Origin of the sequence: Phytohabitans flavus (genome assembly GCF_011764545.1) — a bacterium.
Taxonomy (GTDB): domain Bacteria; phylum Actinomycetota; class Actinomycetes; order Mycobacteriales; family Micromonosporaceae; genus Phytohabitans; species Phytohabitans flavus.
In genome coordinates, this window is the sequence record NZ_AP022870.1 from 9,431,445 (window position 1) to 9,489,115 (window position 57,671).

49 protein-coding genes and 2 pseudogenes (1 of these 51 only partly in view) are annotated in these 57,671 nt (G+C 70.6%); 24 read left to right on the plus strand and 27 right to left on the minus strand.

What is annotated here, in order from left to right; genetic code table 11:
- Positions 1-1,345 carry the 5' portion of a type VII secretion integral membrane protein EccD gene (gene eccD / locus Pflav_RS42025; protein ID WP_173042028.1) on the minus strand. The gene continues 62 nt to the left of window position 1, outside the view, so 1,345 of the gene's 1,407 nt are visible here — the first part of the coding sequence; the start codon lies at positions 1,343-1,345; its stop codon lies beyond the left edge, outside the window.
- A gap of 104 nt (positions 1,346-1,449) precedes the next feature.
- Here eccD and eccCa point away from each other — a divergent pair, with 104 nt between their 5' ends.
- The gene (eccCa, locus tag Pflav_RS42030; protein WP_173042029.1) at positions 1,450-5,415 is read left to right on the plus strand and encodes a type VII secretion protein EccCa; all 3,966 of its coding nucleotides are present in this window, start codon (positions 1,450-1,452) and stop codon (positions 5,413-5,415) included.
- A 66-nt stretch (positions 5,416-5,481) separates the two neighbouring features.
- Here eccCa and Pflav_RS42035 read toward each other — a convergent pair whose 3' ends face one another.
- The 6 genes from Pflav_RS42035 to msrB form a co-directional block, all read right to left on the minus strand.
- Positions 5,482-6,552: an IS110 family RNA-guided transposase gene (locus Pflav_RS42035; RefSeq protein ID WP_173042030.1), complete on the minus strand. Its 1,071-nt coding sequence runs from the start codon at positions 6,550-6,552 to the stop codon at positions 5,482-5,484.
- Positions 6,553-7,060: 508 nt separating this feature from the next.
- A complete protein-coding gene (locus Pflav_RS42040) occupies positions 7,061-7,315 on the minus strand; it encodes a hypothetical protein (RefSeq protein ID WP_173042031.1) in 255 nt (84 codons plus the stop codon).
- Positions 7,312-8,229: a hypothetical protein gene (locus tag Pflav_RS42045; RefSeq protein ID WP_173042032.1), complete on the minus strand. Its 918-nt coding sequence runs from the start codon at positions 8,227-8,229 to the stop codon at positions 7,312-7,314. Before Pflav_RS42045 ends, Pflav_RS42040 begins: the two co-directional genes overlap by 4 nt.
- Positions 8,230-8,305: 76 nt before the next feature.
- The gene (locus tag Pflav_RS42050) at positions 8,306-9,559 is read right to left on the minus strand and encodes a type VII secretion protein EccE (RefSeq protein ID WP_173042033.1); all 1,254 of its coding nucleotides are present in this window, start codon (positions 9,557-9,559) and stop codon (positions 8,306-8,308) included.
- Between the two features lie 121 nt (positions 9,560-9,680).
- The gene (locus Pflav_RS42055; protein ID WP_173042034.1) at positions 9,681-11,360 is read right to left on the minus strand and encodes a right-handed parallel beta-helix repeat-containing protein; all 1,680 of its coding nucleotides are present in this window, start codon (positions 11,358-11,360) and stop codon (positions 9,681-9,683) included.
- Between the two features lie 88 nt (positions 11,361-11,448).
- On the minus strand, positions 11,449-11,868 hold the full coding sequence (gene msrB, locus Pflav_RS42060) for a peptide-methionine (R)-S-oxide reductase MsrB (protein WP_173042035.1): 420 nt from the start codon (positions 11,866-11,868) through the stop codon (positions 11,449-11,451).
- A gap of 97 nt (positions 11,869-11,965) precedes the next feature.
- On the opposite strand from msrB, the gene Pflav_RS42065 reads away from it, so the two are divergent.
- Entirely contained in the window at positions 11,966-12,409 is a 444-nt protein-coding gene (locus Pflav_RS42065; protein ID WP_173042036.1) for a hypothetical protein, read from the plus strand.
- Between the two features lie 81 nt (positions 12,410-12,490).
- Positions 12,491-13,522, plus strand: a complete 1,032-nt coding sequence (gene ligD, locus Pflav_RS42070) for a non-homologous end-joining DNA ligase (protein ID WP_173042037.1) — start codon at positions 12,491-12,493, stop codon at positions 13,520-13,522.
- Between the two features lie 234 nt (positions 13,523-13,756).
- Here the strand turns inward: ligD and Pflav_RS42075 are convergent, their stop codons facing one another.
- Positions 13,757-13,924 (minus strand): hypothetical protein, encoded by a 168-nt coding sequence (locus Pflav_RS42075; RefSeq protein WP_173042038.1) that lies wholly within the window; start codon positions 13,922-13,924, stop codon positions 13,757-13,759.
- A gap of 516 nt (positions 13,925-14,440) precedes the next feature.
- Between Pflav_RS42075 and Pflav_RS42080 the strand changes: the two genes are divergently transcribed.
- Positions 14,441-14,857 carry a CGNR zinc finger domain-containing protein gene (locus tag Pflav_RS42080; RefSeq protein WP_173042039.1) on the plus strand — a complete coding sequence of 139 codons (417 nt, stop codon included), beginning with the start codon at positions 14,441-14,443 and terminating at the stop codon, positions 14,855-14,857.
- 1,239 nt (positions 14,858-16,096) lie between these two features.
- A pseudogene (locus tag Pflav_RS42085) lies at positions 16,097-17,358 on the plus strand (IS4 family transposase).
- A 244-nt stretch (positions 17,359-17,602) separates the two neighbouring features.
- Here Pflav_RS42085 and Pflav_RS42090 read toward each other — a convergent pair.
- A complete protein-coding gene (locus Pflav_RS42090) occupies positions 17,603-18,052 on the minus strand; it encodes a GNAT family N-acetyltransferase (protein ID WP_173042040.1) in 450 nt (149 codons plus the stop codon).
- 214 nt (positions 18,053-18,266) lie between these two features.
- On the opposite strand from Pflav_RS42090, the gene Pflav_RS46965 reads away from it, so the two are divergent.
- Positions 18,267-18,509 (plus strand): potassium channel family protein, encoded by a 243-nt coding sequence (locus Pflav_RS46965; protein WP_232072552.1) that lies wholly within the window; start codon positions 18,267-18,269, stop codon positions 18,507-18,509.
- Positions 18,491-18,700, plus strand: coding sequence for a hypothetical protein (locus Pflav_RS46970; RefSeq protein WP_232072554.1), 210 nt, complete (start codon positions 18,491-18,493; stop codon positions 18,698-18,700). The genes Pflav_RS46965 and Pflav_RS46970 overlap by 19 nt, the downstream gene beginning before the upstream one ends.
- Here Pflav_RS46970 and Pflav_RS42100 read toward each other — a convergent pair.
- The 14 genes and pseudogenes from Pflav_RS42100 to Pflav_RS42165 form a co-directional block, all read right to left on the minus strand.
- Entirely contained in the window at positions 18,654-20,210 is a 1,557-nt protein-coding gene (locus Pflav_RS42100) for an alpha/beta hydrolase (RefSeq protein WP_173042041.1), read from the minus strand. The two genes, Pflav_RS46970 and Pflav_RS42100, sit on opposite strands and share 47 nt — an antisense overlap.
- Before the next feature lie 75 nt (positions 20,211-20,285).
- Positions 20,286-21,053 carry a DUF1775 domain-containing protein gene (locus Pflav_RS42105; RefSeq protein ID WP_173042042.1) on the minus strand — a complete coding sequence of 256 codons (768 nt, stop codon included), beginning with the start codon at positions 21,051-21,053 and terminating at the stop codon, positions 20,286-20,288.
- 86 nt (positions 21,054-21,139) lie between these two features.
- Positions 21,140-21,997, minus strand: coding sequence for a Pecanex-like protein 1 (locus tag Pflav_RS42110; protein WP_332107844.1), 858 nt, complete (start codon positions 21,995-21,997; stop codon positions 21,140-21,142).
- Between the two features lie 425 nt (positions 21,998-22,422).
- Entirely contained in the window at positions 22,423-23,310 is an 888-nt protein-coding gene (locus Pflav_RS42115) for a DNA-3-methyladenine glycosylase family protein (protein WP_173042946.1), read from the minus strand.
- Between the two features lie 303 nt (positions 23,311-23,613).
- Positions 23,614-24,363 (minus strand): DUF4142 domain-containing protein, encoded by a 750-nt coding sequence (locus Pflav_RS42120; RefSeq protein WP_173042044.1) that lies wholly within the window; start codon positions 24,361-24,363, stop codon positions 23,614-23,616.
- A gap of 269 nt (positions 24,364-24,632) precedes the next feature.
- Positions 24,633-25,115 carry a COG4315 family predicted lipoprotein gene (locus Pflav_RS42125; RefSeq protein ID WP_232072555.1) on the minus strand — a complete coding sequence of 161 codons (483 nt, stop codon included), beginning with the start codon at positions 25,113-25,115 and terminating at the stop codon, positions 24,633-24,635.
- A gap of 485 nt (positions 25,116-25,600) precedes the next feature.
- A complete protein-coding gene (locus tag Pflav_RS42130; RefSeq protein ID WP_173042045.1) occupies positions 25,601-26,395 on the minus strand; it encodes an anti-sigma factor family protein in 795 nt (264 codons plus the stop codon).
- Positions 26,392-27,081, minus strand: a complete 690-nt coding sequence (locus tag Pflav_RS42135) for a sigma-70 family RNA polymerase sigma factor (protein WP_173042046.1) — start codon at positions 27,079-27,081, stop codon at positions 26,392-26,394. The genes Pflav_RS42130 and Pflav_RS42135 overlap by 4 nt, the downstream gene beginning before the upstream one ends.
- A 96-nt stretch (positions 27,082-27,177) precedes the next feature.
- Positions 27,178-28,032 (minus strand): spermidine synthase, encoded by an 855-nt coding sequence (locus Pflav_RS42140; RefSeq protein ID WP_173042047.1) that lies wholly within the window; start codon positions 28,030-28,032, stop codon positions 27,178-27,180.
- 21 nt (positions 28,033-28,053) lie between these two features.
- Positions 28,054-29,004: a hypothetical protein gene (locus tag Pflav_RS42145; RefSeq protein ID WP_173042048.1), complete on the minus strand. Its 951-nt coding sequence runs from the start codon at positions 29,002-29,004 to the stop codon at positions 28,054-28,056.
- A pseudogene (locus Pflav_RS42150) lies at positions 29,001-31,489 on the minus strand (AAA family ATPase). Before Pflav_RS42150 ends, Pflav_RS42145 begins: the two are co-directional and overlap by 4 nt.
- Positions 31,490-31,616: 127 nt before the next feature.
- Positions 31,617-32,762, minus strand: coding sequence for an exonuclease SbcCD subunit D (locus Pflav_RS42155; RefSeq protein WP_173042049.1), 1,146 nt, complete (start codon positions 32,760-32,762; stop codon positions 31,617-31,619).
- Complete coding sequence (locus tag Pflav_RS42160) at positions 32,762-34,510, minus strand: ATP-binding protein (RefSeq protein ID WP_173042947.1); 1,749 nt, start codon at positions 34,508-34,510, stop codon at positions 32,762-32,764. The genes Pflav_RS42155 and Pflav_RS42160 overlap by 1 nt, the downstream gene beginning before the upstream one ends.
- A 93-nt stretch (positions 34,511-34,603) precedes the next feature.
- Positions 34,604-35,335 carry a pyrimidine reductase family protein gene (locus Pflav_RS42165; protein ID WP_173042948.1) on the minus strand — a complete coding sequence of 244 codons (732 nt, stop codon included), beginning with the start codon at positions 35,333-35,335 and terminating at the stop codon, positions 34,604-34,606.
- Positions 35,336-35,501: 166 nt separating this feature from the next.
- On the opposite strand from Pflav_RS42165, the gene Pflav_RS42170 reads away from it, so the two are divergent.
- The 9 genes from Pflav_RS42170 to Pflav_RS48265 all read left to right on the plus strand — a co-directional run bounded on the left by Pflav_RS42170 (position 35,502) and on the right by Pflav_RS48265 (position 44,108).
- Positions 35,502-36,047 (plus strand): plasmid pRiA4b ORF-3 family protein, encoded by a 546-nt coding sequence (locus Pflav_RS42170; RefSeq protein WP_173042050.1) that lies wholly within the window; start codon positions 35,502-35,504, stop codon positions 36,045-36,047.
- A 287-nt stretch (positions 36,048-36,334) separates the two neighbouring features.
- Positions 36,335-37,633, plus strand: a complete 1,299-nt coding sequence (locus Pflav_RS42175) for an ABC transporter substrate-binding protein (protein WP_173042051.1) — start codon at positions 36,335-36,337, stop codon at positions 37,631-37,633.
- 113 nt (positions 37,634-37,746) lie between these two features.
- Positions 37,747-38,715, plus strand: coding sequence for a carbohydrate ABC transporter permease (locus Pflav_RS42180; protein ID WP_173042052.1), 969 nt, complete (start codon positions 37,747-37,749; stop codon positions 38,713-38,715).
- Positions 38,716-38,725: 10 nt separating this feature from the next.
- Positions 38,726-39,577: a carbohydrate ABC transporter permease gene (locus Pflav_RS42185; protein ID WP_377309911.1), complete on the plus strand. Its 852-nt coding sequence runs from the start codon at positions 38,726-38,728 to the stop codon at positions 39,575-39,577.
- Positions 39,574-41,004, plus strand: a complete 1,431-nt coding sequence (locus Pflav_RS42190) for a GH1 family beta-glucosidase (protein WP_232072557.1) — start codon at positions 39,574-39,576, stop codon at positions 41,002-41,004. The genes Pflav_RS42185 and Pflav_RS42190 overlap by 4 nt, the downstream gene beginning before the upstream one ends.
- 44 nt (positions 41,005-41,048) lie before the next feature.
- On the plus strand, positions 41,049-42,095 hold the full coding sequence (locus Pflav_RS42195; protein WP_173042053.1) for a LacI family DNA-binding transcriptional regulator: 1,047 nt from the start codon (positions 41,049-41,051) through the stop codon (positions 42,093-42,095).
- Positions 42,096-42,228: 133 nt separating this feature from the next.
- The gene (locus Pflav_RS42200; protein ID WP_173042054.1) at positions 42,229-42,972 is read left to right on the plus strand and encodes an ACT domain-containing protein; all 744 of its coding nucleotides are present in this window, start codon (positions 42,229-42,231) and stop codon (positions 42,970-42,972) included.
- 75 nt (positions 42,973-43,047) lie between these two features.
- Positions 43,048-43,704, plus strand: coding sequence for a hypothetical protein (locus Pflav_RS48260; protein WP_332107845.1), 657 nt, complete (start codon positions 43,048-43,050; stop codon positions 43,702-43,704).
- Positions 43,659-44,108, plus strand: a complete 450-nt coding sequence (locus Pflav_RS48265) for a GNAT family N-acetyltransferase (protein WP_332107846.1) — start codon at positions 43,659-43,661, stop codon at positions 44,106-44,108. Before Pflav_RS48260 ends, Pflav_RS48265 begins: the two co-directional genes overlap by 46 nt.
- A gap of 463 nt (positions 44,109-44,571) precedes the next feature.
- Here Pflav_RS48265 and Pflav_RS42210 read toward each other — a convergent pair whose 3' ends face one another.
- Positions 44,572-46,128: an aldehyde dehydrogenase family protein gene (locus Pflav_RS42210; protein WP_173042055.1), complete on the minus strand. Its 1,557-nt coding sequence runs from the start codon at positions 46,126-46,128 to the stop codon at positions 44,572-44,574.
- A gap of 458 nt (positions 46,129-46,586) precedes the next feature.
- Here Pflav_RS42210 and Pflav_RS42215 point away from each other — a divergent pair, with 458 nt between their 5' ends.
- From Pflav_RS42215 to Pflav_RS42235, 5 genes are all read left to right on the plus strand, one after another.
- Entirely contained in the window at positions 46,587-48,947 is a 2,361-nt protein-coding gene (locus Pflav_RS42215; RefSeq protein WP_173042056.1) for a glycoside hydrolase family 9 protein, read from the plus strand.
- Positions 48,948-49,076: 129 nt separating this feature from the next.
- Complete coding sequence (locus Pflav_RS42220) at positions 49,077-50,348, plus strand: AAA family ATPase (protein WP_173042057.1); 1,272 nt, start codon at positions 49,077-49,079, stop codon at positions 50,346-50,348.
- A gap of 44 nt (positions 50,349-50,392) precedes the next feature.
- Positions 50,393-50,989 (plus strand): RloB family protein, encoded by a 597-nt coding sequence (locus Pflav_RS42225; RefSeq protein ID WP_197938880.1) that lies wholly within the window; start codon positions 50,393-50,395, stop codon positions 50,987-50,989.
- Positions 50,990-51,197: 208 nt separating this feature from the next.
- The gene (locus tag Pflav_RS42230; RefSeq protein WP_269474591.1) at positions 51,198-51,995 is read left to right on the plus strand and encodes a helix-turn-helix domain-containing protein; all 798 of its coding nucleotides are present in this window, start codon (positions 51,198-51,200) and stop codon (positions 51,993-51,995) included.
- A gap of 16 nt (positions 51,996-52,011) precedes the next feature.
- The gene (locus Pflav_RS42235; protein ID WP_269474592.1) at positions 52,012-52,836 is read left to right on the plus strand and encodes an SAM-dependent methyltransferase; all 825 of its coding nucleotides are present in this window, start codon (positions 52,012-52,014) and stop codon (positions 52,834-52,836) included.
- Positions 52,837-52,907: 71 nt separating this feature from the next.
- Here Pflav_RS42235 and Pflav_RS42240 read toward each other — a convergent pair whose 3' ends face one another.
- Positions 52,908-53,114 (minus strand): DUF397 domain-containing protein, encoded by a 207-nt coding sequence (locus Pflav_RS42240; protein ID WP_173042060.1) that lies wholly within the window; start codon positions 53,112-53,114, stop codon positions 52,908-52,910.
- Between the two features lie 321 nt (positions 53,115-53,435).
- Between Pflav_RS42240 and Pflav_RS42245 the strand changes: the two genes are divergently transcribed.
- Positions 53,436-54,389 carry a GGDEF domain-containing protein gene (locus Pflav_RS42245; RefSeq protein ID WP_173042061.1) on the plus strand — a complete coding sequence of 318 codons (954 nt, stop codon included), beginning with the start codon at positions 53,436-53,438 and terminating at the stop codon, positions 54,387-54,389.
- A gap of 60 nt (positions 54,390-54,449) precedes the next feature.
- On the opposite strand, the gene bsaP is transcribed toward Pflav_RS42245, so the two are convergent.
- Positions 54,450-54,680, minus strand: a complete 231-nt coding sequence (gene bsaP, locus Pflav_RS42250) for a biotin synthase auxiliary protein BsaP (RefSeq protein ID WP_173042952.1) — start codon at positions 54,678-54,680, stop codon at positions 54,450-54,452.
- A gap of 11 nt (positions 54,681-54,691) precedes the next feature.
- Positions 54,692-55,687 carry a biotin synthase BioB gene (gene bioB, locus Pflav_RS42255; RefSeq protein ID WP_173042062.1) on the minus strand — a complete coding sequence of 332 codons (996 nt, stop codon included), beginning with the start codon at positions 55,685-55,687 and terminating at the stop codon, positions 54,692-54,694.
- Positions 55,688-55,722: 35 nt separating this feature from the next.
- Here bioB and Pflav_RS42260 point away from each other — a divergent pair, with 35 nt between their 5' ends.
- The gene (locus tag Pflav_RS42260) at positions 55,723-56,859 is read left to right on the plus strand and encodes an 8-amino-7-oxononanoate synthase (protein ID WP_173042063.1); all 1,137 of its coding nucleotides are present in this window, start codon (positions 55,723-55,725) and stop codon (positions 56,857-56,859) included.
- 16 nt (positions 56,860-56,875) lie between these two features.
- Positions 56,876-57,607: a dethiobiotin synthase gene (gene bioD / locus Pflav_RS42265; RefSeq protein WP_173042064.1), complete on the plus strand. Its 732-nt coding sequence runs from the start codon at positions 56,876-56,878 to the stop codon at positions 57,605-57,607.
- The last annotated feature ends 64 nt before the right edge of the window (positions 57,608-57,671 follow it).

Here is a 57,671-nt window from a genome sequence, read left to right on the forward strand (position 1 = left end):
CCAAGGGCACCAGCGCCATGATGGCGAGCACGTCGACGATGTCGGCGGCCCGGCCGAGGTAGGGCGACGGGGCGCGCCGGCTGTACACCAGGCCGGAGGCGAGCACCGCACCGGCGGCGACGATGGCCACCACGAGGACCAGCAGCCGCCCGCCCGTACCGGCGTCGACCGTAAAGCTGAAGAGCAGGAACGCCATGCCGACGATGCCGCTCACCAGCAGCGGGACGCGTTGCTGCGGCAGGGCGAAGAGGCGGGCGCGCAGCAGGAGCGCGGCCGCCGCCGAGAAGGTCAGCAGGTTGGCGGCGAAGCCACCGCCGCCCAGCACCAGGTACGCGATGGCCACTGTGGAGCTGAGCGCGGCGGCCAGGTTGAGCCCGCTGAGCAGCTCGGTCGCGCGGGCCACGGCGGAGAAGACGTCGGCGCGCTTGGGCACCGGCCGGTCCTCCAGGATCGCCTCCGGCCGGTCGGGCAGCTCTGGCACCGGCAGGCGCCCGAGCCAGCTCGCGATCAGCGGATAGCTGGGCAGCAGGCCGATCACCGTGGTGAGCGTGACCGCCGCGGCACCCTCCGATGTGGCGCCGGCCAGGCAGATCAGCGCGCCGAGCAGGCCGGCGAGGCTTGTCGCCAGGCCGGCCATGAAGAGGCGCTGCACCGCGGCCACACCGGTGTACCCGATGACGCTGAAGACGAGCAGTGCGCCGGCACCGAGCAGCACGCTGGGCGCGCCCAGGCCGGAAAGCAGGGTGTCGCTCGGTGCGGCGAGGACCGCGCCGCCGACGAACGCGTACGGCAGCCCGGAGGCGGCCACCACCGCGCCGGCGGTCGCGTCTCCCATCGCCCGGGCCAGCAGCATGCCGAGGATCGCCAGGACAGCCGCGACGCCGAGCGCGACGCCGCCGGGCAGTGCCCACGACGGGCCGGACATCACCAGTACGGCAAGCCCGGCGAGCAGGATCGCGCCGGTGACCGCGAGTCCGCACGCGCGGGTGGCGGGCCCGCCCCACGAGCGGCCGGACCGGCGGGCGCCGCTCGCGATGACCTCGACCACGTCGTCATACGCCAGCTCGGGCCAGTCGTCGCGGCGAGGCGCGAGGTGCAGCAGCTCGCCGTCGCGCACGCCCTGAACGGAAAGGTTGCGGGTGGGCTCGAGCACGGCACCGGTGGCGCGGCGCAGCACCCAGCCGCCGTGGCGCTCACCGGCGTCGCCGAGGTCGTCGCCGGCATGCCGCAACAAGTGGGGTAACAGCTCGGCAACGATGAGATTGTCGGGCAACGCGACGTCCATCCGCCGCTTGGGTGCCGCGACCGTTACCCTGGCCAGACTGAGGCCGCCCGGGGCCGTCACGCTGGTCACCTCCCCGTTACCGTGCAGACAGCGCTCAACCTAGCATGTTGGCGCGGTGGCCCTTGTCTATAGGATTGACGGACGACTTCGGGGGAGGACGAGCGGTGACATCCGTGATCGTGAAACGGCCTCCGCGCCGTGCCGCGCCGCTGCTCCCGAGCGGTGAGGTCGTCCTCGACCCGCCTCCCGAGGTGCCACCGGCGTCCGGCAAGGCGTGGACGCGGATGCTCATGATCCTGCCCATGGCGGCCGGCGGTGCCGCGATGGGTCTGATGATGGCCGGCCAGCGCGGCGCCGGCGGCCCTCTGACCTACGTGGCCGGTGGCATGTTCGGCATCTCCATCCTCGGGATGATGGGGATGATGATGATGAATCAGACGGGCCCTGGCAAAAAGGAGATGATCGAGGCCCGCCGGCAGTACATGCGCCGCCTCGCCCAGCTCCGCGCGCAGATCCGCACCACGATCCGCCAGCAGCGCGAAGCCATCTACTACCGCCACCCCGACCCGGACGCGCTCTGGTCCTCCGCCACCGGCGGGCGGCTGTGGGAGCGGCGCCGGGCGGACGCCGACTTCAGCGTCGTACGCATCGGTCTCGGCGCGCAGGAGGTGGCCACGCCGCTGGTGCCGCCGTCGACCCGTCCGGTCGACGAGCTGGAGCCCTTGTGCGCCATGGCGTTGCGCAAGTTCGTCGCGACGTATTCGATCGTCCCGGACCTCCCGGTCGCGATCGCGCTGCGCGACTTCTCGCACGTCTACCTGCGTGGCCCGGACGCCGCCATGCACGACCTGGTGCGCGCGACGATTGCCCAGGTGGCCACCTTCCACGCCCCGGACGACCTGCTCATCGGCGTGTGCGCGCAGGACGCGCAGCGGCCGCACTGGGAGTGGGCGAAGTGGCTGCCGCACGCGCAGCACCCGGCCAAGGTCGACGCGATCGGCCCGATCCGCCTCTTCGCCCCGTCGGTCACGTCGCTCGAAGCGATGCTCGACGACGTGCTGGCCAACCGACCGCGCTTCGATCCCGCCGCGACCAACGCGGTGGGCGGGCCGCACGTGGTCGTGGTCATCGACGGTGGCTCGACGGCCGGCTCCGACCACCTGATGACCGACGGCGGCGTCGCCGGGGTGACCATCCTCGACCTGTCCAACCCGCCGCCGCGCCTGCTCGACGACACGTCGGTCGTGCTCGACGTCGCCGAGGACGGCACGATCTCGGGCACCACAATGGACGGCACCACCCAGGTGGGCAAGGCCGACTCGCTCGACGTGTCCCAGTCCGAGGTGCTCGCCCGCCAGCTGTCGCCGCTGCGGCTCTCCGCCACGTCGTATGCCGACCAGTCCGCCGGCGCCACCATCGACCTCGGCCTCGCCGAGCTGCTCGACCTGGGCAACCCCCGCGACTTCGACCTGGCGGCCACCTGGGCCAGCCGGCCCAACCGCGACCGGCTGCGCGTGCCGCTCGGCGTCGGGCCGGACGGGCGGCCGATCGAGCTGGACCTCAAGGAGTCCGCGCAGGACGGCATGGGCCCGCACGGCCTGCTGGTCGGCGCCACCGGCTCCGGCAAGAGCGAGCTGCTGCGCACGCTGGTGCTCGCGCTCGCGGTCACGCACAGCTCGGAGATCCTCAACTTCGTGCTGGTCGACTTCAAGGGCGGCGCGACGTTCACCGCGCTCGACCGGCTGCCGCACACCAGCGCCGTCATCACCAACCTCTCCGAAGAGCTGTCCCTTGTGGACCGCATGCTCGGCGCCATCCAGGGTGAGCTGGTCCGCCGGCAGGAGCTGCTGCGCAAGGCGGGCAACTACGCGTCGCAGCGTGACTACGAGCGGGCCCGTGCGGCGGGTGTGCCGCTGGCGCCGCTGCCCAGCCTGCTGGTCATCGTCGACGAGTTCAGCGAGCTGCTGACCGCTCGGCCCGACTTCATCGACATGTTCGTCCAGATTGGACGGCTGGGTCGGTCGCTCGGCATCCACCTGCTGCTCGCCTCGCAGCGGCTGGAGGAGGGGCGGCTGCGCGGGCTGGAGACCCATTTGTCGTACCGGCTGGGCCTGCGGACGTTCTCCTCCATGGAGAGTCGGGCGGTGCTCGGCGTGCCCGACGCGTACGAGCTGCCCCGCTCACCCGGCCACGGCTACCTGCGCACCGGCACCGAGGGCCTGATCCGCTTCCGCGCGGCGTATGTCTCGGGCGTCGTGCGCGGCGACGGCTACCGGCCCACCTCGCGCGGCCGGCAGGTCGACCCGGTGCGCGACTTCACCACGTACTACGTGGCCCCGCCGCGCGACGACAAGCCGGCCACCCCCGAGGCGGTCGAGCCGGAGGAGTCCGCGGTCGGCGAGACGCTGCTCGACGTGCTCGTGCAGCGCATGGAGGGCCAGGGCCCGCCGGCCCACCAGGTGTGGCTGCCCCCGCTGGACGAGCCGCCGACGCTGGGCCAGATGCTCGCGCCGATCGTGCAGGCGCCGGACCGTGGCCTCACCACGCAGGCGCTCAGCCCGGAGCGGGCGCTGCACGGGCTCGTGGGCATCATCGACAAGCCGTTCGAGCAGCTGCGCGAGCCGATGTGGCTCGACCTGTCCGGCGCGGCCGGCAATGTCATGGTGGTCGGCGGCCCGCAGAGCGGCAAGACCACCTTCCTGCGTACGTTGATCGGCAGCCTCGCCCTCCGCCACACGCCGCGCGAGGTCCAGTTCTACGGCCTCGACTTCGGCGGTGGCGGCCTCTCCGCACTGTCCGGCCTGCCGCACATGGGTGGCGTGGCCAGCCGTCGCGAGGTCGACAAGGTGCGCCGCACGATCGCCGAGATGCACGGGCTCATGCAGGCGCGCGAGGCCACGTTCGCGCAGCACGGCGTAGAGGGCATCGCGGCGTACCGGCGGGCCAAGCAGCAGGGCCGGTTCGCGGACGACGCGTTCGGCGACGTGTTCCTGGTCATCGACGGCTGGAGCACGCTGCGCGCCGAGTTCGAAGACCTCGAGCCCCTGATCAACGAGGTGGCCAGCCGAGGCCTCGGCCACGGCATCCACATCCTGGCGGCCACCAACCGCTGGATGGACGTGCGGGCGGCCGCGCGCGACATGTTCGGTAACAAGCTGGAGCTCCGCCTCGGCGACCCCAGCGACTCGGCGATCAACCGGCGTGCCGCGGTCAACGTGCCCGAGGGCGCGCCCGGCCGTGGTCTCACCCCGGACGGCTTCCACTTCCTCGCCGGCCTGCCCCGCATCGACGGCGAGATGCGCGTCGACGACCTGGCCGACGCGGTGGCCGAGTTCGTCAAGCTCGCCCAGGACTACTGGACGCAGGCGCCCGCCCCGGCCGTACGCCTGCTCCCGGCCGAGCTGCCCTTCGTCTCCCTGCCCATGCCGTCCGGAGGCCGCCTGCCGATCGGCATCGCGGAGTCCGACCTCCAGCCGGTACACCTCGACTTCGATGCCGAGCCGCACGTCATCCTCTTCGGCGACATCGAGAGCGGCAAGAGCTCGTTCCTGCGCAGCCTGGCCAAGATGGTCACCACCAGCTACGACCCGAGCCAGGCCCGCCTGATGCTGGTCGACTTCCGCCGCAGCCTGCTCGGCTCCGTCGACAACCAGCACCTGATCGGCTACGGCACGTCCCAGCAGACCACCACCGACCTGATCAAGCAGGTCGCCACGGTGATGCGCGAGCGCCTGCCCGGCCCGGACGTGACGCCGGAGCAGCTACGCAGCCGGAGCTGGTGGAAGGGCCCGGAGCTGTACCTGCTGATCGACGACTACGACCTCGTCGCCAGCTCGACGGCCAACCCGCTGAACCCGCTGCTCGAGTTCCTCCCACAGGCCCGCGACATCGGGCTGCACGTGGTGCTCACGAGGCGCATCGGCGGCGCCAACCGCGCCATGTTCGACCCGGTCATCGCCCGGATCCGCGAGCTCGCCTCGCCGGGCATCATGATGTCCGGGCCGCGCGAGGAGGGCGCGCTCTTCGGCAACATGAAGCCCCAGATCCTCCCGCCGGGCCGCGCGTGGCTCTTCACCCGCCGGCACGGCGCCCGCCTGATCCAGCTCTCCTGGACCCCACCCGCCGCCTAACCCACCGCCCGACCAATCCCTTAAGAGATAGAGATCTGAGCTACCGCGATGATGCTCCTATGGATGTCAAGCGGCTAGTTCAAGATCGTTTGTTGTGATGTGTTGGTAGAGCTCGCGGGCGACGTATCGCTTGAGGCATCGGATGATTTCTTTCTTGGACAGGCCTTGCTTGGTGCGTCGTTCGGCGTAGGCGCGGGTGCGGGGGTCCCAGCGTAGGCGGGTGAGTACGACGCGGTAGAGGGCGGCGTTGGCTTGTCGGTCACCGCCGCGGTTGAGGCGGTGGCGGCTGGTTTTGCCGGAGCTGGCGGGGATGGGGGCGGCGCCGCAGAGCATGGCGAACGCGGCTTCGGAGGTGAGTCGGTTGTGGTTTTCGCCGGCGGTGACCAGTAGTTGGCCGGCGACGTCGGGGCCGACGCCGTGGACAGCGAGCAGGTCGGGGTTGATGGCGGCCACGAGGGGTTCAAGTAGTTCGTCGAGGTCGGTGATCTCGGCGGACAGTTGCTGGTGACGGCGGGCCAGGCAGCGTAGGGCGAGCTTGACGGCAGTGGCCGGCGTGGCGGCGTCGGCCCGGTCGGGCCGCAGGGTGGCGCAGGTCGCGATCAACTGCTTGACGTTCAGGCCACGCAGTCGGGCGCGTAGTTCGTCGGGGGCGGTGACGATCAGGGTTTTGATCTGGCGTTGGGTGTCGGCGCGTTGTTCGACCGCGCTGCGCCGGGCCACGCGTAGGTTGCGGAGGGCTTCGACGCGGCCGTCGCGTTGTTTGGGGGTTCCGGTGCGGTGGCCGGCCAGGGCGGTCTTGGCGGCTTGGACGGCGTCGATCGGGTCGGACTTGCCTTGCGAGCGGCGGGTCTTGCGGTCCGGGCGGTCGACCTCGATCACCTCGACGCCGGCGTTGCGTAGTTGGCGGGTCAGGCCGGCGCCGTAGGCGCCGGTGCCCTCCACCCCCACGCGGGCCAGTCGTCCGTGTCCGCGCATCCAGGCCAGCAGGGCCGTGTAGCCGGCTGTGGTGGCCGGGAACTGCTCAGTGCCGAGCACCCGTCCGACCAGGTCGATCACCGCGACGGTGTGCGTGTCGAGATGGGTGTCCACGCCACCGACGACCTCGATCGCGGCGGTGTCGGGTGTAATAGAGGGCATCGTCGTCCTGTCGTTCGTGACTGGGGCAGGGCGGCACGCACCAGCCGGGCAACGCGGACAAGACAGAGACGGGGCCTCTAGCCAGGCTCCTATGAAGTCACAACGCCACGTCCAGTGAGTGCACGAGCACCTCCCGACCAGGGCCGACAGATCATCTTCCAAGACCCCAAGGTCAGTCCGCCGTCGGGTCAGACCCCGGACGGGAGGTGCTCACAAACATCATCTCTGTCCGCCGGGCACCGGACCGCTGCTCCCGCAGCCTCACCCTCCGCGGTCCACAACCCAAACCCCAGCCCGGCCCGCCCGGCTTCGAGCCCAACGCGCTGATCAAGGGAGACCAGGCTGCGCGGTCGTCGCCGGGGGCGCCGTGCTACGCCGACCGCCCGCGTCGCGGGCGGTCGGGGTTGTGAGGCGCGGAGGGTGAGGCCGCGGGAGCAGCGGTCCGGACCACGACGGACGCCGCGGTAGCTCAATAGGGTCTGTGTTTGCTTTTGTTGGAGAGCGAGGGTCAGCGGCGGGGGGCGCCCGCGTACTGGCGCTCGACGTCCGTCTGGGAGAACCAGATGTACCTGTCGCTGCCGTCGCCCACCAGCGCGATCATGTCGTCGGCCATCACCTGGAGGAACTGGGTGCTCGGCGCGGGCAGGCGCAGCGCACCGCCGACCAGCGCGGCCTCCGTGCTGTCGAGGCGCTGAAGCATCACCAGGTTGCAGTCCTGGATGGACGGTACGCCGCTCTGGTCGAGCTGGCGCAGCACCGTCATCTGGGTCTGCCAGGGCCTAGCTGCTGGGGTGCGTTCGGGCCGACGAGGCCGAGGTCGTAGAGGAGCAGGACCGGCTGCTGGGCGTTGGCGGCGAGGGCCAGCGGCTGCTCGGTCGGGAAGACCGCCACCCGGTCGCCGCGGCCCGTGGCGCGCTCGCCGAAGCCGTGCCAGGTGCGTGGGTCGGAGGTGATGACGGCGACCCGGGCGCCCAGCGCCAGCGCGCGGAACGCGACGAGCATGCCCGCCCAGGCGCCGCCGACCAGGGCGACGCGGGTGGGCTCGGGCCGGAAGAAACGGACCGACACCGGGCGCTGCTGGCGGTCGGCGCCGAGGATCAGGCCGGTGCCGGGCGCGGAGAGGCGCAGCTTGGCCAGCGCCGGCCGGGAGACCGTGTGGGAACCGATCCGCAGCCGGGCCAGCTTGCCCAGGAGCGGCCGGCGACCGTCGCCGTTCGGCGGGCGGCGGCTGTCGTAGACCGTGCCGGGCGGGCCCTCGTGCGCGGCGTCCGGGATCGCGCGGGCCGCGGCCTGGCCGGCGGTGGCGGACGCGGCCTGGGTGGCGGTCGCCGCCTGGGCGGCCTGGCGGGCCACGGTCGAGCTCCGCGGGCCGGCGGTGGACGGCGGCGGCACCTGCACCACGGGCGCGGAGAGCGTCGGGTCGCGGCCGATCACCATGCCACCGGTGGGCGGGTTGGGGTCCGGCACCTGCGGCGCTTGGGGCGGTGGCGGCACGGTCGTGCGCGGTGGGGGCGGCGGTGCGACCTGCTGCTGCCCGTACGGCGAGCCGTACTGCGCGGGCACGCCCGGGCGCGCGGCCACGGGTGCCGGGCCGACGGCGGCGCGGCCAGCGGGCGGCTGCTGCGGCACACCCGCCTGCCGCTGCTGCTCGTCGTCGCGCGAGCTGGGGTGGGTCATCGCGCGCCGCCTTCCGTCGCGGCCGAGGCGTAGACCGTCGGCTGCTGCCGGTCGTCGTCGCGGGGCCTTGGCTGGGTCATCGCGCGCCGCCTCCGGTCGGGGCCGAGGCGTAGACCGCCGGCCCCTGCTCGCCGTCGAGCGGGAAGAGGTCGGCCTTGGCCTGCTCGGCGCCGCGGCGGATGGCCTTGCTGACCTCGGCCAGCTGGTCGGCGGGCGCGGCCACGCGGACCAGCCCGCGCAGGTCCATCATCCGCTTGTCGTCGTCCGGCACCATGATCAGGGACAGGCTCGTCATCGCCGCGGACGCGGTCGTGAGCCAGTCGAGCATGGCGCCGGCCTGGTCGACCGGCGGCCAGCCACGGATCCAGTACGACCGGTGGGCCAGCCGCGACGAGTGCCACTCGGACCAGTCTTCGCGCGGCTGCACCGGCTCGGCGCTCTGCGTGGTGGGCGCCAGGTCGCACGAGCGCAGCAGCACCTCGAGCAGCTCGTCGGCGTCGAGGAGGCGGTGGCTCACGCCCACCCGGCGCAGCGACTTGGCCACCCGGCGGACCAGCGCGGCCACCACCGCCGGCGCGGTGTCGAGGTCGGCCTCACCGTCCGCGATGGCCTCCGCGAGGGTACGGGCGTCGAGGCGCACCGCGATCCACGTGCTCCGGTCGGCCGGCACCGGTACGGCGCCGAAGCGGGCCAGCAGCTGCCGGTAGGACTGGCCGGCCGCCGACGACGGGTGCATGTCGAGGCTCGGCGCCGGCACGGTCTGGGTGACCACCTGGAGTACCGCCCCCGGCTGGTCGGCCTCGGCGAGCGCGGCGGCCAGCGCCTCCAGCGGGATCGGGCCGGGCTCGTCGCGCATCGGTGCGCTGGAGGTGACGGCGGCGACCGCGTACCACCCGGCGTCGTCGCGGGCCACGCCCACGTGCGCACCGTCGGCCACCGACACGTTTTCCACGATGAGGTCGGGGGCGAGGCGGCGGAGGGCGCCGAGGCGGGGATCGTCGCCGTACGGCGAGGCGGTGGAGCTCAGCCGGCGGCGCTTGTAGCTGCGGGTCATCATCCGCCGCTCCAGCCACCACCGGCCGTTGCGCCGGCCGAGCGTGACGAGCAGCAGTAGGAGCCCGGCGAGAGCCGCGCCTGCGATCAGCGCGACGATCTCGCTCGTGACGCTGGCCAGGATGCCGACCACCACCACCTCGGCGAGCAGCAGCTGGGTGATGTGCACCGGGCCGAGGTGGCCCGGTCGCCGGCGCGGGAGCAGGATCGCCGGGCCGGACGAGTCCAGCGAGTCGCTGGTGACCCGCGCGACGGCGCGAACCTGGTGTGGCGACACGGTTTGCGGCGACACCGTCATGCCGTCAACTACCCCCGTCCTTGCTATCCGCCCCACTCGGGGCGGCACCCGCGCCGCTCGGCGTTTCAGCCGCGCGTCTCACCATCATAGGAACCGATGTTCAGCGCGTCGCTCCTAGCAAGTCGTCGAGCACGAGAGTGCGCAGGTCGTCGCGGCTGGGCATGCGCCCGAGCGCGCGCAGCCGGCCGGACTGTACCTTGCGCATGCCCTCCAGCAGCTTGCGCGCCTCGCGCGCGTTGCCGAAGTTCTGGTCGCGCTCGATCTGCCCGAACCACTCCAGCAGCGCCTCGTCCAGCCCTTCGCCCAGCAGATAGTCGTCGTTGCGGGCGATCCGCCGCACGATCAGCACCAGCTCGTCGGGCGAGTAGTTCTCGAACTCCAGCGTCTTCGCGAACCGGGAGGCCAGACCGGCGTTGGCGTCGAGGAAGTTGGCCATGTCGCCGGTGTACCCCGCGACGATGACGGCCACCTTGTCGCGGTGGTCCTCCATCAGCTTCACCAGCGTGTCGATCGCCTCCTGGCCGAAGTCGGCGCTGGTGCCGGCGGAGCGGGAGAGCGTGTACGCCTCGTCGATGAAGAGCACACCACCGAGTGCCTGCTCGAAAACCGAGGTGGTTTTTTCCGCGGTGTGACCGATGTACTGGCCGACCAGGTCGCGGCGGGACACTTCCTTGAACTCGCCGCCCGGCAGCACGCCCAGCGCCTTGAGGAGCTGGCCGTAGACGCGCGCGACGGTGGTCTTACCGGTACCGGGCGCGCCGGTGAAGACGAGGTGGTGGCTGGCGCCACCGACCGCGAGACCGGCGCTGCGCCGCCACTCGTTCACCTGGATCTCGTCGATGAGCGCGCGGACCTCGGCCTTGACGCCGCCAAGGCCGATCATCGAGTCGAGCTCTTTGAGTAGCTTGTCGACCTTTTCGGTGTCCTGCGAGGCGAGCCCTTCAGCCGCGGTGGCGCCGACCTTGGGCGCGCCGGCGGTGTCCTCGGCCACCCGGATCGTGGGCGTCGCGCCATCCTCGACATCGATGGCGGGGGAGGCGGTGCTCTCGACCCGAGTGCCCTCGACAAGGCCGCCACAGCCGCGCCCGAACGCGATGCCGACGCCGGACGTGTCGTGGATCCAGCTGTCCGTGATCGTGGGGGAACTCTGGTGGGCGGCGGAGATGCCCGCGTCGCCGGTACCGGAGATGTCGCACCGCTCGATCGTGGGGCGGCCCGCCTGGTACACGTAGATGCCCCGGTATCCGCAGCCGGCGATCGTCGAGTTGCGAATCGTGGGATTGGCGCCCAGCCGCACGATGATGCCGTCGTCCGAGATGCCGCGCACCTCGCACTTGTCGAGCACGCCGCCGGAGTCCTCGATCACAAAGCCGTACTGCCCGGCGGTCACCCTGACCTCCGTGGCGGTCACCTGGCCACCGTCGGTGATGGAGACGCCCGCCGCGTACCCGGCGCTGGCCTCGCACTTGCTGATCGTCAGGCGGGTGTTGGACGCGGTAACGGCGGGGTAGTCGCCGGCCTTGAGGACCAGGCCCTCCAGCGTGATCTCGGCGCGGGCGGCGGCGACCGCCGAGCCACCCGCCTCACTCGCGTCGATCGTTACCGATCCGGGATCCTTGGCGGCCTTGATGGTGAGGCGGCGCCCCATGACGCGGATCGCTTCGGTGTACGTGCCAGGCTCGATGGAAATGACCGCCCCATCGGCGGCGACCTCGAGCGCGTCCTGAATGGTCGGATACGCCCCCGCTCGTTGCGAGGAAACCGTCAGTATGCGCGCCATGCTGTCCTCCCCGTACACCTTGGTTGGGGATCGTAGCGACTGGACGCGTCCCGCTGTAGGCGAGGATCCGACCGCGCTGACGAACCGGCTAGCGCTCGTCGGCGGGTTCGAGGGTCAAAGAGATGCTGTTGATGCAGTACCGCTGGTCGGTCGGGGTCTGGTAGCCCTCGCCCTCGAAGACGTGACCCAGGTGGGAGTCGCAGCGAGCACACCGGACCTCGGTACGGACCATGCCGAGCGAGCTGTCCACGATGTACCGCACGCGGTCTTCGGCCAGCGGCGTGAAGAACGACGGCCACCCGCAGTGCGAGTCGAACTTGGTGTCGCTGGAGAAGAGCTCGGCCCCGCACGCGCGGCAGCGGTAGACACCCTTGGTCTTGGTGTCCACGTACTCCCCAGTCCAAGGCGCCTCGGTGCCGGCCTGGCGGAGCACGCGGTACTCCTGAGGCGACAGGCGCACGTGCCACTCTTCGTCGGTGGTGGGCACGGTCATTTCGTCAGCAGCCATACACCAACGGTACGACCGCGTGAGGGTGAGTCGCCCCGCCCCCTGATTACCAACCGCTGACAGGTCTCGTTGACCAGGTGTGGGCGACGGATACGCCATGGTCAGCTTTCGGCCGACCTGGCGCCAGGCGATCGGGCGTGGGCTGCGTGCGAGCGTGGTCTGTGCGGTTGTCGTCCTCCTTGTCGCGTTTGTCGTGCCGGCGGCGGTCCGCACCGCGGTCCTGGTCGTGCCGCCGCTCGCGGTGGGGCTGGCCGCCGTAGTGGCCGATCGCCGCGGCGGGACCGAGATCGACGAATACGGCATCCGCCGCACCGTGCCCGCGCTCCGCGCTGTGGCCTCCTGGCGGCAGGTGGTGGACATCCGCCCGGAGCGGCGCCGTCGCCGCACGATCGTCGCCGTTTATCTCGACTCGGGCGAGACGCTGCGGCTGCCCGCGCCCTATGACGGGCTGTGGCTGGCCAGAGACCCATTCTTCGAGCGCCGCCTCTTCATGCTCGTGCACCTCTGGGAGACCCACCGCGACTGGAGCGTGCACAGCTGACCTGCTCACCAGGCCTGTCTGGTGGGTCTTGCGGGTGCGAGGCGAGGTCCGGGCGGCGGTCCAGGGCAGTATGGTCGCGGCATGAGTCCGAAGGCGAGCGCCGTCGAGGTCGAGGTCGCCGGCCACACCGTGCGACTGAGCAGCCCTGACAAGGTCTACTTCCCGCAGCGCGGCTACACCAAGCACGACCTGTTCTCGTACTACCTCGCCGTGGGCGACGGCATCACGCGCGCCCTGCGCGACCGACCCACGACCCTTCAGCGCTTTCCGGAGGGCATCGAGGGGGAGACGTTCTACCAGAAGCGGATCCCGACCCGGGGCGTGCCGCCGTGGGTGCAGACCGCACGGATCACCTTCCCGAGCGGCCGCCCGGCCGACGAGCTCTGCCCGGCCGATCTCGCGCACGTGGCGTGGGCGGCCCAGCTCGGCACCGTGGTCTTCCACCCCTGGCCGGTGCGCAAGGCCGACCCGGACCACCCCGACGAGCTGCGCGTCGACTTTGACCCATCGCCGGGCACCGACTTCGGCCACGCGGTCAAGGCCGCCGGTGTGCTGAACGAGGTGCTCCAGGAGGTGGGCATCGCCGGCTTTCCGAAGACCTCGGGCGGCAGGGGGGTGCACGTCTACGTACGCATCAGGCCGGATTGGGACTTCGTCGCCGTGCGGCGCGCTGTGATCGCGCTGGCCCGCGAGGTGGAGCGGCGCCGCCCCGACCTGGTCACCACCTCGTGGTGGAAGGAGGAGCGGGGCGAGCGCGTCTTCGTCGACTTTAACCAGATGGCCCGCGACCGCACGATCGCTTGCGCCTACTCCCCGCGCGCGAACGCCCGTGCCACCGTCTCCACCCCGGTCACCTGGGACGAGCTGCTCGAAGTCGAGCCGGACGACTTCGACATCCGGACGGTGCCGGAACGCTTCGCGAAGATCGGTGACCCGCACGCGTCGATCGACGATGTGGCCCACGACCTCTCGCCGCTGCTGGAATGGTCGGAGCGCGACGAGCGCAACGGCCAAGGCGACATGCCCTATCCACCGGACCACCCCAAAATGCCGGGCGAGCCGCCGCGGGTCCAACCCAGCCGCAAGAACGCCGCGAACTGGGAAACCGAATAGGACTTTCTTCCCGGACATAGCCCCGCTCCAGGGCGAGGTCCGCGTGGCCTGCGAGTCTGGCTGGCCTGCGGGTCCGCGCGGTCCGCGTGGCCTGCGGGGCCGGGTGGCCTGCGGGGCCGGGTGGGTCTGGGTGGCCCTGCGGCCGACCTTGCCTGCGGGGCCGGGTGGCCCGCGGGGCCGGATGGCCTGCGGGTCCGCGTGGCCTTGGCTTCGCCCAGCAGGAGCGCGCCGCTGTCATGCCGGCCGCGGCTGGCGCATCGCCTCGCCACCCACGCGCTGGCCCAGCCGGATGAGGCCGTGGCCAGCGCGGGCGCGGAGCGAGCCGCCGCGGGCGAATGCGGCGGCTCGGCGCGCATGTCGGGCCTCGTCCCGCAGGTCCTGGTCGTATGCCTTGATCCACATCGAAGCAATCAGCGGATGCATAGGAGTGCCCCCCGACACTAGTGAAGTCCCTTTGATGGTGTCGCCTTGACGGTAGTAGGATGAGCGTTACCAGTCAAGGTGGTTTGGGGGTGTCGTGGTCGACGGAGTTCCGGGGCAGCTGGCGTTGGTGGAGGCGTTCGCCAACACCGTCGATGTCGAGGAGGGCACCGACGAGCTGACCTCGGTCGAGCGGTTCCGGCAGTGGTTGTCGACGCAGGGGCGGGACGAGCTCGTGGCGCCGGCCGACCTCGACCTCGCATGGCAGCTGCGCGCGGCACTCCGCCTGGAGCTGTCCACACACGACACCGAGGCGTCCACGCGCGACTCAGGGGCGCCCGCACACGACGCCGAGGCGCGAGAGCGCAGCGCGGTGGCGCCTGGGGACGAGGGCGAGGCGCGCGGGCACGGCGCGGTGGCGCCTGCGGATGACGGGGAGGCCCACGGGCACAGCGCGGGGCGCCTGCGGACGGCGGCGAGGCGCGCGGGCACAGCGCGATGGCAGCTGCGAATGGCGGCGAGGCGCGCGGGCACAGCGCGGGGGCGCCTGCGGATGGCGGTGAGGCGTCCTCGCGCGGCGCAGGCGGGGACGACGCACGCGGCCCCCGGGCCGAGCTTGACCGGCTCGCCGCCGGACTCCCGCTGCGGGCCCGCTTCACCGAGGGCGGCATGGGGCTGGCGCCGACGGCTGGCGGGGTGCAGGGTCTGCTCGCCGAGATCGTGGCCGCGATGGTGCTCGCCGAGCGAGACGGCATCTGGTCACGCCTCAAGATCTGCCGCGAGGACAGCTGCCAGTGGACGTATTACGACCGCTCGAAAAACTCCTCGAAGTGCTGGTGCGGCGCATCCTGCGGTAACCGCAACAAGACCCGCGCCTACCGCCAGCGCCGCGTGGTCGGCAGCGCCCGCGCCTGACCCGCTTCACCATGGCCGGCAGCCCGCATTGGGCTACCGCGATGTCTGCGGTGGTCCGGACCCAATGCCACTCAGCCTAAAGTGATCAAGGCGATGACCTGGGTTTTCTCCGAGGCTGCGTGGAGCGCCGGGTTGGGTCGGGTCATTGGGGGCCGGTCGGGCTTTGGGAAATCTGTTGCGACCATAGCTTTTCCCGGAATGGTTTTCGGCGCCGAGTCTGCGCACTCCCGACGGAAACTCTGGATCTAGTCGACTTTCTGCCGTCCGGACGACAGGAAGTCGACTAGATCTCGCGGGCTTGGCCACAGCGGCGCCTCGGGTGGGGTGCTTTAGCTGGTTTGTCCGTATGGCAGTCGGGGCGTGCCAGCGATCGTGGTATTTAACTGTTGCTGTAGCAACAGCTAAATACCACGATCTGCTGGATGGTGTCCGGGTGCGGCACGCGGTCGAGCGTTCACGATTCGGCCGGCTTTGATCGGTGCGCGGTGGGTGGGGGGTGGCGGCCGCAGTGCCGGCGGTGTCAACTGCGGAGGGTGAGGCTGTGGGAGTGGCGGTCTTGACCTGATACCACTCGGCCTAGAGCGGTCGAGGCGGTGGCCTGGGCATTCTCTGAGGCCGCGTGGAGTGTCAGGTACGGCCGGGTCCTTGGGTGGGTCAGGGCGGCCCAGGATGGGGCTGACTTCATGATCGACTTGGGTGAGTGGCATTGGGTCCGGACCGCTGCTCCTGCGGCCTCACCGTCCGCGGTTCGAGACAAATGCGGCGGATCGGGTACAGCCCGCAACAGCCGACCCCAGCGGACAATCAAACGCGACGAGCAGGCCATCGCCCATTGGGCGCGGGGCGAGGCCGGCCAAACTCTTCGTCCGCCAAGGCATCCACCTGGTCGCCCCATGGTCGGACCCGGTCATCCATGTCACCGCCTTGTCGAACAACCCGCGCAGCCCGGCCTCGGCGTTGGACAGCGTCGCGGCCGCCGTGCGCTGCGCAATCAGCGCGAGCGGCGACAAACGGCCGGTCGCCGCTTCCCATAGGGAAGCAGAGCGAAGGCCGCCCATGACACCAGCCGGACAGGCACCGAGACGCTAAGCCCGGGCCGCAAGGTCGGGTGGTGGGTGTGAATCGCGGAGGGTGAGGCCGCGGGAGCAGCGGTCTGGACCCAATGCCACTCACCTTAGTTTGATCTTGGTGGGTGGGTGTGTCGGTGTGGGTTGGTGGTGTTGGTGTGGGTGATGATCGCTGGTTGTGTTTGGGGCTGGTGGGCGGTTGACGGACTGGGTCTCGGTGGGGGTGTTGGCCGGGTCGGTGCCGCGGGATGTGGTCGATGCGGCGGTGGCGGTGTATGGCCGGGAGTCGAAGCGGTCGGATGGGAAGTTGCCGGCGCATGTGATGGTGTACTTCGCGATGGCGTTGGCGTTGTTCGCTGAGGATGACTATGAGGGGGTGCTCGCGCGGCTGGCTGAGCCGTTGATGGCGTGGGGGTGTTGGGATGCGAGTTGGTCGATGCCGGGTTCGGCGGGGATTACGCAGGCCCGGCAGCGGTTGGGGGCCGAGCCGGTGCGGGAGGTGTTCGAGCGGGTGGCTCGGCCGGTGTGTGGGGTGTTGACCCGGGGTGCGTGGCTGGCTGGGCGGCGGTTGGTGTCGGTCGATGGAAGTGAGCTTGATGTGCCGGATAGTCCGGCCAACGCGGAGTTCTTCGGCTATGCCGGCGGGGCTACGAGACGTTCGGCGTTTCCCAAGGCCAGGTTGGTCACGTTGGTCGAGACCGGTTCGCGGGCGCCGATCGGTGCGGTGATCGGGCCGGTCGTGGGTAAAGGGCAGGGGAGCAGAGCCTGGCCCGTGGGTTGTATCCGTTGCTGGAGCCGGGCATGCTGCTGTTGGCCGATCGTAACTTCTACGGCTGGCGCGACTGGTGTGCGGCTACCGATACCGGCGCGGACGTGTTGTGGCGGGCCGGTGGCGCTGGCGGCGCGATCGCCCTACCCGTCGTGCAAGATCTGCCCGACGGCTCGTATCTGACCGTGGTGTATGCCTCCCGGACGCGTCCAAGCGAACGTGACCGGATCCTCGCGCTGGCCCGTGACCCGGCCACCCGGGCCGACATCGACCCGCACCGCGCCCGCATCGCCCGGGTCGTGTCCTATCAGGTCACCGACCGCGCGGACAACGACGAACCGATCAGCCTGCTCACCAGCATCCTGGACCCGGCCGACGCCCCGGCCGCCGTGCTGGCCGAGGCATACCACCAACGGTGGGACCACGAAACCAGCAACGGCCAACTCAAAACCCACCTGCGCGGCCCCGGACGGGTCCTACGCTCGAAAAGCCCGGCCATGGTGACCCAAGAAATCTACGGCTACCTGCTGACCCACTACGCGATCAGCGCCCTGATCTGCCAGGCCGCCACCGAAGCCGACATCGATCCCGACCAGGTCAAATTCCACCGCACCGTGCGTATCCTGCGCCGTCGGGTCCAAGACCCGACGGCATTTTCCCCCTGACCACCGCCACCACCTCATCGCCGCCATCGGCGCCGACATCACCCACCACCGACACCTCAACCAACACCGCCACCGCAGCTACCCCCGCGTCGTCAAACGCATGCGCCACAACAGCTACCGAGTCAAACAACCCCACGACACCGGCACCCGCCACACCAACCCACCCACCACCAAGATCAAACTAAGGTGAGTGGCATTGGGTCTGGACCACGGCGGACATCGCGGTAGCTCAATGACAAGGTCTTTAGAGGGTTAGCTTCATGCCCTCGTGCGTCGCCGCGAAGCCGAGTGAGGCGTAGAAGCGGTGTGCGTCATCCCGGCGCTTGTCGGTCGTGAGCTGTACCAGGCGGCAGCCGCGGGCGCGGCCCTGGTCGATCGCCCACTGGATCATCTCGCGGCCCAGTCCACGGCCGCGTTGGTCGGCGCGGATGCGTACGGCCTCGATCTGTAGCCGCTCGCCGCCGCGGTAGGTCAGTGACGGGATGTACGTGAGCTGCATCGTGCCCACCACCTCGCCGGCCCGGTCCGCGACAACCAGTGTGTTGCGTGGGTCGGCGTCGATCTGGTCGAAGGCAGCGGCGTACGACGGATCGTCGGCCGACTCGCGTGCGGTGCCGAGTGAGTCATCCGCGAGCATCGCCACGATCGCGGGCAGGTCCGCACGAGAAGCGGCACGAAACGCGAGATCATCCACGCAGCCCACCCTACGAGGGCCGCGGGCCCTGGAAGCGCAGCCCACCCTACGAGCGCTGCCGGCCTGGAGGCGCAGCCCCATGCTATGAGTGCTGCGGGCCTGGAGAGCGCCGCCCACGCCACGAGGGCCGCGGGCCCAGGGGAGCGCCGCACGCGCACGAGTGGGCCGAACCGCCTATGGCTGGGAGCGATCTACAGGCGGCATATTTTGCGCCATGAAGGTGCTGCTGTGGCCGGTCCAACAGATCTACCGCGGCCTGGTGTGGCTGGCCAACTCGCCGCGAACGCTCATCATCGCCTATCTCGGCCTGATCGTGGTCGGCGGCGCCATCTACAGCGTCGCCGAGGACAAGAGTGCCGGCGACTCGGTCTGGTGGGCGGTCGTGACGGCGTCCACGGTGGGGTATGGCGACACCTACCCACGACGTGGGAGGGTCGGGTGCTCGCCGGCCTGCTGATCTCCACGATGGTGTTGCTGGTGATCCCACTGATCACGGCGCACTTCGCGAGCAAGCTCATCGTCGACGCGGACGCCTTCCGCCACGAGGAGCAGGAGGAGATCAAGCACAACCTCCGGGCGATCCGGGCGATGATGGAAAAGCTCACCGAGGGCAGCGCAGGCCCGCCTGGGGGACCTCCAGATCGATGAGGTACCGGTCGACCGCGCGCGTCACGCACTCCGTCTGCGGGTACGCCGTGTGCCCCTCGCCCTCCCAGGTCAGCACCACGCCGACGCCCAGCATGTCGGCGAGCTTGGCGGTCTGCTCGTACGGCGTGGCCGGGTCACCGGTTGTACCCACCACCACGATCGGCGGGGCACCGCGAGCGGCTCCGGTCGGGTAGGGGTCGCGCTTGCCCGGCCAGTACGCGCACGGCAGCATGCCCACCGCCAGCGCCGCCCCGAAGAGCGGGTACCTCTCCCGCCACTGCGACTGGTACGAGCGGATCTGCGCGAGCGACGGCTTGGCCGTGGAGTCGGCGCAGTTGACCGCCATGTTGGCGTCGAAGAGGTTGGAGTAGTGGCCGTTGCTGTCCCGCTCGGCGTACGAGTCGGCAAGGTCGAAGACCCCGGTCGCGTTGCCGCCCCGCAGCTCGGCGATCGCGCTGGCGAGCTCCTGCCAGCCCTGCTCGGTGTAGAGCGACGAGATCACCGCGTAGAAGACCCACCCGGCCGTGGCCTCGCGGCCGTCGCTGCCGCGTACCGGTGAGACCCTGGCCTTTTCGAGCGCCTCCGTGACCGCCCCACGGGCGTCCGGCGCGATCGGGCAGCGCCTGCCGTTCTGCGCGCACCAGTTGGTGAAGTTCGTGAACGCCCGCTCGAAGCCCTTCGCCTGGCTCTCCGATCCGGCGACCATGTCCTGCCCCGGGTCGACCGCCCCGTCGAGCACGAGCGCGCGGATCTTGCTGGGGAAGAGCTGGGCGTACGTGGCGCCGAGCAGCGTGCCGTACGAGTACCCGAGGTAGGTCAGCTTTTCGTCGCCGACGGCGGTGCGCACCGCATCCATGTCGCGCGCGGCCTGCTCCGTGGAGAAGAGCGTGAGCCGGTCGCCGTACTTCGCGCCGCACCCCTCGCCGACCCGCTTGTTGATCGCCGCGACGCTGTCGAACTCGGCCTGCGTACCCGGGTCGGGGTCGGCGCCGAACGTCGCGTCGAGGTCGGTGTCGGAGATGCACTCGACCGGCGACGACCGGGCGACGCCGCGCGGGTCGAAGCCGACGATGTCGAAGCGCTCGGTGATCTCGTCGGGCAGCCCACCCAGCGCGGCGCCGAACGACAGGTACACGGCCGTGTCGATGCCCGAGCCGCCCGGGCCGCCGGGGTTGAGGACCAGCGAGCCGATCCGGTCCCTCTGACGGTCGGAGCGGGCGCGCATCATCGCGATCTCGAACGTGCCGCTGCCGCTCGGATTGGCCCAGTCCTGCGGGACGGCGACGCTCGCGCACTCGTACTTCATGCTGGGCGCGGTCCGGCCCACCAGGTCCTCCGGCACGTCTGGGCAGGGCCGCCAGATCGCCGCCTCGCCGGTCGCGGCGGGGCCGGGGTTGTCACCCTCGGCGGCGCCGTCGGTCCTCGGGGCATACACCGGAATGGAGCAGCCGGCGGCGAGAAGGGCACCTGCGACAAGACCGGTCAAAACCCGGCGTTGGGTGCGAGCCACCCGGCAAGGCTACCCGGCGCCACGACGGCAGGAGCCCCGCACCAGCGGCGCGGGGCTCCGGAGGCAGTTTGCCGGTCAGGCGCTGGCGCCGACCTTCTCGCGCGCCGGCTCCTGCGCCGTCGCGGCCGGGGTGGTCCTGCGGCGGCTGCGCAGGATCAGCCAGCCGCCGACCGCGCCCAGCCCGAGGCCGGCGACCAGGCCCGCGGCGAGGATCCCGTACGAGGAGCCGCCGTCGGCGGGAGTCTGCGCGGCGGCCACGGGCGGAGGGGCTTGCTGCTGCTGGCCGCCGCCGTGGTGGCCGTTGGCACCCGGTACCGCCTGGCCCACGAGCTTCACGAGCACGGCCGGGTGCGCGCCGCCGGCCGCGTCGGCCCAGCGAACCACGGTCCCGTCCGAGTACGTCTGCACGAGCGTGAACGCGAGCTCGTCGCCCTCGGACGGCATCGGTCCCATGGACACGGTCAGCTCGACCGGCGGTGTCGACGCGGGCTTGGGATCGACCCGGCTCCACGTGATCGAGGCCGTGGTCTCGGTAACCGGCATGCCGTGCAGGCCGGCGACCGCCTCGTCCAGCGTGCGGGTCTCGGTGGCGGGTGCCCAGTCGTCCTGGGACATCGGGTAGATCTCGCCGATCGGGTTGTCCACCGGAGCGATCAGCTGGACCTTGGTGGTGTACGCCCCGGGGCGGTCCTCGCTCAGCCGGAACGTCACCTTGGCGCCGTCCCCTCGCGTGGCCTCCGACGGGTTCGCGGTCACGTCGGCCGAGGCCGGCGACGCGAGCGCGAGGGCACCGAACACAGCGGCGCCGAGCGCCACGACTGCCGTACGCCTGTTGCGGAACATGGACGGCTCCTATCTGTCACTTCGTTGCATGAGGGGGCACGGCCATGTCGGCCCGTGCCCCCTCAGGTGTCGCATGTGGATAGTCCCTATCGGACGGTGACCCGGACCGCGTCGAAGGCGGGGATCTGGTTGGCGCGCTGCATCATCGGGATGCGGTGTGAGGCGTCGCCGGCCCAGGAGGCGCACTGGAAGGTGCCCCGGTTGGGCAGGCCCGGCACGCGGATCTCGATGACGTCCGGCGCCGAGCTACCGGCACGGTCCTCGGTCGCCACGAAGAACGCCGGGGCCGGCGCCGGGTCGGGCGCCGCGTTCGTGCTGTTGAGCTGGCGGCAGCCGGTGTGGAAGTGGCCGCGGACCAGTCCCTGGTCGTTGAGGATGGACATGTCGACGTAGTAGCCGCCCTGGCCGGCCGGCAGGAACCGGTCGCGGATCAGGTTCCGGGTGCTGACCCGGATGGTGAACGGCTGGTTGACGCCGACGTTGCGCGGTGCGCTGGTGATCAGCAGCGTCGGGTTCTGGTCCGCGTTGCCGACCTCACCCATCTGGGTGTCGACGCAGCGGTTGCCGTTTTGGAAGCCGTCGTGCGCCTGGAGGCCGTTGCCCTCGGAGCACTCGTCCGGGCCGAACTCCAGCGGCGGCGGCGGGGCGGTGGTCCCGGGCGCGCTGGTCGCCGGCTGGTTGGGCTGGCCGGACGCGTTCGTGGAGGGGGTCGGGCTCGCGGGCGTCGTGGTGCACGCCTGGCCGTCACCCCAGTAGTTGCGGACCGTACGGCCGTTCTGCCGGGTCTCGGTCACGTTCGCCTGTCCGGCCGGCGCGGTGCCGTCCGGCGCGGGGCGACACTGGGTCGCCGGGGGACGGCTGCCACCACGGTTGCGCCGGTCACCCGCGTTGGAGATCTGCGTCACGGTGATGACGCCGCCGAACACCACAAGCGTCGCAAGCACGGCAATGATGCGCTTGTTTCGCCCGCTGGTCGATCTGCGCCGTTGTGCCGACCTGTACATGTGGGGATACCTTCTCCTTCTCCTTGAGGGCGGCGCGGTGGGCAGGCGTCGACCCATGAGGGGTTTCCTCTAGCACGTTTGCGGGTGCTGAATACACGTCCGAACTTCCATGCGCAACGAGTTCGCACCACGTCTATCCGCCTAGCCAACCTAAAAGCGGCCGTCGATTAGTGTCAAGCGACGAAGAAGGAATTAAGATTTCCCGGCTTTCCTTAAAGGAGATTTATGGTTGACCCTGAACGTTGCCATATCAACCGTTCGGATGATGTGGGGGTTCAACGATCTTGGAACTTTTTCGAAGTTCGCAGGTCAGGGCCGTGACCTGCGGGGAACCCTGCCCGTCGTCGGCCGCTGACGGAGCGTGGTCAGAAACGTGCGAAAGAACGGATCGTCATCCGCGGGCCAAATCGTGGCGCCGCAATTCCCGCGCTTTCCAAGAGTACGCACACGCGACCCCGATGTCCCATGAACGGCGCGAGCAGTTCGAGCATCCGCGCATCGTCGCCACGCGCTTCTCGGGCCAGCGCCCAGGCCACCGTGTTGGGAATGTGGTAATCGCCGACACTGACCGCGTCCGGATCGCCGTAGACGGTGCGGACCACCTCGGCGGCGGTCCACGGACCGATGCCCACGATGGCGGTCATCCGCTTTGTCGCCTCGGCGCTTGTGGCGCACCGCTCCAGGCGGGCGGCCTCGGCCGCGGCCCGGCGCAGCGTGTCCGCTCGCCGCTGCTCGACGCCGAACGGGTGGAACACCCAGTACGGCGCTGTCGCGATCGCCTCGGCCGCCGGCGGCATGAACAGCCGCTCGACCGGGCCCGGCGCCAGCTCGCCGAAACGGCGGACCGTCGCCGCATACGCCTGGTACGCCTCCTTGCCGGTGACCTTCTGCTCGAGGATCGCGCGCAGCAAGCGTGGAAAGAGCTGGCCGGTCGTCGGCAGCCGCACGCCGCGATGGACCCGGGCGAGCTCGGCTACCAGAGGATGCGCGGCCGCCAGCTCGGCGAACCCGGTGAGGTCGTCGTCCAGGCCGGCAATCGCGGGCGCCCGATCGACAAGCCAGCCAGCGCCGGGGCCGTGACCTGTCGCCACGATGCTCGCGCCGTCGCGCTCAAGGGAGAGTGATCCGGGGCCGTCGGGGGTGCGGCTCGCGTACCAGAAAGTGCCGCCGACGAAGCGGGCGCACGGGTCATGCCGGCCCATCGCGAGCATCCCCACCGAACCCGCGAGGTGGTACCCCTCCGGCGGCGTCATGACCCTTCGCACGATCACACACTAGGCGCTGGGTACTAAGGTGTTGAAGACGGCAAAGCGCCGGGACACGGACGGGGTGTCCCGGCGCTGCCCTTTTCGGCGACGCTGCGCAGGCCCGGTGGTCGTACCCTGACCACTCCCTTCGCGCTGGGCTTTCCGGGCCTTTCCCTTGGGGCGCCAGTTTGGGGGAACTGATCGCCTCCGCCCGCTGGCTGGTTGCGCGACCTGCGTGGATGTCGTGGGCTCTCCGACACGACATCCACAGGCCGGGGCGGGTGCGCTGCGCTCCGAAAAGCTTTTCTCTTACCTACCTGAACGGAACAGTCGGTACGTCGTCGCGCCGCCGGCTATCAGCGCCGCGAGCAGGACCACCCAGATGACCGCTGGGTCGACGCCGCCGATCTGGGCGCGCGCCTCGGAGCCGCTCAGGAGGCCGCTGCCGGCCGGCTTGTTGGCCGTCGCCGGCTCGGGTGGCAGGGGCAGCTCCGAGTACTTCACCAGACCGGTGCTCTCCAGCAGGGTCAGGTGGTTGAGCACGAAGCCGTTGGCGTCCTGGGCCAGCTTGCGCACCACGTCGTTGCGCGTACCGGTGCGGACACCGGCGATGACCGGAAAGACCTTGCCGTGCGCCGCCCGGAGCCGGTCGACGAAGATCTGGTCGAAATCGGCCCCGGCTTTCGCCTCCTCCATCTCGGCCAGCCACTTCTGCTGGTCCGAGTTGGGCTCGTCGGGAAGCCGGTAGTTCAGCTTGTTCGCCGCGTCAACCACGAGCTGGTCAAGCTGTGCGTGCTGCTTGGAGATCTCAGCACCCACCTGGCGAACGCGGACCCGGCCGCCCTTTTCGGCGGCCATGTTGCCGGCGGGCATCTCCCAAAGACCGGCGAGCCGCACAGCCGACAGCAGGTTCTTGTCGGCGGCGGTGAGGGGCGTATCCGGGGCGGCCTGGGCGGCTGCCATCGGCATCGCGAAAGTACCGAGCGTGCCGATGACGAGGCCGGCAAGGACGGCTGCCGCCCGACGCGATCCGGGTGCCGCGAGTCGTCCCGAGAACATCTTCAACCTCCCACGTAGAAGCTGTGAGAAACGCTATGGGGAGCGCAAGGAATCGTCAATCTAGGATGGATAGAAATAGGGATTTCTTACGTGACATTTAAAGCGAACTTATGCCGTGCCGACTCATCGGTGCGACATCGTACTTTCGGATGATGCTGGCGGTTCGAGCCCGCGTCAAAGTAATCGCGTGGTGCCAGACCGTGTTCGTGCTCGGCATTCATCCCGGTCGTACCACCAGCCCAGCTCAAACCCCGGCGGCCGGCCACGCCTCAAGGGCTGTGACCGGCCGCCGGGTCCGTGCGGGTTGGGGGTGACTCAGTAGCTGTAGCCCCGGAGTCACCGGTGCCGGCGTCGCCCTTGTCGTCGCCGCCGGCAGCCGCGTCGTCCGACGGGGGCTCGACGGCCTTCGGGGTACCGGTCGGCAGGCAGGTCACGTTCCGCTGGCCGGCGGGGGTGACCACGAACCAGGTGCCGCCCACGCCCTGGCCCTTCCACTGGCCCGGCTTCTTGTCGCCGATGTACCGGTACACGGCCCAGTTGCCGATGGTCAGCTGCTTGGTGCCGTCCGCGCGGGTGATCACGCCGACCTTGTCCTCGTCGACGCCGGACAGCTCGGGCTTGCCGTCATCGGTGTACGCCGGCGGCCACACCTGCTCGCACTTGCCCTCGCAGTTGCTGGCGGGCGGGTTCGCCGTGTCCTTGTCGAAGCGGTACAGCACCCACCCGTCCTGGTCGACCACGACCTGGCCCATCCGGGCAGGGTCTTCGCGGTCAGCTTGGTGGTGATCGGAACGTCCTTCTTGGGCTGGTCGCCCGTGTCCTCCGCGGCCTCTTCGCTGGCGTCGGGCGCGGGCGTGGGGGTCGCCTCCGCCGCCGCAGCCGCTTCGTTGGCCACCGAGACCTGGTCGTCATCCTGGTTGTAACCAGCCGGAGCACAACCTTGCAGGGCGAGTGCGACCCCTGCCAGAGCGCCTGCCAAGAGAGCGGTTCGCTTTCCCGGTATCACTTGCCCTCCCTGTAACTGTCCACTTGGGCCTTGTCGTCGGTTAGTACGTTGAAACCGGCCCGGGAGGATGAACTATCGACCGTAAACAATTTCACAGGCCAGGGGTGAACCAGGTCTGGGCCGCGTGCGTGTGCAGGTATGCAAGGGGTGTGCACCCTGCGGATCCTTAAGAGAAACTAAAGGGGGCGCCGCCTTTTTCGGCAGGCACCCCCGGTAGTTCTTAGCTCTTTCTTAAACCGGCACTTCGACGAGCGACTCGACGACGCCTTCCTTGGTCACCTGCTGCACCTGGATGCGGTCGATCTCGTTACGCGGGGTCGCCGTGCTGGTCTGGAGCAGTAGCGGCTCCGGCTCCTCCTTGGTGCCATACCCGGCCGGCGGTACCGACCAGGTGTTCAGCACCTCCTTGGTGCCGTCTTCGCGGAGCACCGTCAGCCGGCACTGCCGCGGGCCGGTGAGCTTGGTCAGCTGGAACGACACCTGGGTGCCCCAGGTCTTCGTCTCCAGCACGAGCTTGGCCTCCACACCGGTCTGCACGTCAGTGGCGGAGAACTGCTCGCCGTCCTCGCCGACGTTGGGGCCGCCGATGCCGGGCCCGCTCGGATTGCCGGGGTCGACCGGCGGCGCGACAGGTGCGCTGGTGCCGCGGCCCGCGATCACGTCGGACGGGGTGCCGCTGTCGCCGAAGAAGCGGCCGCCAGCCGCGAGCGAGACACCGGCGGTGGTCGCCAGCACCACGACCGCCGCCGCGGCGGCGAGCCACTGGCGGCTGCGGGCCTTGCGCCGGTGCGCACCCACCTCGACGATCATCCGGTCGAGCAGGCGTCCGTCGGTGCGGGACTGCTCGGCGGTGATGAGGCTCTCGCCGTCCACCTCGGACAGCAGGTTGACCACGGGCAGCATGGACTCGAGCTCGCCGGCGCAGGCCCAACAGCCGGCCAGGTGCTCCTCGAACTGCTCGGACTCCTGCGGCTCGAGCACACCCAGCGCATACGAGGCGACGTCCCAGTGCTCTGCCCGGCTCATCCGGTCACGCCCCGCTGCTGTAGCGCGCTACGCAATGCACGGAGCGCATAGTAGACCCGCGATTTGGCCGTCCCCAACGGCAGGCCCAGCGTCTCCGCCGCCTCCGGCACTGTCTTCCCCCGAAAGTACGTCTCCAGGATGATCTCCCGGTGTGGCTGGCTCAGCGTACGCAGCGCGTCCGTGACCGTCATCAGCCGGAGGACCCGCTCGGTCTCGTCCGGTTCGGAGAAGTTCTCCAGGTCCCGGCCGTACGTCTCCGGCGGGCGCGCGTTTTCGCTGCGGTGGTCGTCGATCGCGATCCGGCGGGCCACCGTGACCAGCCACGGGCGCAGGGACGACTGCCCCTGGGCGCCGAGGCGGTGGGCGTTGCGCCAGGCACGCAGCAGCGTCTCCTGGACGATGTCCTCGGCCCGCTGCCGGTCACCGCCGGTAAGCCGCAGCACGAACATCAGGAGTGGGCCGGCGTGTTCTTCGTACAGCTCCCGGACCAGCGCGTCGTCGTGGTCGGGGGTCGAGGACCCGGCTTGGTGGCGCCCGGGGGCGGATCGTGGCGTCACACGCTCATCATGGCGTGCCGCCGAGCCTCCGTCAGCAGCCGGCCAACGATCCGCCGACCGCTGGGGTGGCACCGCCGAGACCCGGTCCCGCGCGCGGCTGCCACGCCATTCCGCGGCTACCGCATACATAGGCTGTCCAGCGGCGTCAGCATCCTGACCTCCATACGCTCGCATGGCCCGAGACACCCGGACCATGCTTCAGTACGAGTAACGGCCGCGTACGGATCAATGACGCCAGAAACTCACTGGTGGCGGGTTCGAGGGCTGGGCCGATGCGTCGTCGACCACCTTGGCACCGTGCGTGAAGCGGCTGAGCTCGTCGCCGTGGATCAGGCGGCCGGGAAACCAGTCGCCGGCCACCCGCCGGGTCAGCTCCGGGATAGGCGGCTCGGCGTGCCCGGCGACGACGACAAGGTTGCCGTACCGCCGGCCGCGCAGCACCGTCGAGTCGGCCATCAGGCACGCGTGCGGCAGCGCCGCGCGGACCGTGGCGACCTGGCCCTTCGCGTACGCCAGCGGCGGCCCGTCGGCGACGTTGACCAGGTAGGTCCCGGCGGGTGCGAGCACTCGGGCCACCTGCTGGGCGAACTCCACCGACGCCAGGTGGGCCGGCGTGCGGGCACCGGCGAAGACGTCGCTGACCACCAGGTCGTACGACGCGTCGCGGCTGGACTCGAGCGCGGCCCGCGCGTCGGCCACCCGTACTCGCAGCAGCGGGTCCTTGGGCCAGGGCAGCTCGCGCCGCACCAGATCCACCAGCGCCCCGTCGATCTCCACGACCCGCTGGGCCGAGCCGGGCCGGGTGGTCGCCACGTACCGCGGCAAGCTCAGCGCCCCGCCGCCCAGGTGCAGCGCGCGCAACGGCTGCCGTGGCGGCGCCGCCAGGTCGACCGCCATCGCCATCCGCCGCACGTACTCGAAGTCGAGGTAGGTGGGGTCGTCCAGGTCGACGTACGACTGTGGCGCACCGTCCAGCACCAGCGTGAACGCCCGCGCCCGGTCGGGGTCGGGGACGAGGTCGGCCTGGCCGGAGTCGACCCGCGCGGACACCCGATCCGCCGCCCGCCGCCCGCCCGCCACCAGAGCAGTATGCCCCGGCGCTCAGGTCAGGCGTGCGGTTGCCAGGGTCAGGGCGCGGTGTAGCAGGCGCGGGTCGCCGAGCAGCCCGCGGAGTCGGCGCTCCAGTCCGGCGATCGGGATCAGGTTTTGCGGGGCCCGCGGGTCCTTGTACGACGTCGAGGCGAACCTCGGCAGTGTGACCAGCGACAGGTTGGCCAGCTCGACCGCCTGCTCGATGCTCAGGTCGGGGGAGCACTCCACCCGCACGATGCCGGACCAGGGCGCGCCGCTGGAGCCGGGCAGCCGCATGTACCACGACCATCCGCCCCACGCCGTGCCCAGCGCGAAGACCGGCGAGCGCTGCCACGGCCGCAACGCCGTCACCACGAGCGCGAGCGCGGGCGGGAGGTACTGGCTCTGCTGGGTCTTGACGTATCCGATCGTGCGTGGAAGGTGCCGCCGGCCGCGCAGTGGGCCGTCGACCACCAGCAGGTCGCCGTCGGTGCGGGCGGTGGCGGATATCTCCACCTCGAGTGCGGTGAGCGGGCCTTGCACGGAGCCCTGGAGCTTGCTCAGCTCACCGGAACCGCTCACCTTGTGCACGGCATACCGGACCTGTCCCGCGATCACGTCGCCGACCGAAGGGCTGGCGGTGAAGAGCGCGCGGGCCACCTGTGCCCCAGCCAACTCGGCGGCGCCACGAGCAAGATCACAGCGAACCACGCCGGCCGCGTAGGAGGCGGCGAGGCCCGGGAAGGAGGCGCCGTCGTCCTCCTCGGTGGACAGCGTGCCGTCGACCCGCTGCACACCGTCGACAAGCAACACCACGTCGGGCGGGCGAACCCCCTCCGGCGCCACGATCGGATGCCACGCCTCGGTGTCCACCTCATGGTGGGTTTCGATCTTGGCCGTGCTGGGCGACGACGGCCCGTCGCCGCCCTGGAAGGCCGCGCCGTACGACGCCGCCCACGTATCCATGTAGAGCCGGGTCATAGCCCGACTCGCTCTACGCGGGCGGTGCGGGCGTCCTTGCGTACCTCGAACCGCACCGGGACCCGCTCGGCGAGCGACGGCACGTGCGTCACCACGCCGACCATCCGGTCGCCACGGGCGGCCAGCCCTTCGAGCGTGGCGGCGACCGTGTCGAGCGTGGCCGCGTCGAGCGTGCCGAAGCCTTCGTCCAGCACGATCGACTCCAGGCTCGCCGACGTCGTGGAGAGGCCGGCGAGCTGCTCGGAGAGGGCCAGCGCCAGGGCCAACGACGCCTGGAAGGTCTCGCCGCCGGAGAGCGTCCGCACGCCCCGCCGCAGCCCGGCGTCGTGGTGGTCAACCACGTAGAACTCGCCCTTGTCGTGGACCAGCTCGTACTGCCCGGCGGACAGCTCGCGCAGGATACGCGAGGCACCGTCGACGAGCAGGTCGAGCGCCTCCTCCAGCAGCCACCGCTCGAAGTTGTTGGCCCGCAGGTGGCCGGCGAGCGTCTTGGCCACGTTGCCCTCGCGCTCGTGCGCGAGGCGCTGCTCGCGGAGGCGTTCGGCCTGCTCGCGGCGCTCGACGATGCGCTGGTGGGCACCCTCGGCCCGGGTCACCGCGACGGCCACCGCCCGGCTGGCGCCGGCGCCGTCCAGGCCCGCGTCAGGTACGGGCAGCTCAGCCGAGGCGAAGAGCGCCGCCAGCCGCTCCTGGATCCGCGTGACCGCCGCCCGCGCGCCCTCCAGTCGGGCGACCGCGTCGGTGCGCCGGCCGGTCCGGTCGGCCGCCTGCGCGGCGGCCCACTCGGCGAGGGTGGTCCAGGCGGCCACAAGGTCGTCCCGGTCGGCGGCCGGCGGACCGAGCCGCCCGACCGCGTCGCGCGCCTTGTCGAACCGGCGCCACGCCGCCCGCAGCCGCTCGTCGGCCGTGTCGGCGCCGCTCTGTGCCCGGCGCTGCGCCTCGCGCGCGGCCCGGACCGCGCCCGCGGCGTCGTCCAGCCGCTCCTGGAGCGCCGCCCGCGCCTCCAGCTCGCGGCCGAGCGCGGCCGGGCCGGGGAGTCGGCGACCCGCTCGGCCAGCTCCGCCAGTCGGGCGGTGAGCTGGTCGTGCTGTGCCCGGGCGCGCTCCAGCGCCCGGTCGAGCTCGCGCAGCGCCTTGTCGCGCTCGGCCACGAGCTGCGCGGCCTTGTCGGCCTCCTTGCGGGCGACCTTGCCGGCCGCTTCCGCGGCGGCCACGGTCGACTCCGCCAGGTCGGGCACCGTCGTCACCTTCTGCGCGCACACCGGGCAGGGCTCTCCAGCCACCAGGTGTACGCGCAGCGCGGCGGCCCGGTCGGCGGCCTGCGCGTCCTGGTACGCGCGGCGCGCCTCCTCCAGCCGGTCGGTCGCTTGTGCGGCCTCGGCGCTCGCCTTGTCCAGGGCTTTGGCCGCGGTGCCGTGCTCCTTCTTGGCGGTCTTCACCGCCTCGGCGAGCGACCGCGCCTGACCGGTCAGCTTGTCGTGCTCGGCGTGCGCCTCCAGCAGCAGGCGGAGGGCGGCGACGTCGGGCGCCCCGGCGAGCTGCCCACGCACCTTCTCCTCGCGCTCCTCGGCGACCGCGACGGCGGCGGCTGCCTCGGCGGCGGAAGCGCGGGCGGTGGCGACCGCCTCGGCCACGGCGGCATGGTCGGCCGGCGGGCGGATCGCGGCGAGCGCGTCGATCTCGCCGCCCAGCTCCTTGAGCGCGGCTCCGGCGTCCGTCACGCCCTGCTCCGCCTCGCGCAGCGCCGGCACGTCGGCCTCGACCGCCGCGGTCAGCTCGCGCATCGCGGTAACTCGTGCGGCGGCCGCCGCCAGCGACTCGTCGTCGGCGTCGGCGAGGTCGTCGAGCAGCTGGGCGACGGCGACGAGCTGGGCGTCCGCCTGCATCGCGCGGGCCGACGCCTTCTTCTGGATCGCCTCGTAGACGTGCAGCCCGAGCAGGTTGACCAGGATCTCCTGGCGGGCGGCGGGCTTGGCGTGCAGGAAGTCGGCGAACTGTCCCTGCGGCAGCACCACACAGCTGGTGAACTGCTCGTACGGCAGGCCGACCGCCTCCAGCACCGCGGCGTCCATCTCGCCGGGCGTGCCGGCCAGCACCTCGCCGAGGTCTTCCGGCGTGAGCCCGGCGTCCAGCTTGGCCGGGTCGAAGCCGCGCGGCATCAGCTGGAGCCCGGCGCCGCCCGTGGAGACGCGGCCCTTGCCGTCGCGGCGCACCACGCGGGTCGCCACGTACCGCGCGCCGGCCGACTCGAATACGAGCCGCACCCGTGCCTCGGTCGCGGACGGGGCGAGCGCGTTGACGATGCCGCGACTGCTCGCCCAGCGTGGCACCTGCCCGTACAGCGCGAAGCAGATCGCGTCGAGCACGGTCGACTTGCCCGACCCGGTAGGGCCGATGAGCGCGAAGAAGTCGACGTCGGTGAAGTCGATCGTGGTCTCCTCGCGGAAGACCGTAAACCCGGCCATGTCCAGCCGCAGCGGCCTCATGAGTGCTCTGCCTGCTGGTTCGCTCGCTCGCGCGGCGCTAAAGGCGACGCCTTCCTCCGCCGGCCCGAAACCCCGACTTCGTCGGCGGGCCGGCTCCGTCCAGGCGCCGCCGCGCCAGCTCGCTCGCTCACGCAGACACCTCCTCGTACAGCGTGTCGAACAGCTCTTGGACGCTCTCGTCGGCGTGCCCCCGGCTCTCCAGGTAGTCCGCGAAGAGGTCGCGTGGGGACCGGCCGGCCCGCTCGGCGCGGGCGGTGGCGGCGGTCTGCGGCAGCATGTCCGGGTCGATCCGCACCTCGAGGGCCTTGGGCAGCAGCGCCTGCACCTCCTCGCGCAGGCCGGCTCGCGGCGCCTCGCGCACGTACACCCGGAGCCAGCCGGGCTGGTCACCGTCCATCATGGACAACTCGGCGAGCGTGCCGCGCACGGTGCGCAGCGGTACCGCGGCGGTGATGGGTACGTCGCGCACCTTCGCCGTGCTCTCCGCGGTGACCTCGACGACGGCGACGGACGGCACGTTTTCCCCCTCGCCGAAGTCGATGGCGAGCGGGCTGCCGCAGTAGCGCACCGGTGCCGGACCGGCCACCTGCTGGGCCCGGTGCAGGTGGCCGAGCGCGACGTAGTGCGCGCTGCCCGGGAAGACCGTGGCGGGCACCGCGTACCCCATCACAGAGTGCGCCTCCCGCTCGCCGCCGCCCATGGTGGCGCCCACGACCGTGAGATGGGCGGTGACCAGATTGACCGCGCCCGGCCCGAAGCCCTGGCACAGCACGCCCAGCAACCGTCCGATGTGGTCGGCGTACGTCTGGCTCGCCTCCGCGGCCGTCAGCTCGTACATCTCGGCGGCGCGCACCGCGTACCGCTGGGAAAGGAACGGCAGCGCGACAAGCCGCCACCGCTCGCCGCCCGCGGTCTCGCCCTCCAGCACGTGGTCGGCGGCCGACTCGCGGACCGTGCCGCGTAGCGAGACGCCGGCCGCGTCGGCCCACGGGCGCAGCGCGTCGAGCGCCGCCCCGTTGTCGTGGTTGCCGCCGATCGCCACCACCTGGGCGCCGGTGCCGCGCAGCGCGGAGAGCGCCCGGGTGACCAGGCGGGTGGCCTCGGGTGTGGGGGCGGCCGAGTCGTACATGTCGCCGGCCACGATCACCAGGTCGGGGCGCTCGGCGCGGGCGATCTCCACCACCTGGGCGAGCACGGCGATGTGCTCCTCGGTCCGGGACTGTCCCTTGAGGACCTTCCCGACGTGCCAGTCCGACGTATGCAAAATCTTCATCAGAACGGGATCTCGTCCTCGGACCGGCCGCCGACGACCGCGAACGGGTCGGCGGACTGGACTATCGAGCGGAGCGTGGCGGACGGTGCCTGCCCCGCCTCGGACGGGCGGGTGGCCCAGGCCGGAAACGGGAACTCGACGCAGAGCGGTACCGGGATGTCGGGCTGGCTGACGAACATCGTGCCGGGTTTGGCGAGCAGTACGCGCTGGCGCTGCGCGGCCGGCAGGAACCCGTACTCCGGGCGGGACGCCTCGGCCGGGTCGAGCCGGCCGACCACGCGGATCGCCGAGTTGGTGACGATGCGCCGCTCCACCTCGCTCGCGGTCTGCTGCGCGCCGATGAGGATCACGCCCAGCGAGCGCCCCCGCTCGGCGATGTCGAGCAGCACCTCCTTGATCGGCGACGACCCCTCGCGCGGCGCGTACTTGTTCAGCTCGTCGAGCACCACGAAGAGCAGCGGCTTGGCCGAGCCCGCCTTCTCCTTGCGCTCGAATTCGGCCTTCAGCGTCACGCCGACCACGAAGCGCTGCGCCCGGTCCGGCAGGTTGTGCAGGTCGACGACGGTGACCTGGGCGCTCTCCGCCGTGTTGATCGCGTGCGGCCGGCGCGCGGCGAGGTCACCCCGGATGAGCCGCGCCAGGTCCTTCTTGCTCGCGATGAGCCGCCGGGCGAACGCGTTGACCGTACCGGTGTTGACCGCGCTGCCGGCCCAGGTGCCGCGGGTCTCCTCGTCGGTGAGCCGGGCGACCACGTAGTCGACAAGGTCGGGGTAGGACCCCAGGCGGGTGCCGTCGATGCCGATGCCGCCGTCGGCCGGCTGGGCGTGGCGGGCCAGGTGGGCGGTGACCGCGTGGACCACCATCGTGTACTGCTGGCGCTCGTCGTCGGCGTCCGCGAACACGTACGGCAGGAGGCGGGACTCGCAGAACTCGGCGAGCGTCCAGTAGAAGCTGTCCACGCCGGCGAGGCGGCTGCTCACGTCGGGCGTGCCGGAGGAGTCCTTGGCCCGGGGCGGCGCGTACACCCGGACGTCGGGGAAGGGCGTGGCGGGCAGGCCCAGCTCGGCGTACCGCGCGGTGGTGGCGTCGTCGAGCCGCGCATTCGGATGGTCGAGGAAGAGCAGGTCCTCGCCCTTGACGTTGAAGATCAGCGCCTTCGCGTTGATCGCGTCGCCGCCGAGCACCCCCGAGCGGAACACCGAGTACAGCAGGAAGGTGGCGAAGCTGGTCTTGGTCGCCACGCCGGAGATGCCGGAGATCGAGACGTGCGCGCCGCGGCTGCCGTCGAGGAAGTCCGCGTTGAGGTAAGCGGGCAGCCCGTCACGCCCGGTGCCCATCGGCACCCGCTTTTCCATCCGGTCGAAGTGGAGCGCGGCGGCCCGGAGGTCGCCGGTGGCCCGGCGGACGAGCGCGCCCGGCGACGGCGGCACGTACAGCTCCGGGTCGATCCGGGTGGTGGTGATCTCGGCGGCCTCCTGGACAAGCGCGGGGAGCGTGCCGTCGGCGATGGCGAAGACGTCGGAGTCGAACTGGGCACCCTCGTGCCGCGCCCGCACCTGGGTCACCACCCCGGCGATCGTCACCGGCTCGCGGCCGGGCAGCTCACGCTTGGTCACCACCACGTCGTCGAGCTGGAGGTAGCTCCCGGGCGCCACGGCCGTCCAGAACTGTAGCGGCGTGGCGTCGGCCGTGCCGAGGACCCGCCCCACCGCCTCACCGGTCTCATCCACCACGGCCTCATCGTGCACCACCAGACCGACATCGTTGCGGAGGACTCACCGATATCCACAACAACTTGTGGTCATCCACAGATTCGTCCACAAGAACATGTGGTCAAACCGTCACGGACGGGTGTACCGCAAGAACAGCGAGCCCTCCGACTCCAGTACGTGGCGCAGCGCCATGCCCTTCGGCGGTCCGGCGGGTCCGGCGGTGATGCGCCCGGCGCCCGGGCCGGTGACCAGCGGCGAGACGGTCAGGCACACCTCGTCGACGAGGTCGGCCGCGGCGAGCGAGCCGAACAGGTGCGGACCGCCCTCGCAGAGCAGGTGGGCGAGGCCACGCTCGCGGAGCCGGACCAGTGCCTCGGCGAGGTCGACCGTTTCGTCGCCGATGGTCAACACCTCCGCCACCCCGGACAGCGCCCGCCGCCGGTCGCTCGGGGCCAGCCCGTGGGTGACCACGATCGGCCGGACCGGCGCGTCCGCGAACGCCGCCTGCCCCGGGTTGAGGTCGAGCGTGCCGGAGAAGACCACGAGCGTCGGGTACTCGGTCAGGCCCTGCTCCCGCCGCCAGGCCCGCCGCTCGGGGTTGAGCCGCACCGCCCGGTAGCCCTCGTGGCGCAGCGTCCCGGCGCCCACCACCAGACCGTCGCACAGCATGCGGAGCAGGCCGAAGACCTTTTTGTCGGGTACCCCGGACAGACCCGCCGAGAATCCGTCGAGCTCGACCGCACCGTCCACACTGGTGACGAAGTTGACCCGGGTGAGGGGTCCGTCCGTGCGGTAGAGGCCGACAAGTGCGGCGTCGTCCAGCGCGGGGCCGGGCTCCAGCCGTGAAAGGGAGGCGCTCATCCGCCCGCCGGACCGCTGACCGGGGGAGTGGGTGCCGGGGTACGGTGCTGGCAGTCGCACCAACTGCCACCCGGGCAGTCAGCGTGTCGCTTCGACCGGCACGCCTGGCAGATCATGTGAACGACCCTACGGCAGCACGACGTCACGAACGGGGACAGGGCAAACCATGCCGCGCCAGATCTTCCAGCTGAAGGTGTCGCTCGCAGACGTCGTACCGCCGGTGTGGCGGCGGGTGCTCGTGCCGGGTGGGTACACGCTCGACCGGCTGCACCGTGTCGTCCAGCTCGCCATGGGTTGGCAGGACTGCCACCTGCACTCGTTCGACATCGACGGCGTGCAGTACGGCGAGCCGGACCCGGACGGTGAGCTGGCGCTCCGCGACGAGCTGGAGGTACGGCTTGACGCGGTGTCGGCGAAGGGCGGCCGGTTCCTCTACACGTACGACTTCGGCGACTGGTGGGAGCACGAGCTCACCGTCGAGGACGCCTTCGGCGCCGAGCCCGACGAGCGGTACCCCGCGTGCGTCGACGGCGAGCGGGCGTGCCCCCCGGAGGACGTCGGCGGGGCGTTCGGCTACGCCCGCTTCCTCTCCGCGATAAGTGATCCCGGCCACCCCGAGCACGAGGCGATGATGGCCTGGGTGGGGCGCCCGTTCGACCCCACGGCGTTCGACATGGATCGAGCGACGACGCTGCTCAGGCGCCTGGCGTAGACCGGCTCGGGTAGCTAAACCCCCTTCCGCGCGGCTGGTGGTATTTCGCGCACTGCGGTCAGTAACGAAATGGGAACGCTCCCAGTTGGGCCTTGACACCCCAGAAACGTGCCGGCAATCTCATGGGAGCGCTCCCGGCGGGGTGTGGTGGAAGCCACACACCGGGCACCGTGTGGCGCCAGGCACGCCTTCGAAGCGGTCGTGGGCAAGCGTTTCGCGCGTCCGCCGACGTGGCGTGCACCGGGCACACCCCCACCACACACATCACGACCTGAGAGGGGTCAGGGATGAGCGTTTCGACGCGCCGCCGGCGGTACGCGGCGGTCGCGCTCGCCACGGTTGCGGCTCTCGCCACGACCACGGCGTGCGGAGATGACAACGAGGGCGGCGGCGACACGGGCGCCAAGCCGGAAAAGCTGGTGGTCGACACCTTCGGCGAGGCCGGATACGAGGACCTGGTCAAGCAGTACGAGCAGCAGACCGGCATCAAGATCGAGCTGCGTAAGGTCGCCCAGCTGAACGAGTTCCGGCCGCGCGTCGTCCGGTCGCTCGCCACCGGCAAGGGTGCGGCCGACGTGATCATGCTCGAAGAGGGCATCCTCAACGAGTTCAAGCTCAACCCCAACAACTGGGTCGACCTGGCCCCGCTGGTGGGCGACCTGAGCAAGGACTACCTCTCCTGGAAGTACGAGCTCGGCAAGGCGCCGGACGGCCGCCTCATGGGCGTACCCACCGACGTCGGCAGCCTCGGCATCTGCTACCGCACCGACCTCTTCAAGGCCGCCAACCTGCCCACCGACCGCGAGCAGGTGAGCGCGCTCTGGCCGACCTGGGACAAGTTCATCGAGACCGGCAAGCAGTACAAGCAGGCGACCGGCAAGGCCTTTGTCGACTCGGACACGATGGCGGTCAACGCGGTCATGTTCCAGCAGAAGGGCGCGGACCTCTTCTTCGACAAGGAAGACAAGATGATCGCCGACACGAGCCCCGCGGTGAAGGCCGCGTGGGACCAGGCGATCGCGCTCGCCGACGCCGGCATCACCGCGAAGATCACCACCTGGTCGCCGGAGTGGAACGCCGGCTTCAAGCAGGGCACCTTCGCCGCCACGGCCTGCCCGTCGTGGATGCTCGGCATCGTCGAGAGCAACTCCGGCCCGGAGAACGCGGGCAAGTGGGATCTCGCCGCGGTGCCCGGCGGCGCCGGTAACTGGGGCGGCTCCTGGCTCGGCGTGCCGACGCAGAGCAAGTACCAGACGGAGGCCGCGAAGCTCGCCGCGTTCCTGACCAACACGGCCGGCCAGGTCGCCGCGTTCAAGAAGAGCGGTCCGCTGCCGACCAACCTGAAGGCGCTAGAGGACCCGAGCTTCATCTCCTACACGAACAAGTACTTCAGCGACGCGCCGACCGGCAAGATCTTCGGCGAGAGCGTGCAGGCGATCGTCCCGACCCACCTCGGTCCGAAGCACCAGGCGGTGAAGGAAAACGCCATGGAGCCGGCGCTGCGGGCGTACGAAACCGGGCAGCTCGACAAGGCAAAGGCCTGGGAGCAGTTCACCAAGGACGCCGCGACGCAGGGCGCCTTCTGATCCACCCGTCCCGATAGCGGTCTCGGTGGCGTCCGGGGAAATGTGCCCGGGCGTCACCGAACACCGTACGCAAACCCCTCCGCCAAGCCGGCCGCACCCGGGAAGGGAAACCCATGAGCGTTTCGGCCACCAAGGCACCGCCCTCCCGGGGCGCGCCAGCTAAGCACGCCTCGCCAGGGCGCCGCGCGCGCTACCGCTTTGCCCGGTGGGACCTCAAGTACTCGCCCTACCTCTACATCGCGCCGTTCTTCGTGCTCTTCGGCATCTTCGGGCTCTACCCGATGGTGTGGACGTTCTGGATGTCGCTGCACGACTGGGACCTGGTCGGCACCCATACGTTCATCGGGCTGGAAAACTACACCGCCCTGCTCAGCGACGACTATTTCTGGAACGCCGTCCGCAACACGTTCGGCATGTTCGTCCTCGCCACGGTGCCACAGCTCGCGCTGGCGCTCTTCCTGGCCAACCTGCTCAACCGGCCGCTGCTGCGGGCGCGCACGTTCTTCCGGATGATCATCTTCGTGCCGAACGTCGTCTCGGTCGCGGCCGTGGCGATCGTCTTCGGCATGCTCTTCCAGCGCGACTTCGGCGTCGTCAACTGGTTCCTCAGCCTCTTCGGCGTGGACGCGATCGACTGGCGGCGGGAGTGGTGGACCTCCTGGACCGCCATCTCCGTCATGGTCGACTGGCGGTGGACCGGCTACAACACGCTGATCCTGCTCGCCGGCATGCAGGCGATCCCGCGCGACCTCTACGAGGCGGCGGCGATGGACGGGGCGAGCGCCTGGCGGCAGTTCTGGAACGTCACGCTGCCGATGCTGCGGCCCACGTTCGTCTTCGTCGTGATCCTCTCCACCATCGGTGGCCTACAGCTCTTCGTCGAGCCGCTCATCTTCAACAACGGCAACATCATCGGCGGTACCCAGCGCGAGTTCCAGACCGTGCAGATGTACATGTTCGAGAACAGCATCCACAACCTCAGTAGGGCCGGGTACGGCGCGGCGGTGGCCTGGGCGCTCTTCCTGATGATCGTGGTCGTGTCCGTGCTCAACTTCGTGATCACCCGGCGTTCGGTGAAGTGAGGGAGACCCGATGACCACCCTGCCCACCGGGTCGAGGCGGCTGTGGCGTACCAGCCCGCTCACCTACATCGCACTGGTTCTGGCGGTGCTGAGCTCCATCTACCCGCTCTACTACATGTTCGTGATCGCCACCCGCAGCAACGACGCGATCAACGACACCCCGCCACCGTTCACCCCGTCGGGCCTCTTCCGCGACAACCTCAACCGGGCGCTGGAAAACGACACCGCCAACCTGCTCCAGGGCATCGTCAACTCGGTGATCGTCTCCAGCGTGGTCACCGCCTCGGTCGTGCTGACCGGGTCACTGGCCGGCTTCGCGTTCGCCAAGCTCAAGTTCCGCGGGCGCAACGGCCTGATGCTCGCGGTCGTCGCCACGATGATGGTCCCCACCCAGCTCGGCATCATCCCGCTCTGGGGCCTGATGCAGGACCTCGGCTGGTACGACTCGCTGCTCGCGGTCACCGTGCCGTTCCTGGCCAGCGCGTTCGGCGTGTTCATGATGCGCCAGTACGCGACATCCGCGGTCTCCGACGAGCTGATCGAGGCGGCCCGGATTGACGGCTGCTCGACCTGGCGCATCTACTGGAGCGTGGTACTGCCCGCGCTCCGCCCGGCCGCCGCCGTACTCGGCCTGCTGACCTTCATGCAGACCTGGAACGAGTTCGTGTGGCCGTTCGCCATCCTGACCCCGGAGAACCCGACGCTCCAGGTGTCGCTGGCCACCCTCTCGTACGCCTACTACACGGACTACTCGATGGTGTTCGCCGCGACGGCGGTCGGCACCGTTCCACTGATCGTGGTGTTCATCGTGTTCGGCCGCCAGATCATCGGCGGCATCATGGAAGGTGCAGTCAAAGCGTGACAAGCCCGAACGGCCACGGGGTGGCCTTCCCGCCGGACTTCCTCTGGGGCGCGGCCACCGCCGCCTACCAGATCGAGGGAGGCGCCACCGAGGGCGGCCGGACGCCGTCGATCTGGGACACATTCAGCCGTACTCCCGGAAAGGTGAAGGGCGGCGACACCGGCGACGTCGCTTGCGACCACTTCCACCGTTCCGCGGACGACGTGAAGCTGATGGCCGGTCTGGGGCTGAAGTCCTACCGGTTCTCGCTCGCCTGGCCCCGGATCCAGCCGGACGGGCGCGGCCCGGCCAACGAGGCAGGCCTCGACTTCTACCGCCGGCTCGTCGATGACCTGCTGGCGCACGGAATCGAGCCGTGGGTCACGCTCTACCACTGGGACCTCCCGCAGGCCCTGGAGGACGCGGGCGGCTGGCCGGAGCGGGACACCGCCGCCCGGTTCGCCGAGTACGCGGAGATCGCCCACCGCACGCTGGGCGACCGGGTGCGCAACTGGACCACGCTCAACGAGCCGTGGTGCTCGGCCTTCCTCGGGTACGGCTCGGGGGCACACGCGCCGGGCCGGAACGACGGCGCCGACGCGCTGCGGGCGGCGCACCACCTGATGCTCGGCCACGGGCTGGCGGTCCAGGCCATGCGGGCCGCCCAGCCCGAGCACAACCTCGGCATCACGGTCAACCTGTACGCGATCTCGCCACAGACCGACTCGCCCGCCGACGCCGACGCCGCCCGCCGGATCGACGGCCTGGCCAACCGGATCTTCCTGGACCCGGTGCTGCGCGGGCAGTACCCCGCCGACGTGGTCGACGACGTGCGTGAGGTGACCGACTTCGAGCACGTACGCGACGGCGACCTCGCGGTCATCTCCACGCCGCTGTCGGTGCTCGGGATCAACTACTACAGCCGATACGTGGTGGCCGGTCCGGACGGGGAGTCGGCCGAGCCCTACTGGCGGGCGCCGTCCAACTGGCCGGGCAGCGAGAACGTGCGCTTCGGCGACCGGGGCCTGCCGGTGACCGACATGAACTGGGAGATCGACGCGCCCGGCCTTGTCGAGGTGCTCGACCGCGTGCACCGGGAGTACCCGGAGATCCCGATCTACATCACCGAGAACGGGTCGGCGTTCGTCGACAAGGTCGTGGACGGGCAGGTGGACGACCCCGAGCGGCTGGCGTACTTCGAGGCGCACCTGCGGGCCTGCCACGACGCCATCGAGGCGGGGGTACCGCTGCGCGGGTACTTCGCGTGGTCGCTAATGGACAACTTCGAATGGGCGTGGGGTTATTCGAAGCGCTTCGGCATGGTCTACGTCGACTACGACACCCAGGTGCGGATTCCGAAGTCGAGCGCGAAGTGGTACTCCGAGGTGATACGCCGCAACGGCCTGGGCTCCGAGGCGGGCTCGGAAGGGCAGGAACGCGCACAATAGGCTGGTCAGCCAACTGTCAAGGGCCGCCCTCCGAGGAGCAGACGATGACAACGCAGCGCACACGGTCGCTCGGCCGTCCCACCCTGGACGCGGTCGCGGCCCGCGCCGGGGTCGGCCGGGGCACGGTGTCCCGTGTCGTCAACCAGTCTCCGCAGGTCAGCCCGGAAGCGCGGGCCGCGGTGCTTCAGGCGATCGAGGAGCTCGGGTACGTGCCGAACCGCGCGGCCCGAGCCCTGGTCACGCAGCGGACCGATTCGGTCGCCCTGGTGATCTCGGAGTCGGGTGAGCGGCTGTTCGGCGAGCCGTTCTTCGCCGGCATCGTCCGGGGCATCCACGCCGGCCTGCTCGACACGCCGATGCAGCTCTGGCTCGCGCTGGCCCAGTCGCCGGCCGAGCGGGAGAAGGTCGAGCACCACCTGACCAACCAGCACGTCGACGGCGTACTGCTGCTGTCCCTGCACGACGCCGACCCGCTCCCGACGCTGCTGGAGCAGCGCGGCCTGCCGACCGTGCTGGGCGGCCGGCCGGCGCGCATGCTCCAGCCCGGGGCGCAGGCGGCCAACTTCGTGGACGTCGACAACGCCGGGGGTGCCCGGCAGGCCGTCGAGTTCCTGATCGGCCGGGGGCGGCGGCGGGTCGCCACCATCGCCGGTACCCAGGACATGGGTGTGGGGATCACCCGGCTCGCCGGGTACAAGCAGGCGGTCCTGGACCATGGCGGCACGGTGAGCGAAGACCTCGTGGCGTACGGGGACTTCAGCGAGGCCAGCGGCACCGCGGCGATGCGCCGGCTGCTGGAGATCACCCCAGACCTCGACGCGGTGTTCGTCGCCTCGGACCTGATGGCGAGCGGGGCGCTGCGGGCACTGCGCGACGCCGGCCGGCGGGTGCCCGAGGACGTGGCGGTGGTCGGTTTCGAAGACGCCGAGATCGCGCGCCAGGCTGACCCGCCGCTGACCACGGTTTACCAGCCGGTCGAGGAGATGGGTCGGCAGATGGCGCACCTTTTGCTGGCGCTGATCCGCCGCGACGAGCTCGAAGAGCCGTACGTGCTGCTCAACACGCACATGGTGGAGCGGGCGTCCGCCTGAAGAGTGGCTTTCGTCCGGGTTAACGGGCGGTTTTGCGCTCGGAGACATGGCGCAGCAACAGGGACGAAATGGTCATCGGGCATCCTGAGGTATGCCAGCGTGGAGGCGCTGGCCCGCCGACGGGAGGCTTGTCATGTTGTTGCGGGTTCGGGTGACCCTGCCGGACCGGCCTGGCGCGTTGGGGCAGGTGGCGCGGACGCTGGGCGTCGCCGGTGCCGACATCGTCCAGGTGGTGGTCCTGGAGCGGCTGGGCGGCCGGGCCGTCGACGACTTCACCGTCGTGTGGCCGGGTGCCTCCCGGGTCGAGCGACTGCGGGTCGGCCTCGCCGCGATCCCCGGCGTCCAGGTCGACGGCGTGTGGCGGGCCATCGGCGCGCCGGTCTCCGGCGGGCACGACGCTGAGTTGCTCGCGCAGGTGGCGGCCAACCCGGTGGACGGCCTCGGCACACTCGTCGACGCGGTCCCCGGCCTGCTGGCCGCGGACTGGGCCGCCGCCGCGGTGGTGCCGGCCGACTGGGCCGCCCGCAGCGGGTCCGCGCCGCGCGCGGTGCCGGGCGACGAGCCGGGGCTTTCCGGGGGAGAGCCCGCGGTGGCGTATGCGAGCTGGCGCTCACCCGAGCCGCTGCTGCTGCCCGAGGTGACCCCGTTGCGCGCGCGGGCGCTGATCGGCACCGACCAGACCCGATACGCGGTGGCGCCCTTCGGCCGCGCCGGCCTGGTGCTGATGGTGGCCCGTGGCGAGGCGGAAGGGTTGCTGGCGGCCGGGTTCCACGTGACCGAGGTCGACCGGATCGCACAGCTCGTGCGGGCCGCGGCGGTCATCCTCGGCGACCGGCTGGACCTGGTGAGTGTCCCGTCCGTCATTTCTCGATCATGAATGATCACGGTTGAGTAACGTCAGAGAAACAGCGACCGGGCACCCTTGACATTCGGGCATTGAAGGGGGTTCGCGATGGGGCTTTGGCGGATCAGGGCGACGGTGGACGACCGGCCGGGATACCTGGCCGTGCTTGCCGCGAGCCTGGCGCTCAAGTCGGTCAACATCCTGGCGGTACAGGTGCACACGACCGAGGTGGGCGCGATCGACGACTTCCTGGTCGACGCGCCCGACGCGCTGAGCGAGGAAGACCTGCTGGCCGCGGTGGAGAAGGGCCGCGGCCGGAACGCCTGGGTGATCCGCACCGAGGCCCGCGAGCTGGCTGATTGGCCGACCCGCACGCTGGCGCTGGCGAGCCGCCTCGTGCGCGATCCCGACTCGCTCGGCGACGCCCTCTCCGCCCTGCTCGGCGCCGACGCGGTGATCTGGCGGCCGGCGCCCGGGCAGGACCGGTACGGAGCCAACCGCGGCGGCATGCGGCTCGTCGACCCGACCGGCGGGACGTATGAGATCAGCCGTCCCGCCCCTCGTTCACCCCGGCTGAGTACGCGCGGGCCCAGGCCCTGGTCGACCTCGCGGCCACCGTCGTGCGCCAGGCCGCCGACCAGGTCACGCTTGTGCTGCCGGACGGCGCCGAGATCCGGGTACGCCCGGCGGTCCGCGACGACCTGGCCGCGGTCACCGCCATGCACGACAGGTGCACGCCGCTGGTCCGCTACCGCCGCTACCTGACCGGCTCCACCGTCCCCTCCGCCGCCCGCCTGGAGCGGCTGCTCGACCCTGGCCACGGCGTGACGCTTGTGGCGCTGGCGGCGGACGACCGCGTGGTGGCGACGGCGACGCTTGTCGCGGAGGGGGAGATCGGCGAGATCGCCCTGCTGGTGGAGGACGCCTGGCAGCGCCGCGGCATCGGTACCGCCCTGCTGCGCCGGCTTGTCGCACACGGCGAGCGCGCGGGGTATGCCGCGCTTGTCGCGCACACCCACGCCGACAACACGGCCATGCTGGCCACGCTCCGCCGCCTGGGCCGCTCCGGTCCGGCCCCGGAGCACGACGACACCGTGATGACCGTGACGGTGCCCCTGATCCCCGCCCCGGTGGGCGGACACCCGAGGACTCCCGCCGCTTCGTCGTGAGCGAGCGAGGGAGGACGACGGCCCGGTCCCGGTGCGGGACCGGGCCGTTTCATGGGGTGCGGCTCTAATCCATTTTCAATACTTGGGCTACCGCGACGTCCGCGGTGGTCCGGACCGCTGCTCCCGCGGCCTCACCCTCCGCGTCCCACAACCCAAGCCGTAACCCAGCCCGCCCGGCCCCTGGCCGGGCGGGCTCTGCTGCGACAGGCTCTCGACCTGGGCTCACGGACGCGCCCGGCAGGCGACCGACGCCGGTCGTTGTGGTTGTCTTGCGGGCGACCGCGGCCTGGCTGGGCGCAGTGCTGCGCCCAGGTCGAGAGCATCCGGTAAGCGACGCCCCGCCCGAAGCCCGCGCAGCGTCGCGGGCCGTGCGCGCCGGTGTGGTTGTGGACCGCGGAGGGTGAGGCCGCGGGAGCAGCGGTCTGGACCACGACGGACGCCGCGGTAGCTCATAAATCCCTATTTAGGTCGTCGGGTAGCTCGTGTAGTCGGGGAAGTTGCCGTAGAGGCGCTCGCCCGGCTCGCCCAGCGTCACCGCCTGGACCAGCAGTTCGCCGCCGACGAAGGCGCCCTTCCAGGACGCGCCCCGCCCGCCGAACGGCTCCTCGCGGTCGCCCCGGGAGCGGGGCTTGTTGATGCCCACCTTGAACGCCTGTAGGTCGACCGCCAGCTTGGCCGCCTCTTCCTCGTCGTCGCAGGCGAGGCTGGCGACCAGCGCGCCGTTGGAGGCGTTCATCTGGGCGAGCAGCTCCTCCTCGGTGTCCACGACCACGATGGTGTCGACGGGTCCGAACGGCTCGGCGTGCATCAGCCGCGAGCGGCCGGGCGGGGCGAGCAGCGCGGTCGGTGCCACGTACGCCGAGGTGTCCTGCCCGGGCAGGAACGTGCCGCGGTCGAGCCGGCCTCGGTAGAGCGGGATCGCGCCGGCGCCGATCGCCTCGCCGACCTTGCGGTGCAGCTCCTCGGCCTTGGCGGCGCTGATCAGCGGGCCGAAGTCGAGCTCGGGGAGCGGGTCCCCGCCGGACTCCACCGCGAGCGGGTGGCCGAAGCGGATCGAGCGGACCACCGGCAGGTACACGTCGAGGAACGAGTCCACCAGCTCACGCTGCACCACGAAGCGCGGGTACGCCGTGCACCGCTGCTTGCCGTACTCGAAGCCCTTCCTGAGGTGCGCCGCGAACGTGTCCCACTGGGAGAAGTTCCAGACGCCCCAGGCGTTGAGGCCCTCCTGCTCGATCATGTGGCGCTTGTCGGTGTCGAGGAGCGCGGCGGCCACCTTGCCGCCGTTGGAGCGCCCGCCCACGAACGCGACCGCGCCGATCTCGGGGGCCCGTACGAGCACCTCGGAGAGCTCCTCGCCGCCGCCGGACAGCAGTGTCGCGGGCAGGCCGGCACGGTGCATGAGCGCGTGCGCGACGGTGAGGCAGACCGCACCGCCCTGGGACGGGGTCTTGGCGATGACCGCGTTGCCGGCGAGCAGCTGTACGAGCTCGGCGTGGACCAGCACGCTCATCGGGTAGTTCCAACTGGCGATGTTGCTGACCGGGCCGGGCAGCGGGTCGCGGCCGGCGATCTGGCGGTCGATCTCCGACAGGTACCAGCGCACGCCGTCCAGCGCGCGGTCGACGTCGGCACACGCCAGCCGCCACGGCTTGCCGATCTCCCAGACCAGCAGCAGCGCGAGCGTGTCGCGGTGGGCGGTGAGCTCCTCGACGGCGGCGGTGACCCGCGCCTTGCGCTCCGACAGTGTCGTCGCGGCCCAGGACCGGTGTGCGGCGGCGGCCGCCGCGACCGCTGCCCGTGCCTCGTCGGCGTCCACACGGGACAGTCGGGCGAGGACGGTGTTGTCGACCGGTGTACGGACCGCGCTGGGCGTGCCGATCGATTGCCACCCACCCTCGGTGAGATTACGTAGGGTTACGTCACCACCGGTAGTGCGATCGAACGCCTCGGGTGCCGCGGCAACCGCGCGGGCGAGTGTGTCCGCCCATGCGGTGCCAGGGCTCAGGTGGAAAGCCATCGCTGCCTCCTCGGTCCGGCTTCCAGTTGACCGAGGGTGTTCCGCGACGCTCAGTGTTCGCAACCGTACGCTCGTATGCCAAGACGCTCTGACCTGGCGTTTCTCTGTGAACTTAGCGTTCGTTAAGGCGTGTGACCAGGGCGGATGGAAATTCCTAAGTAGAAGATCGTCGATCCTGTGATGTTGCCCGCGATCGATCCCTTCACAAGGGCGAAACAATGTGGGAATATTGTTGGCTATATATGGGAGCGCTCCCATCTCCCAGGTCAACCCACCCGTTCGCGGCTCTCCCGGAACGAGGCGAGGGGCGGATGCGCCCACATCCACCCCTCGATGTCCTCACTACGCGTAGTCGCGCGCGGCTCCACAGCAGACTCCGACCGTCGCGTCGCTCATCGCGAGGTGAGGGCCGGAGCCTGGAAACACGGACAGGAGCGATTCTAGTGTCTGGAAGAATCATGTGGTATCGGCGCGCGGTCGCCGTGGCCGCGGCAGTCCTGGTCGCGGTGGCCGCCGCGATCTGGGCGGCGCCACGGTCGGAGGCGGCCGGCGCCTACAACTACGCCGAAGCCCTCCAGAAGTCCCTCTTCTTCTACGAGGCCCAGGTCTCCGGCCCCAAGCCGGCGTGGAACAGGGTCTCCTGGCGCGGCGACTCCGCGCTGAGTGATGGCTCAGGAGCCGGGCTCGACCTCACGGGCGGCTGGTTCGACGCCGGCGACCACGTGAAGTTCGGCTTCCCGATGGCGTTCACCACCACGATGCTCGCCTGGGGTGCGGTCGAGTACCGGGAGGCGTACGCCGCCTCGGGCCAGCTCACCCACCTGCTCAACAACCTCCGCGTGCCCAACGACTACTTCATCAAGGCGCACCCGTCGGCGAACGTCCTCTATGGACAGGTTGGCAAGGGCGACGACGACCACAAGTGGTGGGGCCCGGCCGAGGTACTGCCGATGGCGCGCCCCGCGTACAAGATCGATGCCAGCTGTGGTGGCGCGGACCTGGCCGGCGAGACGGCGGCCGCGATGGCCGCGTCCTCGATGGTCTTCCGCCCCACGGACGCCGCCTACGCGAACACGCTGCTGACCCACGCGCGGCAGCTCTACACGTTCGCCGAGACGGTCAAGAGGATGTACCACGAGTGCATCACCGACGTGACCAGCTTCTACAGATCCTGGAGTGGGTACGCCGACGAGCTTGTGTGGGGCGCGATCTGGCTGTACCGGGCCACCGGCGACGCCGCCTACCTCGCCAAGGCCGAGGCGGGTTATGACGCTCAGGGCAACGAGAACCAGACCAACACGAAGATGTACAAGTGGACCATTTCGTGGGACAACAAGCAGTACGGCAACTACGTGCTGCTGGCCAACCTCACCGGCAAGCAGAAGTACGTCGACGACGCCAACCGCTGGCTGGACTGGTTTACCGTCGGCGTCAACGGGGAGAAGGTGCGCACCTCGCCCGGCGGCATGGCGGTGGTCGACACCTGGGGCGCCCTGCGGTACGCGGCGAACACCGCCTTCGTCGCCCTGCTCTACAGCGACAAGACCACCGACGCGACGCGTAAGACGCGCTACCACGACTTCGCGGTCAAGCAGATCGACTACGCGCTCGGCGCCAACCCGCGCAACTCGAGCTACGTCATCGGGTTTGGCAACAACTACCCGAAGAACCCGCACCACCGTACCGCGCACGGCTCGTGGTGGGACAGCATGACCACGCCCACCGGCACCCGCCACGTCCTTTATGGAGCGCTGGTCGGCGGCCCTTCGTCGCCGGACGACGCGTACCGGGACGAGCGCAACGACTACGTGATGAACGAGGTGGCCACCGACTACAACGCGGGCTTCACCTCCGCGGTGGCCCGGCTCTACCAGGAGTACGGCGGTACGCCGCTGGCCGGCTTCCCGCAGGCGGAGACGCCGGACATCGACCAGTTCACGGTCGAGACCACGGTGATGCAGAACGAGCCGCGGGCGACCGGCATCAAGGCCATCGTCTACAACAAGTCGGCGTACCCGGCGCGGGCGCTCACCCGCTCGGTGTTCCGCTACTACTTCACCCGTGAGGGCAGCGTCGCGCCGGTCGTGACCAGCGGCTACACGCAGGGCTGCCCGTCGCCCACCACCGCCCGGCAGTACAGCGGCGACATCTGGTACGTCGAGGTGGACTGCACCGGCTACACGATCGCGCCGGCCGGACAGTCGCAGCACCGGATGGAGGTGCAGTTCAAAATCGGGGTGCCCGAGGGCGGCATCTGGAACCCGGCGAACGACCCGTCGTACCAGGCGGCCGCCGGCCCCAACCGGGCCGTGCCGCTGTACGAGAACGGCGTGAAGCTCTGGGGCGACGTGCCCGGCAACGTCACGCCCGGCCCGACGACGCCGGCACCCACCACGCCCGCGCCGACCACGCCGGCTCCGACGACCCCGGCGCCCACGACACCCGCACCGACCACCCCCGCGCCCACCACGCCCGCGCCGACGACGCCGGGACCGGCCGGGCCGTGCTCGGTCTCGTACAGCACAAACGACTGGTCGAACGGCTTCACAGGAAGCCTGACCATACGCAACACAGGTACGGCCGCGTGGTCCTCGTGGACGGTGGCCTTCAGCTTCCCCGGCGGGCAGCGCATCACCCAAGGCTGGGGTGCGCGCTGGACGCAGAGCGGCGCCGCGGCCACCGGCGTCAACGAGTCCTGGAACGGCGCGGTACCAGCCGGCGGGCAGGTGTCGGTCGGCTTCAACGCCTCGCACACCGGCACGAACCCGCGCCCGGCCGCGTTCACGGTAAACGGCGCCACCTGCACAGTGGCGCCATAGGACCAAGTGATAGGGCGCTCATGCGAGCGCCCTATCCGTCTCTCACCTGCATTTTGCGGACGCTGTACGTACGTTTTTGACGTAGAGTCTGGTTAGCGTGCAGCGCAAGCGCAAGGAAGCGGGCGAGAGATGCTGCTACGGTTCGAGGTTTCCAATCACCGGTCGATCATGGATCCGGTCGAACTCTCCATGATCGCTGTAGACGAGGATCGACCGGCAGCGCGATCGTTCGAGCGTCTCGACGAGCGTGTCCTCACGGTCGCCGGCGTCTACGGACCCAACGCGTCCGGCAAGTCCAACCTGCTGGATGCGCTGGCCTGGTTGTCATACGCCGTCCGCGACTCGCTGCGGTCATGGGTCGGCGGCGTTCCCCGGACGCCGTTCAAGTTCGCTGCCGGCCCCGAAGTGCCCTCGATCTTCGAGGTAGACGTGATGGCCGAGGGAGTCCGCTACGAGTACCGAGTCGAGCTCGACGGCGAGCGGGTGATCTCCGAAAAGCTCTCCAGCTATCCAGAGCGGCGTCGCCGGTTGCTTTTCGAGCGGAGGGAATTGGAGATCAATTTTCGCCGTGGCCTGGGTGGCCTGGCCGGAACGCGGGAGCTGCTGACGCCCAACACGCTCGCGCTGTCGGCGGCGATGAGGTCTCCCGGGCCCGAGGTGGGGGCCTTCGGACGTGCACTGGGTGGCATCGGTACGCACGGATTGCGACCCAGCGCGGTCGGCCGGGTGATGCTTCGGCCGACCGAGGTGCACACCACGCGACATCTGTTTCTGGAAGGCTTGGACGCTCCGCAGCGGGCGCTGTCCACTGAGTCGGAGCCCGGGTGGAGCGGGCCTGAATTGGCGCTCGCGTTGCTGCGCCTCGCGGATCTCGGCATCGAGGATGTGCGCGTGGTCGACTTCACCGGGCCCGACGGCCAGACCGACCACAGCTTGAGGTTCGCCCATCGGGCGGCTGGTCAGGAGTTGCTCTTCGACCTCGCCGAGGAGTCGGAGGGCACGCGCACCTGGTTCGCTCTGATCGGACCGGTGCTCTCGGCGCTACGCCGAGGCCAGGCGGTGCTCTTCGACGAGATCGACGCCAGCCTGCACCCCAAGCTGTCGGCGCGCCTACTGGAGCTCTTTCAGGACCCAGAGACCAACCCTCGTGGTGCGCAACTGATCTTCACGACGCACGACACAAGTCTTCTCAACCACCTCAATCGGGACGAGGTTTGGCTCACTGAGAAGGATGACCGCGGCGCCACCACACTCACCGCATTGGCCGAGTACGGCGGGGATCGAGTACGTCGCTCGTTGAACCTGGAGAGGGCGTATCTGCAGGGACGCTTCGGCGCGGTGCCGGAGTTCGACCAGGGAATGCTCAGAAGCGCTCTCGGCTTGCCGACGGGTGGAGACTAATGCCCCGCGATAGACGCAGGGCGAGCACCTCGCTGAAGCGCAAGGTGGCGGTTCGGGGCCCACGCAAGACCGTCGTCGTGTTCTGCGAGGGGCGGCGAAGCGAGCCCGAGTACCTCGAAGCCTTGAAACGCGAACCTGATGTCAAGGACGCGGCTGCGGTCGACCTGAGGATCGAACGCAGGGCCACAGGCTCCGTGCCCTTGACGCTGGTGCGCCTGGCTATCGATGCCCGTGAGCGCTCGGAGCGCGAAGAGGGCGAGATCGACGAGTTCTGGTGCGTGTTCGATGTCGAATGGCCGGAAAACCACCCGAATCTCCGGGAGGCCATGGACCTGGCGGCTCGCCACGGCATCCGGCTGGCGGTCTCCAATCCGTGCTTCGAGCTTTGGCTCGTCCTGCATTTTCGGGACTGCCGGGCCTGGCTCGACAACGACGCGGCCCGCCGGCTGCGCCGCGCGTGTGACGGTCAGGTGGATAAGGGCGTCGCCGGCGGCAGCTACATGATGGGCCGGCACCTGGCCGTGGAGCGGGCGGCCGTGCTCGACCGGATGCACATGCGAAACGCCGTCATGTTTCCCCATGACAACCCGTCGTCGGGGATGCACCGTCTCGTGACCGCGGTGTCCCCGCAGGCGTTGTAGGTGCCGTCATGCGTGCGAATTCCCACATCGTGGGGGAGTATTACGATTCGCCGGACCTGTGTTGGGCGGCCACGACGTCTTTTTGTTTGGATCGCGACGCCGGGTCGCCTGTTGGCAACTCGGCGTTGCATGTACGGTATTCCGCGTCATCGTCCATACGGGGTTGGCGGGGCGGAGGTGGGGAGTGCCGGTCACAGGCCAACGGGTCGTGCGACGTACGTTGGGGCGGCGATTGACGCGATTACGGACCGCGTCCGGGATGAGCCGGCGAGAGGTGGCGGAGGCGCGGCTGGGTATCTCGGAGCCGACGCTGCACCGCATCGAGACAGGTAAGGTGCCGGTTACCGCGGCGAACGTGCGTGCGCTTTGCTGGCTGTACGGTGCGGACCAGAGCATCACAGACGCGCTCGCCGAGCTGGCGCTCGGCACGTCGCAGCAGGAGTGGTGGGACGCCAGTCCGGTGATCCCGGAGTGGTTCAAGCTCTACGTCGGTCTGGAGGCATCGGCGACCCGCATGTTCGGGTACGACGGCGAGGTCATCCCCGGCGAGTTGCAGACCGCGGAGTACGCACGGGCCGTTTTCGGCGCCGAGCAGCCGGTCGACTCGGAGGCCGCCGAGCGACACATCAAGCTCCGCATGCAGCGGCAGAAGACATTGTTCGCCCGTAAGCCGCCGCTGCGTCTCGTGACAGTGCTGGGCGAGGGCGCGCTGACCCGGCCGGTCGGCGGTGAGCAGGTGCTGAAGGCACAGATTGAGCACCTTCAGCGGCTGTCTCAGGAGGAGCCCATCGACATCCGTGTGCTGCCGTTCTCGGTGGGTGCGCACGCGGCGATGGCCGGTGCCTTCCGGATCCTTGAGTTCGACGACCCGGACGACCCCGACGTGGTCTATCTGGAGTCGCATGTCGGCGCGCTCTACCTGGAGGAGCAGGCCGAGGTCGACGAGTATCGGCGGATCTTCGACCTGATTAGCAAGGATTCCGTACCGGTAGGGGAGTACCGGTGACGACCTGGGGAAGGGCGTGACAAGCGTGGGCAACAGCGGGCAGGGCGGACATCAGAAGCCGGCCACGGCGGCTCGGATGTACGACTACTACCTGGGCGGGATCCACAACTTCCCGGCGGACCAGGAGGCGGCGAGGGCGGTGATCGAGCGGTCGCCGCTGATCCGCACGATCGTCCGGGACAACCGGTTGTTCCTGGCCCGGGCCGTCCGCTACCTGACCTCCGTCGGCGTGCGGCAGTTCCTCGACCTCGGCTCGGGCATTCCCACCGAGGGCAATGTCCACGAGATCGCGCAGGCGGAGATTCCGGATGCGCGGGTCGTGTACGTCGACATCGACCCCGAGGCGGTGTCGGAGAGCCTGGAGCTGCTGGAGAGCAACCAGTTCGCCACGGCGATCCGGGCGGACGTGCGCGAGCCGCAGGCCATCCTCGACAACCCGCAGCTGCGCAAGCTGCTCGACTTCGACCAGCCGATCGCGGTACTGCTGGTCGCCGTCCTGCATTTTGTCGAGGACAACGACGAGGCGCGTGACATCGTGACCACGCTCCGCTCCGCGCTCGTGCCGGGCAGCCACCTCGTGGTCGCGCACGCGACGGTCGACGAGCTCGTCTTCGACCAGAGCTTGCTCAAGAAGACCCAGGACGTGTACCGGCGGCAGACCGCGACACCGCTGACGCCGCGTAAGAAGAGCGACGTCGCTCGGTTCTTCGACGGGTTCGAGCTGGTCGATCCCGGAGTGACCTGGCTCAACCGGTGGCGGCCGGACCCGGACACGGTCGACGTGTTCAAGGACAACCCGGAGCACTCGAGCTTCTACGTGGGCATGGGCCGGCTGTCCTGAGCTCAGCGTCCACTTAGCACGATCGCCGGCCCCGACGGGGCCGGCGATTCGTTTTCTGGGGTCCGCTGTGGTCAGTCGACCAGGAGCTGGTCGAACTCGCCGCGCTTGGCACCGAACAGGAACGAGTCCCACTCCTCGGTGGTGAACACCACGGTGCCGGCGTCGCGCGCCTTGCTGTTGCGGACCTCGATGAGGCCCTCGTTGCGGCGTGCCTCGACGCAACTGCCGCCGTTGCCGGTCGACCTGCTGGACATGATCCAGCTGGTTTCGTTACTCATCAGTACTCCCTCGCGCTGGAGTGCTTGCTGTGGGTAACCGGCGTGACCCCCGTGCCGGTGGCCGGTGTGCCACCCGATGCCCGTGTGACTTGCAGAACCGCGCTTGGGGCTCACGGATCATTCTTTCACCACGAAAGTGACACGTACCTAGAGTAGCCGAAACCGCCTCGGATGCACGATGTCGTCGTGACAGTTATCCAGGTGAAATCTTGCACGTGCGTCGGCAAACTGTCATGATTCCCTTGCGGTACCTGGCAACCCCTCATCGCCACGTACCGCTTCTACGGCTTCTCGCTGGCCGCACTCTTGAGAGGATGGTCGATGCGTATCCTCGATTCCGCCGCCGCCGCTACGGGCGGCGTGCCGCCGGCCGGCGGGCAGCTGCGGACCGAGGCTGACGCCGCCCGTCTCCAAGCGCGCATCGACCAGCTTGAGGCGCACGTCCACCAGCTCGAGCAGGAGCGCAAGACGCTCCGCTGGATGGCCGGCCACGACGCACTCACCGGACTCGCCAACCGCCGCCTCTTCCACTCGCTCGCCCCGACGCTGCTGCGCGGCGACGAGCGTTCGACGGCCGTCCTGATCCTGGACCTCAACGGGTTCAAGCCGATCAACGACACCTACGGGCACGACGCCGGCGACGAGGTCCTCTGCGTGATCGCGCGGCGCATGGCCGCCTGCCTCGGCGACCACCTGGTGGCCCGGTTCGGCGGTGACGAGTTCGCCGCGCTGCCGTGTGCGCCGCGCGCGGACGCCTCGGAGGCGTGGTGGCACGAGGTGGCCGCCTCGCTGAGCGCGGCGATAGCACCCCCGATGGACGTGGCGGGCCGCAAGCTGTCGGTGACCGCCTCGATCGGCGTCGTCCCGGCCGAGGACCCCGCTGACCTTCCCGACCTGCTGCGCCGCGCGGACCAGGCGATGTTCCGGGCCAAGCGGCACGCGCGCACCACCGGCAAGGTCGGCATCACCTGGGTCGTGGCCACCGAGGGCGGCGGCCGCGCGGTGACGTACGAGCCGGCTGTCTCCACCGCCGCCCCGCTGAGTCTTATCGCGTCGGCGCCCGCTGTGCCGTACCGGGCGGGTGATCCGGTCTGGGTGCACCGTGACGGCATCCGCCGCGCGGGCGTGGTCGAGGGCGCCTCCGACTGGGCCGCCCTGGTCCGCTACCGCTGCTCCGACGGCGCCGGCACGATGGTCGACACGATGACCGCGGACTGCCTCGCCATCCGCTCGGAGGCCGATCCACACCTGGACCGGGAGACGTCCGAGTCGTGACCGCGACCGCCACCACCGCCCCGGCTGGGCGGTAGTGACGGCATGGGTTCGAGACCCGCCTCAGTACCCCGAGCGCACCGTGCCGTGCTCGACGCATGCCGCCGACCAGCCGGCCGGCAGCACCTGTACCTTCATCCGGCGGCGGCAAGCCGGGCAGTAGCGCGGCGGCTCCAGCTCCCGCGCGGCGGCGCAGGCGGCGTGGTCACCCTCAGCCGCCCGCTCGCCGCAGCGATCGCACCAGAGCGCGGCTTCGCCCTCCACGGTCCGCGTCGTCCCGGCGTCGCTCTCCACGGTCTTCGCCGTCACAGCGTCGCCGACAGGGCCTTGACCGGCATCTTCAGGTCGTCGAGCAGCTCCAGGTCCGCGCTGGCCGGACGACCGAGCGTGGTCAGGTAGTTGCCGACGATCACGGCGTTGATGCCGCCCAGCAGGCCGTCGCGGGTGCCCAGGTCGCCGAGCGTGATCTCGCGCCCGCCCGCGTACCGCAAAATCGTCCGTGGCATGGCGAGCCGGAACGCGGCGATGGCCCGCAGCGCGTCCTTGCCCTCGACCACCGGGCGGTCGCCGAGCGGCGTGCCGGGGCGGGGGTTGAGGAAGTTCAGCGGTACCTCGTGCGGGTCGAGCTCGGCCAGCTGCGCGGCGAACTCCGCCCGCTGCTCCACCGTCTCGCCCAGCCCCAGGATGCCGCCGCAGCACACCTCCATGCCCGAGTCGCGCACCATGCGCAGGGTGTCCCAGCGCTCCTCCCAGGAGTGGGTGGTGACCACGTTCGGGAAGTACGTGCGGCTTGTCTCCAGGTTGTGGTTGTACCGGTGCACGCCCATCTCGACGAGCTCGTCGACCTGCTCCTGGCTGAGCATGCCCAGCGACGCGGCGACCTGGATGTCCACCTCGGCCTTGATGGCCGCGACACCCTCGCGCATCTGCTTCATGAGCCGCTCGTCCGGGCCGCGCACGGCGGCCACGATGCAGAACTCCGTCGCGCCTGTCGCCGCGGTCTGCTTGGCCGCCTCCACCAGCGACGGGATGTCGAGCCACACCGAGCGGACCGGGGAGGTGAAGAGGCCGGACTGGGAGCAGAAGTGGCAGTCTTCGGGACAGCCGCCGGTCTTCAGCGAGACGATGCCCTCGACCTCGACCTCCGGCCCGCACCAGCGCATCCGCACCTCGTGGGCGAGCTGCAACGCGTCGGGTACGTGCTCGTCGGGCAGCCGCAGGACGGCCAACACGCCGGCTTCGTCGAGGCCGGTGCCGCGTTCGAGCACCTGGGCACGAGCGATGTCGAGGATCTCTGGCATGGTCGTACCTTACAAGGAGGATCGCGAGGTGAATCGTGAGTGATTGGCTGGAGCGGCTCGAGCGCAAGGCGGAGCTGCGCGCCAAGGCGGGGCTCACCCGGCAGCTGAGGCACCGGTCCCCGGACGACGACGTGGTCGACCTGGCCGGCAACGACTACCTCGGGCTGGCCACCCACCCGGACGTGATCGCCGCGGCCCGGTCGGCGCTCGACGCGTACGGGCTGGGCGCCACCGGCTCCCGCCTCGTCCGCGGCTCCACCAGCGCTCATGGCGCGCTGGAGGATCGGCTCGCCGGGTGGCTGGGCACCGAGGCCGTGCTCGTGTACTCCTCCGGGTACCTGGCCAACCTCGGCGCGGTGCGGGCGCTGACCCGGCCGCGTACCCTCCTCGTCTCGGACGCCCACAACCACGCCTCGCTGATCGACGGATGCCGGATCTCGGGCGCGGAGGTGGCGGTCACGCCGCACGCGGACGTCGCGGCGGTCGAGGCAGCCCTGGCCGCCGCGCCCGGGCGGCCGGCGGTGGTGGTGACCGAGTCGATCTTCTCGGTCGACGGTGACCTCGCGCCCCTCGCCGACCTGCACGCGGCCGCGCGCCGCCATGGTGCGTTACTGCTGGTCGACGACGCGCACGCGCTCGGCGTGATCGGACCGGCCGGCGCCGGCGGCGCCGCGGCCGCGGGCCTGGCCGGCGAGCCCGACGTGGTGGTCACCGCCACGCTCTCCAAGTCGCTCGGCGCGGCCGGTGGCTTGGTCGCCGGCCCGGCGGCGCTGGTCCGGCACCTGGTGGACACCGGGCGGACGTTCATCTTCGACACCGCGCCACCCCCGGCCGTCGCCGCCGGCGCGCTCGCCGCGCTGGAGGTGGCCCGCGGCTCCGACGGCCGCCGCGCGGAGCTCGCCGACCGCGCGGCCACGGTGGTACGCCGCCTGCGCGCCGCCGGCCTCGAGGTCTCCACGCCAGCCGGGGGAGTGGTGTCGGTCACCGCGCCCGGTCCGGAGACCGCCGTGGCGTGGGCCGCGGACTGCCGCGACCGCGGTGTGGCCGTAGGCTGCTTCCGTCCACCTTCCACTCCGGACAGTCGGGCCCGGCTGCGGTTGACGGTCAACGTCGGCGTGCCGCGGGCCGACTTCGACCGGGCCCTCGACGTGATCGTGGAGTGCGCACCGTGAGCGAGCGGAGCGAGCCATGAGCAGCAATGGTTGGCGCGGGGCGGTCCTCGTGACCGGTACCGACACCGACGTCGGCAAGACCGTGGTGACCGCGGCCATCACGGCCGCCGCCCAGGCCGCCGGGCTGCGGGTCGCGGTGCTCAAGCCCGGCCAGACGGGTACCTCGACGGGCGCACCCTCCGATGTGGACGTGGTGAACCGGCTGGCCAGCCCGGCGACGGCCCGCACGCTGGCGTCGTACCCGGACCCGCTGGCCCCGCTCGCCGCCGCGCGGGTGGCCGAGCTGCCGCCGCTGGAGCTGTACTCGGTGGTCGACGAGGTGCGCGCGGAGGCGGAAAAGCACGACCTGGTGCTTGTCGAGGGCGCCGGTGGGCTGCTGGTGCCGATGGGCCTGCGCCCGTCCGGCGAGCCGTGGACGGTCGCCGACCTGGCGGTCTCCCTCGACGCGCGGGCCGTGGTGGTCAACCGCGCCGGCCTCGGCACCCTCAACCACACCGCGCTCACGCTGGAGGCGCTCGACCGCCGCGGCGTGTCCGCCGGCGTGGTGCTGGGCGCGTGGCCCGCCGAGCCGGAGCTGGTGCACTGGGAAAACCTGGCCGAGCTCCAGCCCAACCTGGTAGGCGCCCTCCCCGACGGCGCCGGCGCCATGGACCCGGGCGTCTTCCAACGCTCCGCCCCAGGATGGCTAACGCCAGTGCTACACGGCGTGCTCGACGACTGGCGCGTCTGGGCGGAAGACGCGAGCTGACCCTTCTCTTGCTGTTGATCAGGGAGTTTGTGGGCGTGTCGCGCGGCGTGGCGCCCCACCAACT

Excerpts from the sequence above, each read along its gene's own strand:
- Pflav_RS42065 (WP_173042036.1), top strand. The coding sequence starts at position 11,966 with ATGGTCAGCTTTCGGCCGACCTGGCGCCAGGCGATCGGGCGTGGGCTG.
- Pflav_RS42120 (WP_173042044.1), bottom strand. The coding sequence starts at position 24,363 with ATGTTCTCGGGACGACTCGCGGCACCCGGATCGCGTCGGGCGGCAGCC.
- Pflav_RS42155 (WP_173042049.1), bottom strand. The coding sequence starts at position 32,762 with ATGAAGATTTTGCATACGTCGGACTGGCACGTCGGGAAGGTCCTCAAG.
- Pflav_RS42080 (WP_173042039.1), top strand. The coding sequence starts at position 14,441 with ATGGCAGCTGCGAATGGCGGCGAGGCGCGCGGGCACAGCGCGGGGGCG.
- Pflav_RS42170 (WP_173042050.1), top strand. The coding sequence starts at position 35,502 with ATGCCGCGCCAGATCTTCCAGCTGAAGGTGTCGCTCGCAGACGTCGTA.
- Pflav_RS48260 (WP_332107845.1), top strand. The coding sequence starts at position 43,048 with ATGGGGCTTTGGCGGATCAGGGCGACGGTGGACGACCGGCCGGGATAC.
- Pflav_RS42125 (WP_232072555.1), bottom strand. The coding sequence starts at position 25,115 with ATGGGCCAGGTCGTGGTCGACCAGGACGGGTGGGTGCTGTACCGCTTC.
- bioD (WP_173042064.1), top strand. The coding sequence starts at position 56,876 with ATGAGCAGCAATGGTTGGCGCGGGGCGGTCCTCGTGACCGGTACCGAC.
- Pflav_RS42045 (WP_173042032.1), bottom strand. The coding sequence starts at position 8,229 with ATGACCCACCCCAGCTCGCGCGACGACGAGCAGCAGCGGCAGGCGGGT.
- Pflav_RS46965 (WP_232072552.1), top strand. The coding sequence starts at position 18,267 with ATGAAGGTGCTGCTGTGGCCGGTCCAACAGATCTACCGCGGCCTGGTG.
- Pflav_RS42185 (WP_377309911.1), top strand. The coding sequence starts at position 38,726 with ATGACCACCCTGCCCACCGGGTCGAGGCGGCTGTGGCGTACCAGCCCG.
- Pflav_RS42105 (WP_173042042.1), bottom strand. The coding sequence starts at position 21,053 with ATGTTCCGCAACAGGCGTACGGCAGTCGTGGCGCTCGGCGCCGCTGTG.
- Pflav_RS42035 (WP_173042030.1), bottom strand. The coding sequence starts at position 6,552 with ATGCCCTCTATTACACCCGACACCGCCGCGATCGAGGTCGTCGGTGGC.
- bioB (WP_173042062.1), bottom strand. The coding sequence starts at position 55,687 with ATGCCAGAGATCCTCGACATCGCTCGTGCCCAGGTGCTCGAACGCGGC.
- Pflav_RS42175 (WP_173042051.1), top strand. The coding sequence starts at position 36,335 with ATGAGCGTTTCGACGCGCCGCCGGCGGTACGCGGCGGTCGCGCTCGCC.
- Pflav_RS42240 (WP_173042060.1), bottom strand. The coding sequence starts at position 53,114 with ATGAGTAACGAAACCAGCTGGATCATGTCCAGCAGGTCGACCGGCAAC.
- Pflav_RS42215 (WP_173042056.1), top strand. The coding sequence starts at position 46,587 with ATGTGGTATCGGCGCGCGGTCGCCGTGGCCGCGGCAGTCCTGGTCGCG.
- Pflav_RS42195 (WP_173042053.1), top strand. The coding sequence starts at position 41,049 with ATGACAACGCAGCGCACACGGTCGCTCGGCCGTCCCACCCTGGACGCG.
- Pflav_RS42245 (WP_173042061.1), top strand. The coding sequence starts at position 53,436 with ATGCGTATCCTCGATTCCGCCGCCGCCGCTACGGGCGGCGTGCCGCCG.
- Pflav_RS42210 (WP_173042055.1), bottom strand. The coding sequence starts at position 46,128 with ATGGCTTTCCACCTGAGCCCTGGCACCGCATGGGCGGACACACTCGCC.
- Pflav_RS42135 (WP_173042046.1), bottom strand. The coding sequence starts at position 27,081 with ATGTATGCGGTAGCCGCGGAATGGCGTGGCAGCCGCGCGCGGGACCGG.
- Pflav_RS42180 (WP_173042052.1), top strand. The coding sequence starts at position 37,747 with ATGAGCGTTTCGGCCACCAAGGCACCGCCCTCCCGGGGCGCGCCAGCT.
- Pflav_RS42220 (WP_173042057.1), top strand. The coding sequence starts at position 49,077 with ATGCTGCTACGGTTCGAGGTTTCCAATCACCGGTCGATCATGGATCCG.
- msrB (WP_173042035.1), bottom strand. The coding sequence starts at position 11,868 with ATGGCTGCTGACGAAATGACCGTGCCCACCACCGACGAAGAGTGGCAC.
- Pflav_RS42130 (WP_173042045.1), bottom strand. The coding sequence starts at position 26,395 with ATGAGCCGGGCAGAGCACTGGGACGTCGCCTCGTATGCGCTGGGTGTG.
- Pflav_RS42165 (WP_173042948.1), bottom strand. The coding sequence starts at position 35,335 with ATGAGCGCCTCCCTTTCACGGCTGGAGCCCGGCCCCGCGCTGGACGAC.
- Pflav_RS48265 (WP_332107846.1), top strand. The coding sequence starts at position 43,659 with ATGCACGACAGGTGCACGCCGCTGGTCCGCTACCGCCGCTACCTGACC.
- ligD (WP_173042037.1), top strand. The coding sequence starts at position 12,491 with ATGAGTCCGAAGGCGAGCGCCGTCGAGGTCGAGGTCGCCGGCCACACC.
- Pflav_RS42040 (WP_173042031.1), bottom strand. The coding sequence starts at position 7,315 with ATGACGGTGCTGCGCCAGCTCGACCAGAGCGGCGTACCGTCCATCCAG.
- Pflav_RS42200 (WP_173042054.1), top strand. The coding sequence starts at position 42,229 with ATGTTGTTGCGGGTTCGGGTGACCCTGCCGGACCGGCCTGGCGCGTTG.
- Pflav_RS42145 (WP_173042048.1), bottom strand. The coding sequence starts at position 29,004 with ATGACCCGGCTCTACATGGATACGTGGGCGGCGTCGTACGGCGCGGCC.
- Pflav_RS42115 (WP_173042946.1), bottom strand. The coding sequence starts at position 23,310 with ATGACGCCGCCGGAGGGGTACCACCTCGCGGGTTCGGTGGGGATGCTC.
- Pflav_RS42055 (WP_173042034.1), bottom strand. The coding sequence starts at position 11,360 with ATGGCGCGCATACTGACGGTTTCCTCGCAACGAGCGGGGGCGTATCCG.
- Pflav_RS42075 (WP_173042038.1), bottom strand. The coding sequence starts at position 13,924 with ATGTGGATCAAGGCATACGACCAGGACCTGCGGGACGAGGCCCGACAT.